Source organism: Pigmentiphaga sp. H8, from assembly GCF_003854895.1.
Taxonomy (GTDB): domain Bacteria; phylum Pseudomonadota; class Gammaproteobacteria; order Burkholderiales; family Burkholderiaceae_B; genus Pigmentiphaga.
The window spans coordinates 670455-725831 of the sequence record NZ_CP033966.1 but is presented as its reverse complement, the minus strand read 5'-3'; the positions used below and the strand labels follow the sequence as shown (position 1 = coordinate 725831).

General features: G+C 67.1%; 53 protein-coding genes and 1 CRISPR repeat array (2 of these 54 running past the window's edge). Of the genes, 22 read left to right on the top strand and 31 right to left on the bottom strand.

The annotated features are described in order from the left end of the window. Positions 1-256, bottom strand: the 5' portion of a protein-coding gene (locus EGT29_RS03560) for an arsenate reductase (protein WP_124687722.1). Its footprint begins 107 nt before the window's first position; only the first 256 of its 363 coding nucleotides appear in the window; the start codon lies at positions 254-256; its stop codon lies beyond the left edge, outside the window. A 19-nt stretch (positions 257-275) separates the two neighbouring features. Then, positions 276-836 carry a YqaA family protein gene (locus tag EGT29_RS03555; protein WP_124687721.1) on the bottom strand — a complete coding sequence of 187 codons (561 nt, stop codon included), beginning with the start codon at positions 834-836 and terminating at the stop codon, positions 276-278. Positions 837-985: 149 nt separating this feature from the next. Between EGT29_RS03555 and ilvA the strand changes: the two genes are divergently transcribed. After that, complete coding sequence (gene ilvA, locus EGT29_RS03550) at positions 986-2497, top strand: threonine ammonia-lyase, biosynthetic (RefSeq protein WP_124687720.1); 1512 nt, start codon at positions 986-988, stop codon at positions 2495-2497. Positions 2498-2504: 7 nt separating this feature from the next. On the opposite strand, the gene EGT29_RS03545 is transcribed toward ilvA, so the two are convergent. Continuing rightward, on the bottom strand, positions 2505-2915 hold the full coding sequence (locus tag EGT29_RS03545; protein WP_124687719.1) for a DUF3830 family protein: 411 nt from the start codon (positions 2913-2915) through the stop codon (positions 2505-2507). Between the two features lie 92 nt (positions 2916-3007). Further along, positions 3008-3622, bottom strand: a complete 615-nt coding sequence (locus tag EGT29_RS03540; RefSeq protein WP_124687718.1) for a TIGR00730 family Rossman fold protein — start codon at positions 3620-3622, stop codon at positions 3008-3010. Between the two features lie 138 nt (positions 3623-3760). Between EGT29_RS03540 and EGT29_RS03535 the strand changes: the two genes are divergently transcribed. Continuing rightward, complete coding sequence (locus EGT29_RS03535; protein WP_161567684.1) at positions 3761-5164, top strand: alkaline phosphatase PhoX; 1404 nt, start codon at positions 3761-3763, stop codon at positions 5162-5164. A 108-nt stretch (positions 5165-5272) separates the two neighbouring features. On the opposite strand, the gene EGT29_RS03530 is transcribed toward EGT29_RS03535, so the two are convergent. The 5 genes from EGT29_RS03530 to EGT29_RS03510 all read right to left on the bottom strand — a co-directional run bounded on the left by EGT29_RS03530 (position 5273) and on the right by EGT29_RS03510 (position 9628). Then, positions 5273-5614, bottom strand: a complete 342-nt coding sequence (locus EGT29_RS03530) for a helix-turn-helix domain-containing protein (protein WP_124687716.1) — start codon at positions 5612-5614, stop codon at positions 5273-5275. Positions 5615-5649: 35 nt separating this feature from the next. Continuing rightward, the gene (locus EGT29_RS03525) at positions 5650-5907 is read right to left on the bottom strand and encodes a type II toxin-antitoxin system RelE/ParE family toxin (RefSeq protein WP_087836810.1); all 258 of its coding nucleotides are present in this window, start codon (positions 5905-5907) and stop codon (positions 5650-5652) included. A 109-nt stretch (positions 5908-6016) separates the two neighbouring features. Then, a CRISPR array of direct repeats spans positions 6017-6656; the repeat unit is 29 nt; unit sequence CGGTTCATCCCCGCTCCCGCGGGGAACAC. 162 nt (positions 6657-6818) lie between these two features. Continuing rightward, positions 6819-7955, bottom strand: a complete 1137-nt coding sequence (locus tag EGT29_RS03520; RefSeq protein WP_124687715.1) for a deoxyguanosinetriphosphate triphosphohydrolase — start codon at positions 7953-7955, stop codon at positions 6819-6821. A 30-nt stretch (positions 7956-7985) separates the two neighbouring features. After that, entirely contained in the window at positions 7986-9095 is a 1110-nt protein-coding gene (gene aroB, locus EGT29_RS03515; RefSeq protein ID WP_124687714.1) for a 3-dehydroquinate synthase, read from the bottom strand. Next, complete coding sequence (locus tag EGT29_RS03510) at positions 9092-9628, bottom strand: shikimate kinase (RefSeq protein ID WP_124692204.1); 537 nt, start codon at positions 9626-9628, stop codon at positions 9092-9094. Before EGT29_RS03510 ends, aroB begins: the two co-directional genes overlap by 4 nt. A gap of 287 nt (positions 9629-9915) precedes the next feature. Here EGT29_RS03510 and EGT29_RS03505 point away from each other — a divergent pair, with 287 nt between their 5' ends. After that, positions 9916-12279 carry a penicillin-binding protein 1A gene (locus EGT29_RS03505; RefSeq protein ID WP_124687713.1) on the top strand — a complete coding sequence of 788 codons (2364 nt, stop codon included), beginning with the start codon at positions 9916-9918 and terminating at the stop codon, positions 12277-12279. Positions 12280-12353: 74 nt separating this feature from the next. Here EGT29_RS03505 and cyaY read toward each other — a convergent pair whose 3' ends face one another. Beyond that, positions 12354-12695, bottom strand: coding sequence for an iron donor protein CyaY (gene cyaY, locus EGT29_RS03500; RefSeq protein ID WP_124692203.1), 342 nt, complete (start codon positions 12693-12695; stop codon positions 12354-12356). Positions 12696-12759: 64 nt separating this feature from the next. Here cyaY and EGT29_RS03495 point away from each other — a divergent pair, with 64 nt between their 5' ends. After that, positions 12760-13020 (top strand): lipoprotein, encoded by a 261-nt coding sequence (locus EGT29_RS03495; protein ID WP_202865585.1) that lies wholly within the window; start codon positions 12760-12762, stop codon positions 13018-13020. After that, positions 13017-14309, top strand: coding sequence for a diaminopimelate decarboxylase (gene lysA, locus EGT29_RS03490; RefSeq protein WP_124687711.1), 1293 nt, complete (start codon positions 13017-13019; stop codon positions 14307-14309). Before EGT29_RS03495 ends, lysA begins: the two co-directional genes overlap by 4 nt. 21 nt (positions 14310-14330) lie before the next feature. Here lysA and EGT29_RS03485 read toward each other — a convergent pair whose 3' ends face one another. After that, positions 14331-15236, bottom strand: a complete 906-nt coding sequence (locus EGT29_RS03485; RefSeq protein ID WP_124687710.1) for a LysR family transcriptional regulator — start codon at positions 15234-15236, stop codon at positions 14331-14333. Between the two features lie 96 nt (positions 15237-15332). Here EGT29_RS03485 and EGT29_RS03480 point away from each other — a divergent pair, with 96 nt between their 5' ends. Further along, positions 15333-16097 (top strand): sulfite exporter TauE/SafE family protein, encoded by a 765-nt coding sequence (locus EGT29_RS03480; RefSeq protein ID WP_238160278.1) that lies wholly within the window; start codon positions 15333-15335, stop codon positions 16095-16097. A gap of 12 nt (positions 16098-16109) precedes the next feature. On the opposite strand, the gene EGT29_RS03475 is transcribed toward EGT29_RS03480, so the two are convergent. The 4 genes from EGT29_RS03475 to EGT29_RS03460 form a co-directional block, all read right to left on the bottom strand. Next, on the bottom strand, positions 16110-17186 hold the full coding sequence (locus EGT29_RS03475) for an ABC transporter substrate-binding protein (protein WP_124687709.1): 1077 nt from the start codon (positions 17184-17186) through the stop codon (positions 16110-16112). A gap of 24 nt (positions 17187-17210) precedes the next feature. Further along, complete coding sequence (locus tag EGT29_RS03470) at positions 17211-18041, bottom strand: ABC transporter permease (RefSeq protein WP_161567683.1); 831 nt, start codon at positions 18039-18041, stop codon at positions 17211-17213. 14 nt (positions 18042-18055) lie between these two features. Next, a complete protein-coding gene (locus EGT29_RS03465) occupies positions 18056-18895 on the bottom strand; it encodes an ABC transporter ATP-binding protein (RefSeq protein ID WP_202865584.1) in 840 nt (279 codons plus the stop codon). A 142-nt stretch (positions 18896-19037) separates the two neighbouring features. Continuing rightward, the gene (locus tag EGT29_RS03460; RefSeq protein ID WP_161567682.1) at positions 19038-19808 is read right to left on the bottom strand and encodes a FadR/GntR family transcriptional regulator; all 771 of its coding nucleotides are present in this window, start codon (positions 19806-19808) and stop codon (positions 19038-19040) included. 200 nt (positions 19809-20008) lie between these two features. On the opposite strand from EGT29_RS03460, the gene EGT29_RS03455 reads away from it, so the two are divergent. The 6 genes from EGT29_RS03455 (at position 20009) to EGT29_RS03430 (ending at position 25784) form a co-directional block, all read left to right on the top strand. Further along, positions 20009-20890 carry an ABC transporter substrate-binding protein gene (locus tag EGT29_RS03455; protein ID WP_124687706.1) on the top strand — a complete coding sequence of 294 codons (882 nt, stop codon included), beginning with the start codon at positions 20009-20011 and terminating at the stop codon, positions 20888-20890. Positions 20891-21224: 334 nt separating this feature from the next. Beyond that, positions 21225-22829: a flavin monoamine oxidase family protein gene (locus tag EGT29_RS03450; RefSeq protein WP_192901791.1), complete on the top strand. Its 1605-nt coding sequence runs from the start codon at positions 21225-21227 to the stop codon at positions 22827-22829. Between the two features lie 23 nt (positions 22830-22852). Further along, positions 22853-23245, top strand: a complete 393-nt coding sequence (locus tag EGT29_RS03445; RefSeq protein WP_124687705.1) for a cytochrome c — start codon at positions 22853-22855, stop codon at positions 23243-23245. A gap of 30 nt (positions 23246-23275) precedes the next feature. Then, the gene (locus EGT29_RS03440) at positions 23276-23779 is read left to right on the top strand and encodes a RidA family protein (RefSeq protein WP_124687704.1); all 504 of its coding nucleotides are present in this window, start codon (positions 23276-23278) and stop codon (positions 23777-23779) included. A gap of 176 nt (positions 23780-23955) precedes the next feature. Then, positions 23956-25032 carry a porin gene (locus EGT29_RS03435; RefSeq protein WP_124687703.1) on the top strand — a complete coding sequence of 359 codons (1077 nt, stop codon included), beginning with the start codon at positions 23956-23958 and terminating at the stop codon, positions 25030-25032. Between the two features lie 59 nt (positions 25033-25091). After that, positions 25092-25784 (top strand): helix-turn-helix domain-containing protein, encoded by a 693-nt coding sequence (locus tag EGT29_RS03430; protein ID WP_124687702.1) that lies wholly within the window; start codon positions 25092-25094, stop codon positions 25782-25784. Positions 25785-25818: 34 nt separating this feature from the next. On the opposite strand, the gene EGT29_RS03425 is transcribed toward EGT29_RS03430, so the two are convergent. Then, on the bottom strand, positions 25819-26577 hold the full coding sequence (locus EGT29_RS03425) for an HD domain-containing protein (RefSeq protein ID WP_202865583.1): 759 nt from the start codon (positions 26575-26577) through the stop codon (positions 25819-25821). 194 nt (positions 26578-26771) lie between these two features. On the opposite strand from EGT29_RS03425, the gene EGT29_RS03420 reads away from it, so the two are divergent. The 6 genes from EGT29_RS03420 (at position 26772) to EGT29_RS03395 (ending at position 32658) form a co-directional block, all read left to right on the top strand. Next, entirely contained in the window at positions 26772-27461 is a 690-nt protein-coding gene (locus EGT29_RS03420) for a GntR family transcriptional regulator (protein WP_124687701.1), read from the top strand. Between the two features lie 164 nt (positions 27462-27625). Beyond that, the gene (locus tag EGT29_RS03415) at positions 27626-28606 is read left to right on the top strand and encodes a D-2-hydroxyacid dehydrogenase (RefSeq protein ID WP_124687700.1); all 981 of its coding nucleotides are present in this window, start codon (positions 27626-27628) and stop codon (positions 28604-28606) included. Continuing rightward, the gene (locus EGT29_RS03410; protein WP_124687699.1) at positions 28603-29811 is read left to right on the top strand and encodes a Xaa-Pro peptidase family protein; all 1209 of its coding nucleotides are present in this window, start codon (positions 28603-28605) and stop codon (positions 29809-29811) included. The genes EGT29_RS03415 and EGT29_RS03410 overlap by 4 nt, the downstream gene beginning before the upstream one ends. Before the next feature lie 70 nt (positions 29812-29881). Then, positions 29882-30889, top strand: coding sequence for a tripartite tricarboxylate transporter substrate binding protein (locus EGT29_RS03405; protein WP_161567681.1), 1008 nt, complete (start codon positions 29882-29884; stop codon positions 30887-30889). 4 nt (positions 30890-30893) lie between these two features. Next, positions 30894-31886, top strand: coding sequence for an ABC transporter substrate-binding protein (locus EGT29_RS03400; RefSeq protein ID WP_124687697.1), 993 nt, complete (start codon positions 30894-30896; stop codon positions 31884-31886). A gap of 70 nt (positions 31887-31956) precedes the next feature. Then, on the top strand, positions 31957-32658 hold the full coding sequence (locus tag EGT29_RS03395; RefSeq protein WP_124687696.1) for a TetR/AcrR family transcriptional regulator: 702 nt from the start codon (positions 31957-31959) through the stop codon (positions 32656-32658). Here the strand turns inward: EGT29_RS03395 and EGT29_RS03390 are convergent. The 10 genes from EGT29_RS03390 to EGT29_RS03345 form a co-directional block, all read right to left on the bottom strand. Then, a complete protein-coding gene (locus EGT29_RS03390; protein ID WP_124687695.1) occupies positions 32655-33719 on the bottom strand; it encodes a 2,5-dihydroxypyridine 5,6-dioxygenase in 1065 nt (354 codons plus the stop codon). The genes EGT29_RS03395 and EGT29_RS03390 overlap by 4 nt on opposite strands. Before the next feature lie 13 nt (positions 33720-33732). Continuing rightward, positions 33733-34557, bottom strand: a complete 825-nt coding sequence (locus EGT29_RS03385) for an alpha/beta fold hydrolase (protein WP_124687694.1) — start codon at positions 34555-34557, stop codon at positions 33733-33735. 16 nt (positions 34558-34573) lie between these two features. After that, a complete protein-coding gene (locus EGT29_RS03380) occupies positions 34574-35800 on the bottom strand; it encodes an FAD-dependent monooxygenase (protein WP_124687693.1) in 1227 nt (408 codons plus the stop codon). 112 nt (positions 35801-35912) lie between these two features. Then, positions 35913-36617 (bottom strand): ABC transporter ATP-binding protein, encoded by a 705-nt coding sequence (locus tag EGT29_RS03375; RefSeq protein ID WP_370283015.1) that lies wholly within the window; start codon positions 36615-36617, stop codon positions 35913-35915. A 26-nt stretch (positions 36618-36643) separates the two neighbouring features. Beyond that, positions 36644-37441, bottom strand: coding sequence for an ABC transporter ATP-binding protein (locus EGT29_RS03370; protein WP_238160277.1), 798 nt, complete (start codon positions 37439-37441; stop codon positions 36644-36646). After that, positions 37438-38511, bottom strand: coding sequence for a branched-chain amino acid ABC transporter permease (locus EGT29_RS03365; protein ID WP_124687691.1), 1074 nt, complete (start codon positions 38509-38511; stop codon positions 37438-37440). The genes EGT29_RS03370 and EGT29_RS03365 overlap by 4 nt, the downstream gene beginning before the upstream one ends. Positions 38512-38513: 2 nt before the next feature. Next, positions 38514-39386, bottom strand: a complete 873-nt coding sequence (locus EGT29_RS03360) for a branched-chain amino acid ABC transporter permease (RefSeq protein ID WP_124687690.1) — start codon at positions 39384-39386, stop codon at positions 38514-38516. Between the two features lie 25 nt (positions 39387-39411). Further along, positions 39412-40548, bottom strand: coding sequence for an ABC transporter substrate-binding protein (locus EGT29_RS03355; RefSeq protein ID WP_238160276.1), 1137 nt, complete (start codon positions 40546-40548; stop codon positions 39412-39414). 239 nt (positions 40549-40787) lie between these two features. Beyond that, complete coding sequence (locus EGT29_RS03350; protein ID WP_124687689.1) at positions 40788-41756, bottom strand: tripartite tricarboxylate transporter substrate binding protein; 969 nt, start codon at positions 41754-41756, stop codon at positions 40788-40790. Between the two features lie 17 nt (positions 41757-41773). After that, positions 41774-42910, bottom strand: coding sequence for a Rieske 2Fe-2S domain-containing protein (locus EGT29_RS03345; RefSeq protein ID WP_124687688.1), 1137 nt, complete (start codon positions 42908-42910; stop codon positions 41774-41776). Between the two features lie 133 nt (positions 42911-43043). Between EGT29_RS03345 and EGT29_RS03340 the strand changes: the two genes are divergently transcribed. Beyond that, entirely contained in the window at positions 43044-43568 is a 525-nt protein-coding gene (locus EGT29_RS03340; RefSeq protein WP_124687687.1) for a MarR family winged helix-turn-helix transcriptional regulator, read from the top strand. 26 nt (positions 43569-43594) lie between these two features. Here EGT29_RS03340 and EGT29_RS03335 read toward each other — a convergent pair whose 3' ends face one another. Beyond that, positions 43595-44356 (bottom strand): ABC transporter permease, encoded by a 762-nt coding sequence (locus tag EGT29_RS03335; protein WP_124692196.1) that lies wholly within the window; start codon positions 44354-44356, stop codon positions 43595-43597. Next, positions 44356-45321, bottom strand: coding sequence for an ABC transporter ATP-binding protein (locus tag EGT29_RS03330; protein WP_124687686.1), 966 nt, complete (start codon positions 45319-45321; stop codon positions 44356-44358). The genes EGT29_RS03335 and EGT29_RS03330 overlap by 1 nt, the downstream gene beginning before the upstream one ends. A gap of 198 nt (positions 45322-45519) precedes the next feature. Here EGT29_RS03330 and EGT29_RS03325 point away from each other — a divergent pair, with 198 nt between their 5' ends. Next, on the top strand, positions 45520-46797 hold the full coding sequence (locus EGT29_RS03325; RefSeq protein WP_202865582.1) for an NYN domain-containing protein: 1278 nt from the start codon (positions 45520-45522) through the stop codon (positions 46795-46797). Here EGT29_RS03325 and EGT29_RS03320 read toward each other — a convergent pair. Next, positions 46785-47885, bottom strand: a complete 1101-nt coding sequence (locus EGT29_RS03320; protein WP_124687685.1) for a substrate-binding domain-containing protein — start codon at positions 47883-47885, stop codon at positions 46785-46787. The two genes, EGT29_RS03325 and EGT29_RS03320, sit on opposite strands and share 13 nt — an antisense overlap. Positions 47886-48012: 127 nt before the next feature. On the opposite strand from EGT29_RS03320, the gene EGT29_RS03315 reads away from it, so the two are divergent. Continuing rightward, the gene (locus EGT29_RS03315; protein ID WP_124687684.1) at positions 48013-49749 is read left to right on the top strand and encodes an NADH-ubiquinone oxidoreductase-F iron-sulfur binding region domain-containing protein; all 1737 of its coding nucleotides are present in this window, start codon (positions 48013-48015) and stop codon (positions 49747-49749) included. Between the two features lies 1 nt (position 49750). Continuing rightward, the gene (gene fdhF, locus EGT29_RS03310; RefSeq protein ID WP_124687683.1) at positions 49751-52561 is read left to right on the top strand and encodes a formate dehydrogenase subunit alpha; all 2811 of its coding nucleotides are present in this window, start codon (positions 49751-49753) and stop codon (positions 52559-52561) included. Positions 52562-52821: 260 nt separating this feature from the next. Here the strand turns inward: fdhF and EGT29_RS03305 are convergent, their stop codons facing one another. Then, positions 52822-54279, bottom strand: a complete 1458-nt coding sequence (locus tag EGT29_RS03305) for an aldehyde dehydrogenase family protein (protein ID WP_124687682.1) — start codon at positions 54277-54279, stop codon at positions 52822-52824. Beyond that, a protein-coding gene (locus EGT29_RS03300) for an alpha-hydroxy acid oxidase (RefSeq protein WP_124687681.1) crosses the window boundary here: on the bottom strand, positions 54276-55377 show its 3' portion. Its footprint extends 92 nt past the window's final position; only the last 1102 of its 1194 coding nucleotides appear in the window; its start codon lies off the right edge, out of view; it ends in the stop codon at positions 54276-54278. Before EGT29_RS03300 ends, EGT29_RS03305 begins: the two co-directional genes overlap by 4 nt.

Sequence of the window (55377 nt, the reverse complement as noted above, 5' to 3'; positions counted from 1 at the left end):
CGGCCACCAGCGCCAGCCACTGCGCCTCGCCGGCGGGCTGCTTGCGGTCCTCCGGCAGGTTGCGCCAGGTCGTGGACGACCGGTTCACCAGCTTCTCCCAGCCCCCCACCTGCCCCGCCCAGTCTCGCAGCGCGTCCGCGCCCACCGGATGCTCCCGGTAGTCGATGAAATCGGCCTCCAGCCCCTGGGCGGCCAGCCATTTACGCGCCTTGCGGCAGGTATCGCAATTGTTCAGTCCGTAGACCCGCGTCGTCATAGTCCAGATCCTTTTCTTGCTACTTGTCGGGGAACACCCACAGCAGCGCGGCGGTCATCGTGGCGTAGCGCCCGAACTTGCCGATGGCCATATAGACCACGCAGGCCCGGAAATCCAGCCGCAGCCACCCCGCCACCGCGCACAGCGGATCCCCCACCAGGGGCACCCACGACAGCAGCAGCGTCTTGGCGCCGAACCGCTCTATCCAGGCGTGGGCATAGGCGTGCCAGCGATCCTTCCGCGAGGGCGCATGCGCCTCGCCGCCGTCCGGCTCCGCCTCGTGTTCGTGAGGATGCCGGGCCTCGCGCCGCGCCTTGATGCGCTCCACCGCCCGCTTGGCCCCCACCCCCATCCAATAGCTGATCATCCCCCCCGCGGTATTGCCCGCGGTCGCCACCAGCACCGCCACCCAGAACATCTGCGGGGCCAGCTTCACATAGCCGAATACCGCCGGCTCGGATCCCATGGGCAGCAGCGTGGCGGAAACCAGGCTGACCGTGAAAATGGCCGACAGCCCCACTTCCGGCAGGGCCAGGGTGTGGAGCAGCCATTGAACGGAGGATTCCAGCCATTGATGCATGGCGAGAGTTTAGACCACCCCGTACCCGCTTACGCGGCGCCCTGGAAGCATCCTCAACGCCGGCGCTTTCGAAGGGACAAAGCGCCCCTTGAGCCATCTGTGTCAAACTAAAGGACTACGGTTTTTCCACCAACCCCTGACGCAGCATCATGGCCACCGACTATCTCAAGCGCATTCTTACCGCCAAAGTCTACGACGTCGCTATCGAGACCTCCCTCGAAGCCGCTCCCCAGATTTCGGCGCGAATTGCGAACACGGTGCTGCTCAAAAGGGAAGACACCCAGCCCGTCTTCAGCTTCAAGCTGCGGGGTGCCTACAACAAGATGGCCAACCTGCCGCCCAAGGCGCTCGAACGCGGCGTCATCGCCGCCTCCGCGGGCAACCACGCCCAGGGCGTCGCGCTGGCCGCCCAGCGCATGGGCTGCCGGGCCGTCATCGTCATGCCGGTCACCACCCCCCAGCTCAAGATCGACGCGGTCAAGGCCCGCAACGCCGAAGTCGTCCTGCACGGGGAAAGCTTCACCGACGCCTACAACCACGCCAAGCAACTGGAAGCGAAGGAAAAACTCACCTTCGTCCACCCCTTCGACGACCCCGACGTCATCGCCGGCCAGGGCACCATAGGCATGGAGATCCTGCGCCAGCACCCCGGCCCCATCGACGCCATCTTCGTGGCCATCGGCGGCGGCGGCCTGATCTCCGGCGTGGCCGCCTACGTCAAGCAGCTGCGCCCCGAGATCCGCATCATCGGCGTGCAGACCGTCGACTCCGACGCCATGGTCCAGAGCGTGCAGAAAGGCCGCCGCGTCACCCTGCCCGACGTCGGCCTGTTCTCCGACGGCACCGCCGTCAAGCTCGTGGGCGAGGAAACCTACCGCCTCACCCGCAAATACGTGGACGACTTCGTCGTGGTCGACACCGACGCCATCTGCGCCGCGATCAAGGACGTGTTCGAGGAAACCCGCAACGTGCTGGAGCCCGCGGGCGCGCTGGCCCTGGCCGGCCTCAAGAAATACGCCGCCCAGCACCGCATGAAGGGCAAGACCCTGGTGGCCATCGCCTGCGGCGCCAACATGAACTTCGACCGGCTGCGCTTCGTGGCCGAGCGCGCCGACGTGGGCGAGGCGCGCGAAGCCGTGTTCGCGGTGACCATGCCCGAGGAACGCGGCAGCTTCCGCCGCTTCTGCGAACTGGTCGGCAACCGCAACGTGACCGAGTTCAACTACCGGATGGCCGACTCGGAAAAGGCCCACGTCTTCGTCGGCCTGCAGACCGCGTCGGCCGGCGAATCGGCCAAGATCGCCGCCAACTTCCGGCGCAACGGCTTCACCGCCATCGACCTCACGCACGACGAACTGGCCAAGACCCACCTGCGCCACATGATCGGAGGCAGCGGCCCCCAGGCCAATCACGAACTGCTGTACCGCTTCGAGTTCCCCGAGCGGCCCGGCGCGCTGATGCGCTTCCTGAACTCCATGTCGCCCAACTGGAACATCAGCCTGTTCCACTACCGCAACCAGGGCGGCGACTACGGACAGATCGTCGTGGGGCTGCAAGTGCCGCCGTCCGACAAGAGGACCTTCGCGGCCTTCCTGGCGGAACTGGGCTACCGGCACTGGGACGAATCGGAAAACCCGGCCTACAAGCTGTTCCTGCGCTAGGCCCCGTTCACGCCAGTTCGAAAACGATATCCTGCGCGCCTTCCCACAGCGTCTTCACGCCCAGCGCGCGCAGGTTCTCCTTGCCCTCGACCACGGTCAGGAAATGGTTGCCAGCAAGCTGGCCCATCTTGCTGGCGAACATGCAGCTGCCATAGGCCAGGATGATTTCGGTCTCGCTGTAGCCGCCCGGATAGAACAGGATGTCCCCCACCGATGGATGGCTGGTGTGGTTCTCGAACCCCACGCCCAGCTTGAACTCGCCCAGCGGAATCCAGCAGCCCTCGCCGCTCCAGCGCACGTGGATGATCTTCTGCGTATAGGGCAGCAGCTTCATGAAAGCAGCCACCGTCTCCGGGGCATCCGGGTTGGTCTCGGCAATGAACTCGTATTCGGCGGCGCGTATGCGGATTCTTGTCATGATTGTCTGCGAAGGGTGAAGGCCGGTGACCGGCCCGGGGTGATGAAAAAAACCGGCCAGGCCGCCTCAGTTTAATCAAATGGACGGCCGCGTCAGGCCGCGGGAGCGGGATCGGGATCGCCGATCCATTTCGTCACGGTCGGCGCCTTCCAGGCCGCCAGCCCGTCGAGCAGCGCGCCCGGGTCGGCCTCGATCACGATCATGTCGCGGTGCTCGGCCTTCATGAAGCCCTCCTGCACCGCGTGCGTCAGCATGGCCCGCATGGGTTCGTAGAAACCGCGCACGTTCAGTACCCCGCACGCCTTGGTGTGGTCCCCGAGCTGCGTCAGCGTGGCGGCCTCGAATAACTCCTCGTAAGTCCCCAGGCCGCCGGGCATCGCGATGAAGGCGTCCGCCAGATCCGCCATGCGCGCCTTGCGCGCCCGCATGTCCGCCACGATCTCGTGCGAGGTCAGCCCCGGATGCAGATGGCCGCGGTCGTGCAGCCGGCGATTGATGACACCCACCGCCTGGCCGCCGGCCTCCAGCACCGTGTCGGCCATGATGCCCATCAGGCCCTTGTGAGTGCCGCCGTACACCAGCGTCAGGCCGCGGGCCGCGATCTGCGCGCCCAGCTGCCGCGCAGCCTGGGCGTACTCGTCCGAGAAACCGAAATTCGAGCCGCAGAAGACCGCGACCCGGCCGAGGGCAAGCGCTGTGGTGTCCATGAAAAAATCCCGGTGCCGAAGCGTGGAAGTGTAAACGCAATGCCGGGCCGCCCGATGGAGTCACCACCCTGTAACGCGAAGCACGCAGGATGGCAGCGCTCCACATTCGAGCCTTCACCCATCCGCACTCCGAGAACAATGAGCGAACACACCTACCCCGTCATCCCCCTGGACTTCTCCCTGCGCCGAGCCTTCCTGCTCAAGACCTTCCGCACCGCCGGCGCGGTCAGCCTGACGGGCTTCCTGGCAGCCTGTGGCGGCGACGGCGACGATGCCTCCAACCCCGCGCCGGTCGACCCCAAGCCCCCCGTCGATCCCGAACCGCCCGTCGAGAAGTTCAACCCCTTCGCCAAATTCACCGAGCTGCAACCCGCCGATGCCAACGGCGTGATGCTGCCCAAGGGCTTCTCCTCGCGCATCGTCGCGCGCAGCGGCAAGGCGCCGGTCAGCGGCGGCAGCTTCCTGTGGCATGCCGCGCCCGACGGCGGCGCCTGCTATGCCACCGACGACGGCGGCTGGATCTACGTCAGCAACGCCGAAATGACCGCCCCGCTGGGCGGCGTCAGCGCGCTCAAGTTCGACAAGACCGGCAAGATCATCGACGCCTACCCCATCCTCAAAAGCACCTCGGGCAACTGCGCCGGCGGCCCCACGCCCTGGAACACCTGGCTGTCGTGCGAAGAATTCGAACTCACCCAGCAGATCGCCGGCCTGGTCTGGGAATGCGACCCCTACCACCCCTGGTCCGACGCCAACCCGCCCCGCGCCTGGCCCGCCCTGGGCAGATACGCGCATGAAGCGGTCTGCGTCGACCCGTCCAACCGCATGCTGTACCTGACCGAGGATGCCAGCGGCGGGCGGATCTACCGCTACGTCTGCGACTCGACCGACTGGCCCGCCGGCGCCGAGCGCCCCGTCAAGTTCGAGTCCGGCCAGTTGCAAGTGCTGCGCATCGACGCCCTGCCCCGCGACGCCGACTCCGCCGACGCCGCCTACGCCGACCTGATCGGCTTCGGCAAGACGCCGGTGTCCATCACCTGGGAACCCGTGGCCTTCCCCGACCAGGGTCAGAAGAACATCCGCGACACCCTGCGCAAGGGCGGCATCCTGCCCCCGGGCAATTACTTCCAGAAGGCCGAAGGCATCTGGTTCTTCAACGGCATCGTGTTCTTCGTCACGTCCCGCAACAGCCGCATCTGGGCCTACGACACCGCCCACCGCACCCTCGAAGTCATCTTCGACGGCAAGCTCGGCCCGGCCGAAACCCACAGCATCGACGAACCGGACAACATCACCATCACCTCTTTCGGCGAAATGCTGGTGGCCGAGGACGCGGGCAACCTGGAGATCGGCGTGCTGCGCGACGACGGCACGTCGCAGGCCGTGATGCGGCTGGTCGGCCACGACGACAGCGAGATCACCGGCCCCGCCGTCTCGCCCGACGGCACCCGGCTCTACTTCAGCTCGCAGCGCGGCACGGCGGGCAAGTCGGAGGAAGGGATCACGTTCGAGGTGTTGTTGCCGACGAAGCTGGTGGTGTAGCCAGGCAGCGAGGGGCATGGGCTCATGCCCCGCTTGGGCGGGGAGCACTTGAACGAACCCATTCGGCGGCTGAGCTCGAACGGTTCATCCCCGCTCCCGCGGGGAACACTAGTCCTCAAGCTGATCGAGCGAAATCCCGAGCGCTTGGGCAATGCGGGCCCGGGTCGCCTTGCGCGGCCGGGCATCGGGGCCTTCCATGTTCGCGTAGGTCGGTTGCCGCACCTCAAGACGCGCGGCCATTTCCGCCTGGGTGATCCCAAGGTACTCCCGCCACGCCCGAATCAGGCTCCATCCGTTCTTGACCTGAAGGCTGATCACCTCATGGGGCACCGCCTCCCCCGTGGGGATGCGCGGCTTATTGCCAGTCAGCGCAATGTATTCGTCGTAGGGAAGCACAACGAAGGCCGGCCGGCCGTCGCTAGTGTTGATGATGGTGTGGTTCGTGCTCATCGCGTTCTCCGCCGGGCTATTGCCCGGATGGGGTGTCAGTACGTCTGGTCGTCGCGCTTCTTCACCTCCTGCACTTCGACGATTCGGATTTCATGATCCGCGTCGAATAGCACTCGATACTTACCGACGCGCAGGCGGTAACCGTACTGGTGCTTCGTGAGGGCTTTCACATTCTGGGCGTTGGGCAAATCCACCAACGTGGACACGGCATCAACAATCGCTTCGCGGGCCTTCTGCGTACCGACCGTTGCCAACTGCTTGCGAGCCTTCTTCATCCAGTTGATGGTGTACATCTGTGCCTTATCGAATATAGGTTATTTTATAGGAAAACCTATATAAAATCCACGACTCAGGGGATCGCGCAGCAGGTAGCGCGCCGGGCTCGTGCGTGAGCGCGAAACATGATTCGTCCCCGCTCCTGCGGGAAACACTTGGCCAGTTGCTCGGCCCCGGTCTGATAGGTCGGGTCATCCCCGCTCTCGCGGGGAACACTACTGACCAGTTAGGGCCACGGACAACACAATCGGTTCATCCCCGCTCTCGCGGGGAACACATCTGCGCCGACGTGATGGATTTGGCCACGATCGGTTCATCCCCGCTCTCGCGGGGAACACATCGCGGCGGAGCGCTCGCGGTTGCTGGCGCGCGGTTCATCCCCGCTCCCGCGGGGAACACATGCCTCGTAGCCAGGCCCAGCGGCAGAACAACGGTTCATCCCCGCTCCCGCGGGGAACACGCTGCTGCCGGCGTGGCGATGGCGGGGCTGTGCGGTTCATCCCCGCTCCCGCGGGGAACACCGCAGCAGTAACGCGCTTTAACCAAGTATCAGCGGTTCATCCCCGCTCCCGCGGGGAACACGGCGCGTGGCGCGCACGCCGTTGGCGCCGGTGACGGTTCATCCCCGCTCCCGCGGGGAACACAGTGCTGGCGCCCATCTCGGCCAACAGGTGGGCGGTTCATCCCCGCTCCCGCGGGGAACACAGGCCCTGCGTGCCCATGACCAGCACCGCCACCGGTTCATCCCCGCTCCCGCGGGGAACACTCCAAACATAACCGCTTGTTTTCAAAAGAAAAAACCACCCAGCAAAAATCCACCAACTTTTTAAAGAGCCGATCACCCGCCGAAAAACAAGAACGACGCCCCACTTCACACGGTCAAGCGGCCTCCAACCACATCGACGCCAGCAACGCCCCTTCCAGCCCCCTACTCGTCGCTTACCAGAAACAACCGCCGATGCTCCTTGATCGCGTACCGGTCGGTCATCCCCGCGATGTAGTCGGCAATGGCCCGCGGCTGATCCACATTGGCCCGTGCCTGGTACTGCGGCGGCAGCAGGCGCGGGTCTTCCAGGAAGGCGATGAACAGGTCGCGCAGCACGCGCTTGGCCTTGGTGGTCATGCGCAGCACGCGGTAATGGCGATACAGGTTGTCGCGCAGGAACACCTTGAGTTCGTCGGCCTCGGCCTTCACTGCGGGGCTGAAGCCGGCCAGGGGCGGCGCGCGGCGCACGTCGTCGATGGTGGCGGGCTGGTGTTGGGCGATGCGCGCGGCGGTGGTATCGGTCAGGTCGATGATCAGGGTATTGATCATGCGCCGCACGGTCTCGGTAATGGCGCGCCGCTCGGGCAGGTCCGGGTAGCGCTGCACGACTTCGGCATGATGGCGGTTGAAGATGCCGACCTGCCGCATCTGTTCGAGCGAGACCAGGCCGGAGCGCAGGCCGTCGTCGATGTCGTGGTTGTTGTAGGCGATCTCGTCCGACAGGTTGGTCAGTTGCGCTTCCAGCGAAGGCTGGGTGCGGTTCAGGAAGCGCTCGCCCACGTCTCCCAGCCGGGCGGCCCGGGTCAGCGAGCAGTGCTTGAGGATGCCCTCGCGGGTCTCGAAGCACAGGTTCAGGCCGTTGAAGTCGCCGTAGCGCTCCTCCAGTTCGTCCACCACGCGCAGGCTTTGCAGATTGTGCTCGAAGCCGCCGGCCTCGGGCGCGAACTCCTGCATGCAGGCGTGCAGCACGTCCTGCCCGGCATGGCCGAAGGGGGTGTGGCCCAGGTCATGGGCCAGGGAAATGGCTTCGACCAGGTCTTCGTTCAAGCCCAGGTTGCGCGCGATGGAGCGCGCGATCTGCGCCACCTCCAGGCTGTGCGTGAGGCGGGTCCGGAACAGGTCCCCCTCGTGGTTCACGAAGACCTGGGTCTTGTACTCCAGCCGCCGGAAGGCGTTGGAATGGATGATGCGATCGCGGTCACGCTGGAATTCGGAACGCCCCTGGGGCGGGGCTTCGGGGTGGCGCCGGCCGCGGGTGGCGGCCGGGTCGGCGGCGTAGGGAGCGAGGACTTGGGGCATGACGTCGGGGCTCCTCCGGAGTGGGTGGGGTCAGGCGAGCGTGGCTGGTTGCTCACCCGCTGTCCTGGCGACGGTCCGGTCCAGCACCTGCCGGACCAGTCCGGCCTCGGCCGGGGTCCGTACCGCTTCCCCCAGCCTGGGCAAAAGGATGAAGCGGATCTGGCCGGCTTCGGTCTTCTTGTCGCCTTGCATCAGGTCGAACCAGCGGTCGGCACCCAGGTCGGGCGCGTAGACGGGGCAGCCGATGGCCAGTACCAGGCCGCGGATGCGTTCGGCGTCGGACTGCGGCAGCCCGGAGGCGCGCGCGGACAGTTCGGCCGCCTGCACCATGCCGCAGCCGACGGCCTCGCCGTGCAGCCAGGCGCCGAAGCCCAGTCCGGCCTCGATGGCGTGGGCGAAGGTGTGGCCGAAGTTCAGGATGGCGCGCAGGCCGGTTTCCCGTTCGTCCTGCGAGACGACGTAGGCCTTGAGTTCGCACGAGCGGGCGATGGCGACGGCCAGCGCGCCCGGTTCGAGCGCGCGCAGGTCCTGGGCATGGGTCTCGCACCAGGCGAAGAAGTCGGCGTCCAGGATGGCGCCGTACTTGATGACCTCGGCCAGCCCGGCGGACACTTCGCGCGCCGGCAGCGTGGACAGCACGTCGGTGTCGATTTCCACGGCAATAGGCTGGTAGAACGCGCCGATCATGTTCTTGCCGATGGGGTGGTTGACGGCGGTCTTGCCGCCCACCGACGAATCGACCTGCGACAGCAGTGTGGTGGGCACCTGGATGAAGCGGATGCCGCGCATGTAGACCGCGGCGGCGAAGCCGGCGACGTCGCCGATCACGCCGCCGCCCAGCGCGACGATCACGGCCTTGCGGTCGCAGTGCCGGGCCAGCATGGCGTCGAAGATCAGGTTCAGGGTCTGCCAATCCTTGTATTGCTCGCCATCGGGCAGTTCGATGCGCAGGATGGGCCGGCCGGTGGCCGCCAGGGCCTGCTCGGCGCGCTCGGCGTACAACGCCGCCACGGTGGGGTTGGTGACCACGACCAGGGTGGTGGCGTCGGCCGGCACGGCCTCGGCCAGGCGATCGAGGCGGCCGGAAGCGATCCGTATGGGATAGCTTCCACCCGGCGTCTCGACACGGACTTCTTTCATAGACACTCCAGCGGGGGCAGGTCGTCGGCGGGCGGCCGGACCTGCTTGTTGCAGGTTGCGAGCATGGGCACGATGCGGCCGACCAGCCGCGACACCGACACCTTGCCGGTATCGACGACGAGATCGGCGATTTCCTCGTACAGCGGTTCGCGCTGGCGCAGCAGCTCGGTGATACGGCCCAGCGGGTCGGCCGTCTGCAGCAGCGGCCGGTTGCGGTCGTAGCGGGTGCGCTGGTAGAGCTCCTCGGCCCTGGCCCGCAGGTAGACGACCGTGCCGCGCTGCTGGAGCATGCGGCGGTTGTCCTCGGCCAGCACGGCACCGCCGCCCGTGGCCAGGACCACTCCGGAAATCCGGCTGCACTCGTCCAGCGCGTGGGTTTCGCGTCGCCGGAAGCCGGTCTCGCCTTCCAGCTCGAAAATGGTGGGAACGCGGACTCCGCAGCGCTCTTCCAGCACCAGGTCCACGTCCAGGAACTGGCGCGACAGCGCCCGGGCCAGGCCGCGGCCGATCGTGGTTTTACCCGCCCCCATCATGCCGACGAGGAAGACGGGCGGCACGAATACCGTGCCTGACGGCCCCGTGGCGGCGGCCGCGCATGAATCGTAAGAGACCTGATCCACTAGCTCGTGAGGCCGAAGCCACAGAAAGATATCGATATAAGATGCATTATCCCGCAAGAGGGCCGGAAGCGGAAAATCGGCCCCGGGCGTCCGGCACACCAACTGTTACAGGAACGCCCCGGCCGCCGGACGGTCTATAAGCCGATCCGTTTCGATGTTCCTATAATGGGTCTCGTCCTCGCACGAGAAGCTGCTTCCTCATGTCCCGTATTCTCCTGAAGGTCGCCGGCGTTCTGGCCGGGCTGGCCGTTTGTGGCGCCCTCCTGGTGGGGCTGGCGCTGGCCCTCGCCTACCCGAACCTGCCCGACCTCGATGCCCTGACCGACTACCACCCCAAGATGCCGCTGCGCATCTACACCGCGGATAACGCCCTGATCGGTGAATTCGGCGAGGAAAGGCGCAACGTGGTGCGCATCCGCGATGTGCCGGATGTACTGAAATCGGCGATCTTGTCGGCAGAAGACGACCGTTTCTACCAACATGGCGGCATAGACTGGTCCGGCGTCATGCGCGCGGCCCTGACCAACATGGTGAACCTGTCCAAGAGCCAGGGGGCCAGCACGATCACCATGCAGGTGGCGCGGAACTTCTACCTGTCGTCGGAAAAGACCTGGACCCGCAAGCTCTACGAGATCCTGCTGACCTTCAAGATCGAGGCCAATCTGACCAAGGACCAGATCCTGGAGCTCTACATCAACCAGATCTACCTGGGCCAGCGCGCCTACGGCTTCGCCTCGGCGGCCCGCATCTACTACGGCAAGCCGCTGTCGGAAATCACCGCCGCCGAGGCGGCGATGCTGGCCGGCATCCCCAAGGCCCCGTCGCGCTACAACCCCGTGGTCAACCCGACCCGCGCCAAGCTGCGCCAGCAATACGTGCTGCAGCGCATGCTCGGCCTGGGCTACCTGACCGAACCCGAATACCGCGCCGCCCTGGACGAAAAGCAGCAGGTCCGCCAACTGGGCGGGGAATTCGGCGTGCGCGCCGAATACGTGGCCGAGCTGGCGCGCCAGCTGGTCTACGACATCTATAAGGAAGAGACCTACACCCGCGGCCTGAACGTCTACACGACCGTGAACCGCGACATGCAGGACGCCGCCTACGACTCCCTGCGCGACGGCGTGCTGGACTACGAGCGCCGCCACGGCTACCGGGGCCCCGAGGCCTTCGTCGACCTGCCCGGCGGCATCGACAACAACCCCGAGAAGCTGAACGAGGCCGTCGACGACGCCCTGAACGACTACCCCGACAGCGACACCCTGCTGTCCGCCGTGGTCCTGGCCGCCGATGCCAGCAAGGTCCGCGTGGCCCGCAGCTCGGGCGAGATCATCGACATCACCGGCAAGGGGCTCAAGTTCGTCCAGCCGGCGCTGTCGGCCAAGGCCCAGCCCTCGGTGCGCATCCGCCGCGGCGCCATCGTCCGCATCCTGAAAACCGGAAACGACTGGGAAATCCTGCAGACGCCCCAGGTCCAGGCGGCCTTCGTCTCCACCGACCCGCAGAACGGCGCCATCCGCGCCATGGTCGGCGGCTTCGATTTCCACAGCGGCAAGTTCAACCGCGTCACCCAGGCCTGGCGCCAGCCCGGCTCCAGCTTCAAGCCCTTCATCTACGCGGCCTCGCTGGAACGGGGCCTGACCCCCGCCACCATCATCTCCGACGACCCCTTCGTGCTCGAAGCCTCGGCCACCGGCTCGCAGCGCTGGGAACCCAAGAACTACGACGGCAAGAACGAACCGCCCATGACCATGCGCCAGGGGCTGGCCAAGTCCAAGAACATGGTGTCGATCCGCGTGCTGCAAAGCATCGGCCCGCAGTACGCGCAGGACTACATCACCCGCTTCGGCTTCGACGCCGCGCGCCACCCCGCCTACCTGACCATGGCGCTGGGCGCGGGCTCGGTCACGCCGCTGCAGATGGCTGGCGCCTATTCCGTGTTCGCCAACGGCGGCTACCGCGTCACCCCCTACCTGATCGACAAGGTCACCGACAGCACCGGCCGCGTCCTGATGCAGGCCCGCCCGACCAAGGCCGGCGACGAATCGCTGCGCGCCATCGACCCCCGCACCGCCTACATCGCCGATTCCATGCTGCGCGACGTCGTCCGCACCGGCACCGCCCGCGCCGCCCTGTCGCTCAAGCGCCAGGACGTGGCGGGCAAGACCGGCACCACCAACAACTCGGTGGACGCCTGGTTCGCCGGCTACACCCCCGGCCTGGTCGGCGTGGCCTGGCTGGGCTACGACCAGCCCCGCTCGCTGGGCGTGCGCGAAACCGGCGGCGGCGCCGCCATGCCCATCTGGCTGAAATACATGCAGCGCGCGCTGAAGGAAATCCCCCAGCGCGAACAGCCCATGCCGTCCGGCATCATCGTGCAGAACGGCGACTACTACTTCGCAGAATTCCCGCCCGGCCAGGCCGTCGCCTCCGTCGGCCTGCCGCCCCCCTCCACCGATCCCATGTCGCGGCTGATCGACAGCCTGGGCAACCTGATCAATGGCAATGGCGGCAATTCCGGCAGCAACAGCGGTGGGGGCAACACCCGCCAGGAATACCTGCCCTGACCGCCTCTATACCCGCCCGCACGCCGCGGGCGGCCGGCGCCACGAGACGCCCCGGAGCTGGCCGTGTTCGGAAGTCACCGAACCGGCAGTTCCTCGACCACGACTTCCTCCCCCGACTGCTCGGAACAAATCCGCGACAACGCCCGCGCCAGTTCCTCCCCTGACCGCGTATCCAGCCACTTTCCGTCCTTCAGGCGATAATGGAACCCGCCGCTGCGCGCCGCCACCCACATTTCCTGCATCGGCGCCTGGCTATTGACCACCGCCTGGCTGCGATCCGCGAAGGTCAGCGTCAGCACATTGCCGCTGCGCGTCGCCTCGATGTCGATGTCGCGCTGCTCGAACCACACGTCGGCCTGACGCTCGATGGAATCCAGGATGGCGTCGGCCAAGGCAAGAAACTCGCTTTCGTTCATAATTTCGACTATGTCCGACATGAAACCCACGCGTCCCGCGCGCGCCGCATGCCCAGACCTCTCGTTGGTTGCTGATACCAGCATTGTAGCCAGCGGCGCCCGGCCGGCCCTGCGCCGCCTGGCCCCGATGCTGGCGGCCCTGCCGCTCGTACTGCTGGCCGCCTGCGGCATCAAGGGCCCGCTCTACCTGCCGGCCACGCCCGCGCCCACGGCCCCCGCCCCGGCCGTGCAGCCCGCCCCCGCTCCAGCCTCCAAGACCACGGGCGACATCGACGACATTTCCCGGCGCAACGAATCCATCTCGCATACCCCCCTGACACAATGACCCCCCCCGTTTCCCTGCCCACCCCGGTCGGCAGCCCCCACTTTGCCTATCGCGACGGCATCCTCCATGCCGAAGGCGTCTCCGTGGCCCTGCTGGCCGACAAGCTCGGCACGCCGCTGTACGTCTATTCGCGCGCCGCGCTGCATGCCGCCTACGACGCCTACCGGCGCGGCATCGGCTCGCGCGACGTGCTGGTCTGCTACGGCATGAAGGCCAACTCCAACCTGGCGGTGCTGCGCGAATTCGCGCGCATGGGGGCCGGTTTCGACATCGTGTCCGCAGGCGAGCTGCAACGCGTGCTGGCGGTGGGCGGCGATCCGGCCAAGGTCGTCTTCTCCGGCGTGGGCAAGCAGGCCGCCGAAATGCGCCTGGCGCTGGAAGCGGGCGTCAAATGCTTCAACGTCGAATCCGTACCCGAACTGCACCGCCTGTCCGGGGTCGCGCAGGCAATGGCCAAGCGCGCACCGGTATCGCTGCGCGTGAACCCCGACGTCGATCCCAAGACCCATCCCTACATCTCGACCGGCCTGAAGGAAAACAAGTTCGGCATCGCCATCGACGACGCCCCCGCAGCTTACCGGACCGCGGCCGCGCTGCCCGGCATCGAGATCGTGGGCGTCGATTGCCACATCGGCTCGCAAATCACCGAGACCGCGCCCTTCCTGGACGCGCTGGACAAGCTGCTCGACCTGCTGGACAAGCTGGCCGCCGACGGCATCCAGGTCGAGCACCTGGACCTGGGCGGCGGCCTGGGCATCCGCTATGCCGACGAAACCGCTCTCGCCCCGGCCGACCTGCTGTCCCGCGTGTTCGAACGCATCGACGCGCGCGGCTACGGCTCGCGCCAGATCGTGCTGGAACCCGGCCGCTCGCTGGTCGGCAACGCCGGCCTGCTGGTGACGCGCGTGGAGTATCTCAAGCCCACGGAAGCGAAGAACTTCCTGATCGTCGACGCGGCCATGAACGATCTGATCCGTCCGACGCTGTACGAGGCCTATCACGGCGTGCTGGCCGTGGCGCCCCGCGCGGGCGAGGCGGCCGGACGCTACGACGTGGTCGGGCCGGTGTGCGAAAGCGGCGACTGGCTGGCCAAGGACCGCGACCTGGCCGTGCGCGAAGGCGATTACCTGGCCGTGGAATCGGCGGGCGCCTATGGCATGGTCATGGCCAGCAACTACAACACCCGCCCCCGCGCCGCCGAAGTCATGGTGGACGGCGACCACTACCACGTCGTGCGCGCGCGCGAGACCGTCGCGCAGTTGCTGTCGCTGGAATCGACCCTGGGCTGACCGGACCTCGTCCGCGCGGGGTCATTCCCCGCGCGGTCCCGCGCAGGCCGCACGCAGCGCATCGGCAAGCTGGCGAGCCTGCGCCGTGGGCGAGCGGTGGACGTGCAGCAGTACCTGGGTACGGGCATCGCATTCGGCCAGCGCGACCAGGCGCACCTCGGCCCGCGTCTCGGCCGCCATGTCGGCCGGCACCAGCGCGACGCCGAACCCCAGTTCCACCAGCCGCAGCAGGGTCGCCTTGCGGGACACCGCCTGGGCCGCCTCGGGAAAGAACCCGGCCTGCCGGCACAATTCCACCACCCGATAGCTCAATCCGCCCCGATGGGGATGCGGCAGCGACACGAAGCGTTCGCCGCGCAAGGCGTGCAGCGGCACCGCCTCGCGCTCCGCCAGCGGGTGCCCGGCCGGCACGGCCAGCACCAGCGCCTCGTCGTACAGGACTTCCGTCAGGACGTCGGGCAACTGCCGCAGCACCGGCGCGCGGGCCAGCCCCAGGTCGGCGCGGCCGTCCTGGATGTCCTGCGCCTGCTGCTCGGACGACGCGGTCGAAATGGACAGGCTGACGCCGGGTTGGCGCGACAGATGGCGCCGCAGCGGCGCCAGCAGCGCCCGCCCCAGCGGCACGGAGCTCGAATGCAGCAGCGCCACGCTGCCCTGCACGCCGCGCTCGGCCTGGCGGGCCCGGCTGGCCATCTCGCCCAGCTCCCCCAGCATGCGCACCGCGTCCTCGTGGAAGGCCCTTCCCGCCGCCGTCATTTCCACCTGCCGCGTGGTGCGCGCCAGCAGCGCCACGCCCACCTCTTCCTCCAGCAGCTTGATCTGCCGGCTCAGCGCCGACTGCGCGACGTGCAGCCGCTCGGCCGCCTCGCTGAAGCTACCGGCTTCGACGATCGCCACGTAGTATCCAAGCTGCCTGACCGAGAACATTTATCGCGCGATGAGATGGATGAGGCCTGATTTTAGAATTGGACCGCCGAGCGCCCAGGGCCCAGACTGCTGCCGTCGCCCCGATCGAGCCACGCCGTGGATGCCCTCCTGTCCCTGCTTCCCGTTACCCCGTCCCAGTTCGCGCTGATGTTCGCCGGCGTGGCCGCGGCCTACGTCATCTTCGGCATGGCGGGTTTCGGCACCGCGCTGGTCGCCGGTCCGCTGCTGGCCAACTTCGTGCCGGTCGCCACCATCGTACCGCTCCTGGCCCTGCTGGACTTCGCCGCGGCCACCACCAGCGTGGCGCGCGACGTCCGCCACGCATCGGTGGGCGAGCTGAGGCGGCTGGTACCGGCGATGGTACTGGGCAGCCTGCTGGGCGCCGTCGTCCTGCTGCGCAGCCGGCCGGACGCCCTGCTCCTGCTGCTGGGCATCTTCGCCATCGCCTATGCGCTGTATTCCCTGAGCGGCTTTCGGCCGCACCGGGCGCTGCCGCCGCGGTCGGCCTATGCCTTCGGCACGGTGGGCGGCGTGTTCTCCGCGCTGTTCGGCAGCGGCGGTTTCATCTATGCCATCTACCTGGCCGGCCGCCTGCGCGACAAGAACGGCATCCGCGTCACGCAAAGCACTCTGATCGGCCTCGCCACCTTCACCCGCGCCGCGTTCTTTCTGGTGGCCGGCGTCTATGCCGACACCGGCCTGCTGGCCAGCGCGCTGCTGCTGGCGCCCGCCATGCTGCTGGGCACCTGGGCGGGGCGGCGCATCACGCTGGCGCTCAGCCGCGAGACCTTCCTGCGCCTGGTGGCGCTGGTCGTGCTGGCCTCGGGAGCGGTCCTGGTGCTGCGCTACTTCGCGTCGTGATCACCGGCGAGATCAGCCCAGCGCGCCGGCGATCTTGCGCTCCTGCTCCTCGCGCACGGCCGAGCCGAACAACTGCTCGAACCATCCGTCCCTGGCCAGCTTGAGCACCAGGCTGTTGTCCACGACCTTGCCCAGGTCCAGCTTGCGCACCGCCGGCGTCTGCTCCGCCAGCCGGTCGACCGTCGCCTGGATGGCCGCCTTGGAAATCAGCGGCACGCGGTCCAGCACGTTGCGCTTGACGTAGATGTCGTAGACCCGGCTGATGTCCGCTTCGCTCTCGGGCTGGTCGAACGCCTTGAAGGTCGCCACGGCGAAGGCCTTGTCGTCGTAGAAGCGCTTGATCGCCTCGGCATGGGCGCGGATCAGTCCCTCGGCCCGGCCCCTCTGCTCGGCCAGGTAGCTGCGCTTGTGGAGGAAGGCGGTGCTGACGTAGATGTCCTCGTGGTCCGGCAGTTCGGTCAGCACCTTCAGGCCCTGGGTTTCCAGCTTGAAGTACGACGGCGCCGTCAGCAGCCCGGCGTCCACCTGTCCGCCCAGCAGCATGCTCGCGCGCGACGCGGCGTCGGTGCCGGTCGACACCCACTGCACGTCGCTGGGCGCGAGGCCGTACTTGCGCAGCAGCTCGACGGTATAGAAATACGGCGGGTCGCCCAGGCGGCCGACGCTGATGCGCTTGCCTTTCAGGTCCTTGACGCTGCCGATCCCGCCGCGCGCGACCAGCGCGAAGTTCCCCTTGTTGAGCATGCTGTGCGTCATGACCATGCTGGGATCGCGTACCAGCGCGGGGATGACCTGGTCCAGCCCGGAATTGATGCCCTGCGCCTCGCCGCTGACCAGCATGGCGACGCCGGCCGGATGCACGCCGAACACCAGGTTGGCATCGATGCCGTATTTCTCGTAGAGCCCGGCGCGCTTGGCGATCCACATCGGCCAGGTGGCGCCGCTGCGGGTGGGGTAAGCCAGCGTCATTTTCGCGGGCTTGTCGGCCGCCGCGCCCAGCGCCGACCAGCCGAGCATGGCCGCGCCGCCGGCGCCGGCCATGAAACGGCGCCGGCCGGGCAACGAGGGGATGTCGTTCCGTTCACTCATCGTCTCGCTCCTTTGCTTGCAAGCCTAGCGTCCGCCCACGTGCTCGGGCCGCCAACGCTGGAACCGGCGCTGGATGCGTTCGGCGCCCCAGGTGATGACCATGCCGGCGAAGGCGGTGACGAGCACGCCCACCATGAGCGTGTCGGTGGCGAACATCTGTCCGGCGTAGGCGATCATGAAGCCTATGCCTTCGTTGCCCGCGGACAGCTCGGCGATGATGACGCCGATCAGCCCATGCGCCACGCCCTGCCGCACGCCGGTCAGGATGAACGGCACCGAATAGGGCAGCGCCACGGTGGTGAAGATCTGGCGATCCGTCGCGCAGAAGGCGCGCGCGGCGCGCAACAGATCGGGGTCGATGTTGCGCACGCCCGCCAGCGTGTTGACCATGATGGGCAGCATGGCCGACAGGAACACCACGAAGATCTTCGAGCCGCTGCCTATGCCGAACCAGATGATGATCAGCGGATACAGCGCGATGCGCGGCGTCGCATACAACGCGTTGATCAGCGGATCGAACATCATCAGCGCGCGCCGGTACCAGCCCAGCAGGATGCCCAGCGGCACGCCCACGAAGAAGGCCAGCGCCAGGCCGATCAGGTAGTTCTTGCCGCTGTACAGCGCGTTGGCGGCCAGTTGCCCGTCGGCGCACAGCTCGATGAACTTGCGCGCGATGGCCGACGGCCCGCTGAAGAACAAAGGCGAGATCCAGCCCATCTGCCAGCAGAACTCCCAGATGGCGATCAGCGCCGCCAGGGTGGACAGGCCGAGGATCGCGGCTTCGTGCCGCTTGTAGAAACCGACCTTGCGCGCCGCCGGACGGCTGACCGGCAGCGATGGGGCGATGCTTGCCATGTTGTCTCCTGGTGTCATTCCGCGCGGATCACGTTGATGCGGTCGGCCTCTTCCTCGATCAGCTTCCAGATGTCGTCCGACATCCGCAGGAAATCGGCCCCGCGCTTGAGCGAGAGTTCGCGCGGACGGGGGAAGTCCACGCGGAACTCCCGCTTGATCCGGCCCGGCCGCGTTCCCATCACGACCACGCGGTCGGCCAGATACACGGCTTCGTCGATCTGGTGCGTGATGAACAGCACCGTCTTGCGCGAACGCGCCCAGATGTTCAACAGCTCGGACTGCATGAACTCCCGCGTCTGCGCATCCAGCGCGGCGAAGGGCTCGTCCATCAACAGCACGTCGGGATCGGTAGCCAGCGCGCGCGCCAGGTTCACGCGCTGCTGCATGCCGCCGGACAGTTCGGACGGATAGCGTTCCTCGAAGCCCGACAGGCCCACCATCCTGATGAACTGTTCGGTGCGGGCATCCATCGTGGCGCGGTCGAAGCGGCGCTGCATTTCCATGCCGTAACGGACATTTCCCCGCACGGTGCGCCATGGCAGCAGGCTGGCGGACTGGAACACCATCGAGCGCCCCACGCCGGGACCGTTGACCAGTTCGCCGTTGATGCGCATGGTCCCTTCCTGGTAGCGCAGCAGGCCCGCCACGATGTTCAGCAAGGTGGTCTTGCCGCAGCCGCTGGGGCCGACGATGCAGACGAACTCCCCTTCGCGCACGTCCAGCGACACATCGTCGAAGGCCAGGAATTCCGTCTGGTTGCGCTCGACCCAGTAACGATAGGTCATGTGATCGATCGCCAGTTTCGACCGGCTTGTGGCCGCGTGTCGCTGGACCTGCGCCGCTACCGCGTTCATACCGTCTCCTTCGTGGATCACGCCCTGCCTATTCTTATGAATATAATATAGTTATATTGTTCTCATCGGCCTAGGGATTTCCACGGGAGCGGCGCGCGACAGCGCCTCCCTTACGGGATGAACGTTCAACGGACGCAAGGTTTCAGCCGCGCGTCGGCGCGCGCCATGCCGCGGCGGCGCCTACCCGCGCCAGCCGCCGGGTCATCGCCTTGCGCGCGCCCTCGGCATCGCCGTTGGCGATCAGGGCGTACAGGCGGACGTTGTCGGCGATCACCCGTTCGGCGATCTCTTTCTTGTTCGACATCGAGTAGGCCGGCTGCAGGACGTGGCGCAGCGCGCGAAAGTGGGCCGAGAGCCCACGGTTGTGCGCGGCCTCGACGATCGCGGCGTGGAAATCCATCGCGCTCGCCGCGAAGGCTGCGGGGTCGTCGATGCGATCGGGCATGCCATCCAGGATGGCCTGCATGCGCGCCAGGTCGTCGCGCGTGGCCCGGGCCGCGGCCAGGCCCGCGGCATGGATCTCGACCGCCGCCTGGGTCTCCAGCATCTCTTCCCGGGAAATGCTGATCAGCTTGAGCTGGATCGCCAGCGCATCGGCGAAGCGGTCGAGCTTGCCGTTGGCGATCCACGCCCCGCCATGCTTGCCGGGGCGGATCGCCACCACGCCCAGGGCCGCCAGCGACTTGAGCGCATCGCGCGCCGCCATGCGGCTGACTCCATAGCGTTCGGCCAGCGAAGCCTCGGTGCCCAGGAAATCCCCGCTCTTGAGTTCATCCGCGAACAAGGCCTCGCGGATGTGCGACACGATGCGCCAGGACAGCGTCTCGGGCGGCGTGGCCGCATGGGCGACGCCAGCCGCGCGCCGGGGTTCGGCGGCCGGATCCTGGCCGGCGCCCGAAGTTGGAATTTTCATGAAAGAGATCATAGCCATAAGTTCGCCTCACCTTAAAGATATTATTTTTATGAAGCGAATTCTTGATGTTCTCCAATGAGAATTTAGCCAATCTCTAACAAATCTCTCTTTTCATCAATCGTTATTATGATATTTTATTGATCGAGCTGCCGGCACTTTGGCAGCCGTCGCATCATTCCCGCCATCAAAGGAGACACACCATGGGCAAGTTTTTGATCGGGCCGCACATGCGGTTGCAGGAGTGGGTTGCCGAGGAAAAAGGCTATTTCGCCGACGAAGGCCTGGACTACGAGTTCGTCGCCAAGGGCGGCTCGAAGAATCTGTCGGTGAAATCGGCGGTGGAGTTGCCGCGCGACCAGATCCGCGGCGCCTACCAGACCATCGAGGAAGGCCGCACTTGCGACGTATCCAGCGCCTGCCACTGGACGGTCAACATGGCCGCCGCCGCGGGACACGGCAAGCTGTGGGCGGACGCCTACTCGGTCGCCTCCGCCGGCATCTACGTTCCCGAGGATTCGCCCATCCGCCAGCCGGAGGACCTGGCGGGCGTGCCCATCACCGTGGGCTATCAGTCGGGCAGCCACTACGCGACGCTGCAGGCGCTGGAGGCGGTCCTGCCGCGCGATCAGATCAAGCTGCATTTCGGCGGCATGCTGATGCACCGCCTGGATCTCCTGGTCGATCGCCAGGTTCCCGCCGCCACGATGTTCAATGCGCCGATGTACTTCGCCGAACAGCTCGGCTTTCGCAAGGTCATCGACTGCACGTTCATGATCGCCTCGGTCGTGCCCGGCGATGCCGCCACCGAGGACATCGCCAAGTACTTCCGCGCGCTCCAGCGCGCGCAGCAGGACATCGACCTGCGCTTCGAACGCTACACGCACTACTACAAGCGCGAAATGCCCGAGAAGTACCGCGACCGGATGGATACCCGCCTGTACGGCCCGGGCGAACGCCTCGTCTTCCTGCCCTACACACAGCAGATCTTCGAAGAGACCCAGCAATGGGTGAACGACTGGCAGATCTTCGACGACAAGCCCGAGCAGCGCATGGGCTACGGCGACTCGGTGTTGCACGCCTGAATACGCGGGCGCCGCCTGGCGCCCCGCCTGCGTTTGCGAGCGAAAGTAAAAAAACAACTAAAAAATTTTACTAACCTCAAAAACACGCATATACTTTTATTGTCATATTAAAAGTAAAGGCGGATCGTCACACGCGATCCGCTCCGCCCCCTACCCCCCGGGGCGTATCCAGACCTCAGTTCCAGCAAGACCCGCTGCATCCGCAACCCGACCGCCCCGATCGCGGGGAGTCCGCTCGCGCGTGCCGGCAGGACCGGTTGCAGCCACGAACCGCGCGCCCCCGACCCGGGCCGCCATCGCTTCGATTCATACGTCATTTCCGGAGGAGACATCCATGAGCGCATTCTTCGACAACCTGGGCCAGTCCGGCCTGGGCACGACCCGCCGCGAATTCCTGGTGAAGGCCCTGGCCGCGGGCGGCAGCGGCCTGCTGCTGGCGACCATGAACGCGTGGGGCGCGGGCATCGCCTCGACCGCCGGCGCCCCGCCGGTGCTGCAAGGCGGCGGCCGCGGCAAGAAAGTGGTCATCCTGGGAGCGGGCCTGGCCGGCATGACCGCCGCCCTGGAATTGGGCAAGGCGGGCTACCAGTGCGAGGTGATCGAGGCGCGCAGCTACGCCGGCGGGCGCTGCCAGACGGCACGCCGCGGCTTCACGCTGAGCGAACTGGGCGGCGAGACCCAGGTCTGCGATTTCGACGAAGGGCAATACATCAACCACGGTCCGTGGCGCATCCCCTTCTGCCATCGCTCCACGCTGCATTACGCCGCCGAGCTGGGCGTGCCGCTGGAGCTCTACAACAACGACAACGACGCCGCCTACATCTATTACGAGAACGCCGGCCCGCTGTCGGGCAAGCGGCTGCGCCGCTTCGAGGTCAAGGCGGACATGCGGGGCAACGTGGACGAACTGCTGGCCAAGTCCATCCGCAACGGCCAGATGGACCAGACGCTGAGCACCGAGGACAAGACCCTGCTGCTGGAGTACCTGGTCAACGAAGGCTATCTCAACCGCGACGACCTGACTTATCGCGGCACCAACGGCCGCGGCTACAAGATCTACCCCGGAGCCGGCAACCAACCCGGCGTGGAATCGGATCCGCTGGGCTTCGGCGACCTGCTGAAGTCCAAGCTGGGCCGCATCTACCGCTCCGTCAACGACATCATGAGCCAGTCCACCATGCTGCAGGCGGTGGGCGGCATGGACCAGATCGCCAAGGCCTTCGAGCGCAAGGTGGGCCATCTCATCCGCTACGGCACCGAGGTCACGCAGATCCGCAACGGCAAGGACAAGGTCACGGTCCAGTGCAAGGACCTCAAGACCGGCGCCCTGCGCACCCTGGAGGCGGACTTCTGCCTGTGCACCATTCCCATGTCCGTGCTCAAGCAGATGGATACCGACTTCTCCGCCGGGTTCAAGCAGGCCATGCAGGGCAATGCCTACATGCCCACCGGCAAGATGGGCCTGCAATTCAATCGCCGCTTCTGGGAACTCGACCACCAGATCTACGGCGGCCACATCGGCAACGACATCAAGAACATCGGCATCATCTCGCTACCCTCCACGCAGTGGCAGGGGCCGAAGGGAACGATGCTGGGCTACTACAACTTCGGCGCCACGGCCGCCGAGGTCAGCGCGCTGTCGCACAAGGAACGGACCGAACTCGCGCTGGCCGCGGGCGAGAAGATCTTCCCCGGCGACTATCGCAAGCATTTCGCCAAGTCGTTCTCGGTCGCGTGGCATCGCGTGCAGTACAGCCTGGGCGGCTTCTCCACCTGGTCGGGCGAATCGCGCAAGACCGCCTTCCCGCGCCTGCTCGAGGGTGAAGGCCGGACCCTGCTGGCGGGCGAGCACATGAGCTACCTGGGCGGCTGGATGGCCGGCGCGATCGAATCCTCGTGGCAGCAGATCGAACGCATGCACGCGCGCAACGCCGCCTGACCCCATACCAAGGAAACCGACACATGATGTTCAAGCCGCTCATCGCGCTGTTCGCGCTGGCCATTCCCTACGCCGCGCAGGCCCAGGAATCGGGCGCGTCGCTTTATCAGAAGAACTGCCTGGCCTGCCATCAGGCCAAGGGGCAAGGCATCCCCGGTGCCTTCCCCGCGCTGGCCGGCAGCGCCTTCGTCGCCGGCGACCGGACCGAACTGCTGGCGACCATCCTGAAGGGCCGGGGCGGCATGCCCGCCTTCGCCGGATCGATGAACGACGAGCAGATCGCCGCCGTGGCCACCTATCTGCGCGACGACTGGAACGGCAAGGCCGGCCCGGTGCAGTCCGCCCAGGTCGCCGCCGTGCGCAAGGGTGGCAATGCCGTGCAGTACAGCCAGTCGCAGGCCCGCCCCAACAACTGATCCCACCCCCGACGACAACAAGGAAACCCCATGTCTTTCACCGCTCGCGCCGCGCTCATGATTCTTCCCTCCGCCCTCCTGCTTGCACAAGGCGTCCAGGCCCAGGACATCGTGCGCCATGCCTCGTCCAACCCGAACGCGCCGATGTCCTCGGCGGTCCAGATCCCGCCATCGGCCACCACCTACTACCTGAGCGGCCAGGTCCCCGCCGCCGTCAATCCCAACGCGCCGCGCGAATCGCGCGAGGCCTTCGGCGACACCGAGACCCAGACCATCAGCGTGCTCGAACGCATCGAGGCCGCCTTGAAACCCCTGGGCCTGGGCATGAAGGACGTCGTCAAGATGCAGGTATTCCTGGTGGCCGACCCGCAGAAGAACAACAAGATGGATTTCCGCGGCTTCATGGCCGGCTACGGCAAGTTCTTCGGCAAGACCCAGCCCAACCTGCCCGCCCGTTCGGTGATGGAGGTGGCGCGCCTGGCCAACGACGGCTGGCTGGTCGAGATCGAGGTCATCGCCGCCAAGGCCCACTGAATCCACGCCACGCACACCGGACGCGCCTCGTAGGCCACGACGCCCGCTGACGCGGGACGCGTCCGGCGATACGGATCCACCACGCAGTCCGGACATCGGCGCATCGCCGCCGAGGGGGGAGCTCGCGCCCGAAAAAGCGCGAATCCGGAACAACGACATAAAACGAGGAGCAGACCATGTACCAGAGGATACTCGTCGCGGGGGCCGCGGCACTTCTGTCCACGCAGGTCCACGCGCAGTCCAGCGTGACCATCTACGGCGTCGCCGACGTCAGCATCCGGTATCTCACCCATGCCGACCGCGCCACCGGGCGCAGCAAGCTGTCCATGGAGAACGGCGCCGTCTCGAACAGCCGCTGGGGATTCCGCGGCGTGGAGGACCTGGGCAACGGCCTGTCCGCCCTCTTCAACCTGGAAGGCGGCATGAACCTGGACGACGGCACCCAGTCGACCGCCGGCAGGATCTTCAACCGGCAATCGTTCATGGGCCTGAGCAGCCGCACCGCGGGCACGCTGACCTTCGGCCTGCAGAACAACCCGCTGTTCGACTTCATGGTCGGCCCCTACGACCCCATGACCCTGGGCAACTACAGCCAGAACTCCTGGATGGGCACGGTGTTCAGCGTGGCCGGCCGGCGCGGCAAGGACAACTCGATCAAGTACACGAACACCTTCGGCGATTTCCGGGTCGCTGCGTTCTACGGCATGGGCGAACAGCCCGACAACCACCGCAAGAACGAGGCCTGGAGCGGCACGGTGTCCTATACGAAAGGTCCGTTCAGCACCGGCGGCGGCTTCGTCCTGACGCATGACGCCCTGGGCAACAAGCAGACCGTCTACAACCTGAACGTGCGCTACAAGCTCGGGCCCGCCACGCTGTTCCTGGGCCACTTCAACAGCAAGGACCACACGGGCTTCGTCGACGCGTTCCTGAACGGCGGCGCCACGCCCAGCGCCACGGCTCCGCGCCGCGACAACGCCTGGTTCACGGGCCTTACCTACGACGTCATGCCGTCGCTCAAGCTGACCAGCGCGTTCTACTACGACCGCAGCAAGAACGTGCGCGCGGTCCAGGGAGACGCCGGCGAGGGCACGCGCTACGCGCTGGTGCTGCTGGCCGACTACTACCTGTCGCGGCGCACGACGCTGTACGCCACCGTCGACTACAACAAGGTCAAGGATGCGGCACGCGTCGACATCCCCGGCGGGAACAGTCAGACCGGTGTCGCGATCGGCCTGCGCCACCGTTTCTGATAGACATCGTGACGGGGTCCAGTAAACTCGCGAAGATCGAGCACACCCACCTAGGAACGATGTCGACTCGCGCCACCGACCGCCGTGCAGCACCATCCCGCAAGGCGGCCGAACCCTCGCGCCGCCGGACCGCGTCGAAGGACCAACCGGCGGCGCGGGACAAGGCCAAGGATGCCGTCCCGGTGGACGAGACCTTCGTCTGGATAGGCGGGCAGATCCGCAGCCTGCGCAAGGCGCGCAACCTTTCGCTGGACGAGCTCAGCCGCGCGACTGGCTTTTCCATCGGCTATCTCAGCCAGATGGAGCGCGGCCTGGCCAAGACCTCGATCGGTTTCCTGAAGAAGGTCAGCCTCGCGCTGGACGTGCCGCTGGGCTGGTTCTTTCCCAGCGGCCAGCCCAGCGACCCCACCGACCGCGGCGTGGTCGTCCGCGCCTCGCGCCGGCGCCAGCTGACCTCGAACGCCGGCGTGTCCGACTTCCTGCTGTCGGCCAATCTGGATGGCCAGCTCAAGCTGTTCTATTCGGTGCTGGAACCCGGCGCGCGCAGCGGCGACGCCTATGCGCACCAGGGCGAGGAAGGCGGCTACGTGGTCAGCGGCAGCCTGGACCTGTGGGTGGGGGACGATCACTTCGTCGTCAACGCGGGTGACAGCTTCAGCTATCCCAGCACGACGCCGCACCGCCACGCCAACCACGGACGCGATGCCGTGGTCATCATCTGGGCCGTCTCCGGCGGTTCGGGCAAAGGGTAGAAAAAAGCGGGGGCCATGCGCCCCCGCTTGCGGATCACAGGAACTTGGTCGGCCAGATGATCGTGCGCCACATGTGCGCCACCGGGCTGCCGTCGAAGCCCAGGCCTTCCTTGGGCTGCTTGAAGTTGCGGCCGATGATGTCGATGAAGTCGTCCATGCTGACCACCGCGTTCGGATCGAACGAATAGATGTCGTTCAGCGTGATCAGCCGGCTCGTCATGTACCACTTGTGGTTGCGCGCCTCCTGGTAGGCCTGCTCCACATAAGGCTCGGGCCGGTAGTCTTCGCCGAAGTAGCGGATGTAGGCATCGGGATAGGCATAGCCCACGGACTCGTCGGGGAAGAAGCGCAGCGCCTGGTGGTAGCGGATGGCCCAGCTCACTTCCTCGTCCACGTAGGGTTCGAGCAATTGCGCGCCCCAGTAGCCGTGGTCGACGCGGATGAAGCCGGACACGGCGATGTCGTGCAGCAGACAGGCCAGCACGACCTTCTCGCTGTGCCCGCCCTTGAGCGCATGGGTGGCGCTTTGCAGCAGGTGGTTGGCCGGCGCGAAGCGGTACTTGAAGAAGTCCAGCAACGTAGGGTTCTCCGGCATCCTGGGCAGGCGCGGATCGTCGCCCATCATGAAATGCTTGGGCTTGCCCTGGTCGCGCGCCGCCCCCTGCGGCATGATGGGTTGTCTCGGGTCTTTTTCACCCGAAGTGAACAGCACGGACTTCACCACCTTGCGATCGAGTTCCTCGATCATCTGGTGTTCGAGCGCGTCCGCGCGCTGGGACAAGGTCATTGCCATGATTGCGTCCTTAGCAGGTACTGGATTTCCGCGCCGCGGCCCTTGCATGACGATGGCCCCAGCTAATTAGCATACAGTATGCGTCTTAACGAAAAGTGTCAAGACTGGGCAAGCCCGGCATGGGTGCGAAGGCAGTCTGCTAAGATTCCAGCCCGTCGCGCGACGCACGCCACGCATTCATCTGAGATCGCCGCATGTCGAGCCCCCTGCCCCATCCAGCCGCCTTCCCGCCCAACGGTGCCGACCTCGGCGCGCCCGCGGGCAAGACGGGCAGGATCCTGCAGATCCTGCAGGCGCGCTTCGCCAGCGGGCACTACCGCTTCGGCGAAAAGCTCTCGGTGGTGGACCTGGCCCACGAGTTCGGCGTCAGCCGCCAGCCCATCATGACGTCCATGCGCGACCTGGCCGGCGACGGCTTCGTCATCATCACGCCCCAGGTCGGCTGCGAAGCCGCCGCGCCCGACCGCAACGAGATCCAGGATTTCTTCTCGGTCTTCGCGAAGATGGAAGGACGCATGGCGGGCATGGCCGCCGAACGCCACGACGACGCCGACATGGTCCAGCTGCGCGCCGCCCAGGCCAGCTTCGAACAGTCACCCACCGGCGGCGGCCATTGGAACCTGGACAGCGTCAGCCATTTCCACAGCGTCATCCGCCACATGGCCCGCACGCCGGCCCTGGCCAACCGCATCGGCAAGTTCTGGCACATGGCCAACTACATCCTGCGCAACGGCCAGCGCGACTATCCCGAATCCGTGCGCACCGTTGGCAACCGCGAACGCGCCGGCATCGTGGCCGCCATCGCCGAACGCGACGCGCAGGGTGCCGAACGCGCCATGGAACTGCACGTGCTGGGCAAACCGCACCGCGTCGGCCTGCTCTGATCCCCGCTTCCCCTCCGGCCGCCTGACGGCCTTTCCTTGCGCCCACCGCGGCGGGTGCGCACACAGCTGAGCTCCGTCGCAGCCCTGGTTCAGCGGCTTCGCCCCAATTGACATACTAGAATCTTAGTTATAGAGTGCGGCCATAGACCTGCCACGGAGGCCCGGTGAAGCTACTGATCGTCGACCACTATTTCAGCCAGGCGTACGCCCAGGCCCTGCAATCCCGGTTTCCCGGCCTGGAGATCGCGCACGGCCGCAGCTTCGCTGAAGTTGCCGCCGCGCACGACAGCGCCGAAGCGGTGTTCGCGCTGGGCCATCTGTTCAACGACGCGCTGGTCTCGCGCATGGCCTCGCTGCGGTGGATCCAGGCGCTTACCACCGGCACGGACGCGATACAGGCGCTGTCGGTGCTGCCGCCCGGCGTAACGGTAACGTCGGCCCGCGGCATCCACGCCCCGCAGATGTCGGAAATGGCGTTCATCCACATGCTGGCGCTGGCCCACCAGTTGCCCCGGATGCTGCGCAACCAGGCGGACAGCCGCTGGGAGCGGTGGCCGCAGTCGCTGCTGTACCGCAAGCGCGTGCTGATCCTGGGCGTGGGCGTCATCGCCGAGGGCCTGGCCCGGCGCTGCAAGGCCTTCGACATGGAAGTGGTCGGCGTCTCCGGCACGCCCCGCGCCGTCCCCCACTTCGATCGCGTGGCGCCGCGCGCCGACCTGCACGCCGAGCTGGCGCAGGCCGACTACGTGGTCAGCCTGCTGCCGGCCGGCCCCGAGACCGACGGCTCGATCGGCGCCGCATTCTTCCGCGCCATGCGTCCCTCGGCCTGCTTCGTCAACATGTCGCGCGGCAGCGTGGTGGACGAGGCCGCGCTGCTGGATGCGCTGCGGTCGGGCACCATCGCCGGCGCCGGGCTGGACGCCTTCGCCGTCGAGCCCCTGCCCGCCAGCCATCCGTTCTGGCTCGAGCCCCGGATCCTGATTTCCCCCAAGCACGGCGGCACCACCGACATCTATGTCGAGCAGGTGATGCCCATCCTTGAACACAACGTGGCCTGCTACCTGGACGGCCGACTGGACGACATGAAGAACATCGTCCTGCGCGGCGCCACCCCGGCGGCCCTTCACTCCCTGGAAGCACGATGAGCCATCCCCTTCCCGACTCGCCCGAGCAGCGGGTCCTGCACCCCATTCCCACCCGCGAGCTGGAGCGCCGCTGGCGCGCGGTCCGCGAGCGCATGGACGAACTCGGCATCGACGCGCTGGTCATGCAGAACTCCAACGACTGGCTGGGCGGCTATGTGAAATGGTTCACCGACCGTCCCGCCACCAACGCCTATCCGCGCGCCATCGTGTTCCCGCGAGACGGCCGCATGGTGTCGGTCGAGCAGGGCCCGACCGGCGGCATCCGCGAGGTCCCGCCCGACGACGTGGTCGACCGCGGCGTCGAGAAGATCGTGTTCACGCCCAGCTATGCGTCCATCCACTACACCGGGACCTATGACGCGGAACTGGTGCAGGCGGAACTGCGCCGCCGCGGCTACAAGACCGTGGGCCTGGTCGGCACGGCCTGCATGTACCACGACTTCTGCGCCCACCTGAAGCAGACGGCGGGCTCGGTGCGCTTCGTCGACGCCACCGACATGGTCGATCACATCAAGGCCATCAAGAGCGCCGACGAGATCGAGGCCATCGGCCGCATGGCGGCCATGCAGGACGAGGTGCTGCAGGCCCTGGCCCGGCACATCCGCCCCGGCATGAAGGACTTCGAGGTCGCCGCCTACGCCCAGTACGCGGGCCAGCTGCGCGGCAGCGAGCAGGGGCTGTTCATCGGCTCGTCCTCGCCCGCCGGCCGCGCCGCGATGTACAAGCCGCGCCACCTGCAGGGCCGCGAAATGCGCGAAGGCGATTCCTTCACCCTGCTGATCGAGAACAACGGACCCGGCGGCTACTACGGCGAACTCGCCCGCACCTTCGTGCTGGGCAAGGCCTCGCAGGAACTGCTGGACACCATGGCCCTGCTGGTCGAGGCCCAGCGCCACACGCTGGACCACCTGAAGCCCGGCGCGATGCCCGCCGACATCCTGGCCGCCCACAACGCCTTCATGCGGGCCCGCGGCATGCGCGAGGAAACACGCCTGTATGCCCACGGCCAGGGCTACGACATGGTCGAGCGGCCGCTGATACGCGAGGACGAGACCATGCCCATCGCCGCCGGCATGAACATCGTGGTCCACCCCGGCCATGCCACCCCCAGCGTCTTCACCACCGTCTGCGACAACTACATTATCGGCGCCGACGGCCCCGGGGAATGCCTGCACAAGACGCCCAAGACCATCATCGAACTCTGAGCCCACCCGCCGCGCAGCCCGCGCGGCGCTTCGCGCACTTCCCCTGCCCTTCCCCATCTGGAGGCACGCCATGCAACGCAACGGATCGACCCCTTTCCGCCTTCCCGCGCGATACATCCTCGCGCCCACCCTGACCGCCGCCACGGCGCTCGCGCTGGCCGCCCCCGCGGCCCACGCGCAACGCTACCCGGAGCGTCCGGTGCAGATCATCGTGCCCTACGCTCCCGGCGGCAGCGTGGACGTGATCGCGCGCTCCCTGGCGCAGAAGCTGACCGAGCGCATGGGCCAGACGGTGTTCATCGAGAACCGCGCCGGCGCCGGCGGCACGATAGGCGTGAGCGCGGTGACGCGCGCCAAGCCCGACGGCTATACGCTGCTGCTGACCTCGCTGGGCGCGGTGACCGTGACGGTACATCTGACCAAGGCCGGCTACGATCCGCTGAAGGATCTCGCGCCCATCTCGCTACTGGCGACCAGCGGCCTCGTGCTCTCGGTCAAGGAAGACTCCCCCATCCGGTCGGTGCGCGACCTGATCGCTGCGGCGAAGGCCAGGCCGGGCACCATCAATTACTCCGTGACCGGCGTGGGCAGCCAGACCTTCCTGGCGGGCGAACTGCTCAAGCGTTCGCTGAACCTGGACATGGTCCCCGTGCAGTACAAGGGAGGCGGCCCCGCCGCGGCGGCCGTGGCGGCGGGCGAGGTACAGGCGGGCATCACCGACTCCGGCCCCATCCAGCCGCTGCTCCAGTCGAAGCGGGTGCGCGTGCTGGCCGTGACCGGCAGCCAGCGGGCCTCGGCCATGCCCGACGTGCCGACGATGGAAGAAGCCGGCGTGCCGGGCTTCAAGATCGACTCGGCCATCGCGCTGTTCGCGCCGGCGGGCACCCCGCCCGAGATCGTCGACAAGCTCAATGCCGAAGTCGCCGCCGCGCTGAAATCGCCCGACCTGGTCGACCGCGTCCATGCCGCCTCGCACGACCCGAAGCCGAACAGTCCGGCCGAGATGAAGGCCATGCTCAAGTCGGAGTTCGACCGCTGGGGCGCGATGGTGCGCGAGGCCGGCGTCAAGCTGGAATAGCGCCATGAGCGGACTCGAGCTCAGTTTCGCGGCGGGTCCGTACGACCGCCTGCAAGGACTGTACGACGGCAGCGTGGCGATCGACGGCGTGCGCATCGTGCCGCACGTCCGCCAGCGTCCGGTGGACATCTTCAGCCCCATGATCGAGCACGGCGCCTTCGACATCGCCGAGATGTCGCTCACGCACTGCTATGCCCTGACCGCGCAGCGCCGCGCCAACTTCGTCACGCTGCCGGTGTTCCCGTCGCGCATGTTCCGCCACGGCTTCATCTTCGTGAACGAGGCGGCCGGCATCCGCTCGCCCGCCGACCTGGCGGGCAAGCGCATAGGCGTGCAGGGCCACCAGATGACGGCCGCGGTCTGGATACGGGGACTGCTGCGCGACGGCCATGGCGTCGACCTGGCGGACGTCGAATGGTACGAAGGGGGCGTGAACGAATACGGCGTCGCCGGCGGCGACATCATGGAACTGCGGCCCAGCCATCCCCTGCGATGGCAGCGCATCCCGGCCACCACCTGCCTGTCGGACATGCTGGCCGAGGGCAGCATCGATGCGCTCATCGGCGCCTTCATCCCGCGCTCGTACGGCAAGCACCCCGCCGTGCAGCGCCTGTTCCCGGACTACAAGCGCGCGGAAGCCGCCTATCACGCGAAGACCGGCGTGTTCCCCATCATGCATGCCCTGGTGCTGCGGCGCGACCGCCACGAGGCGCATCCGTGGCTGGCTCCGGCGCTGGTGCGGGCCTGCGAGCAGGCCAAGGACCAGGCCTGGCAGCGGCTGCGTTTCAGCGGCGCGCTGGCCGCCACGCTGCCCTGGCTGATGGACCACGTCGAAGAGACCGTGGCCGCGTTCGGCGCGGACCCATGGCCTTATGGCGTGGAACCCAACCTCGCGACGCTGGACGCCTTCTCCGCCATGCTGCATGACGATGGCTACCTGGATCGCGCGTTGCCGCCGGACGAGGTGTTCGCGCCACTGCCCCACCCGCGGGCGTAGCGGAACATAGCCCGCGCCCGTGAAAAGCCTTAGCATGGAGGCTTCGCAGCCAATAATTAATTAACCGCTTATGAAATTGGTCAGCGGCCGCCGGGGCACCCCCGCAGCCCAAACCAGGCGCAAGGCCGGGCAGAAAGGCCCCGGCCGCCCCGAGGGCACCAGCGTCGTCCGGGACGACATTCTTGACGCAGCGGAAGAACTCTTCTCCAACCTGGGCTACGCGGGCACCACTCTGCGGGAGATCGCCGACCAGGCCAAGGTCACGCAGGCACTGATCAACTACTACTTCGGTTCGAAGTACGGCCTGTACGAAGCCGTGTTCATGCGCCGCAGCCAGATCATTTCGCAGCAGCGCCTGGAAAACCTGGCGCAACTGCAGGCCAAACCGGGCCGGCCCAAGGTACGCGATGTCGTACAGGCTTTCCTGATGCCGACGCTGGCCTTCCGCTCGACGCCCGAGGGCCGGTCGTTCCTGCGCCTGCAGGCCCGCCTGCACACCGAACCGCCGCAGATTTCCTACAAGCTGCGCACCGACGCCTACGGCAACTCCACGCGGCTCTATGTGGAAGCGGTGCGCAAGGCCCTGCCCAACCTGCCCGAGCTGGACGCTTACTGGCGCGTCACCCTGATGGTGGGCACGTATCTTTATGCGTTCTCGGATACCCACCGCATGGAAGAAATGGCGCCCGCCGGCCTGTACGACCCTGACGACACCAACAGCCTGATCGACCAGGTCACCCGCTTCGTGACCGGCGGCATGCAGGCGCCCTAGCGGCTGGCCGATACCTCGGCCAGCCGTTCCTCGATCAGCCGCCCCTCGACCACCACGTCGCGGCCATCCAGCGCCACCGTGCAGCGGCGCAGCGGGATGTCCATGTGGCAGGCGGTGCTGCGGGACCCGCCCACCTCGTTGTTGGGCCCGAGCGAGAACAGGAAGTTGCCGGCATAGGCGCGCGCATCCATGCCTATCGTGGCCTCGCGATCGTACAGGCCCAGCGTGGACCAGCGCGCGCGGTTCTGCGCGCCCCAGCCGATGTGCGACATGGCATAGGCTTCCGGGTCGTTGAAGGACTCCATGTAGTCGCGAAGCAATTCGGCATCCATGCCGCCTGTAATGGAGGTGACGTAGCCGTCCGCCACCTCCATCACGATGGGATCGTTCACGTACGACTTCATCGGCAGCAAGATGTCGCCCTTGTCCACCACGATGCGGCCGCGCGTGGCCCGCTCGTTCGGCCAGGTCAGCGCGAAGCCGCTGGGCCAGTGGTCCCAGCGGCCCGGCTCGTCGACGAAACCGTATTCCTTGACCACCGGGAACTCGCCCAGCGGACACACCAGGTTGGTGCCCGCCGCCGACGTCACCCGCATCTCGCGCGAGCGTTCCAGCAACGCCCCGCAGGCCAGCACGCGCGCGCGGTCGGCCTCGGTGGGGACCATGCGCAGCAGGATCTCGGGCGGCTCGACCGCCAGCAGGATCTTGCCGCCGCCTTGCAGGATGTCGTGCTGCTCGGGCGAGAAAAGCAGCGTCATCAGGTCGACGACGAGGTCGCTGGCCTTGAGCGCGGCGATGGCCGCGCGGTTGCCGCTCAGGGGCGTGGTACCGAGATAGGCCAGCGAATCGCGGCTGAGCGATTTCTCGCCATTGACCGGCGCCAGGTCCAGCCGGTTCACCCGCGCGCCCAGCAGGCCGGCCGCCGTCACCGCGCAGCGCAGGGTCTGGGGATGGGTCACGCCCTCGGTGGTCAAAACCGTAACGGTGTCGCCGCGCTTCAGGCGCGACAGCGTCAGGACCTGGGTCCATGCCTGGATCAAATCGGAATCGCTGACAGCCATAGCCTGCTCCTCGCTAAACGGGGGTTCCCAGAAAAGTGCCGAAGCCCTGGAAGAAACCTTCTTCGTCGTCCCAGGGGATCATGTGTCCGGCCTGCGGCACGGTGCGCACTTCCAGCCGGGGCACCAGGCCCCGGATCTCGTCGATGTCAGCCGCCTCGATGACGCCGCCCTTGCCCGCGACCATCAGCAGCGCGGGCACCGCGATCGCCGGCAGGTCGGCATGCATGTCGTGCGTGCCGAAGGCGTGGTAGGCGCACACGATGGCGTCCTCGTCGCAGGTATGCAGCCATTCGGCCCGCAGGCGCAGTTGCGCCTCGGTCCAGGTGGGCGAGAAAGGCTTGAGCTTTTCCCAGTCGGCGCCCTGACGCATGAGCCGGATGGAGTCCACGTACCAGTCGATCCTGGCGGGATAGGGCCGGCGGCCCGGCCCCGACACGGGCGGGTCCACCATGACTAGGCGCGCGAGCCCTTGCGCGTGATGCGCCGCCACGATGGCGCCTATGCGCGCGCCCATCGAATGCCCGACCAGGAAATAGTCCGCCAGGCCCAACGCCTGCGCGAAGGCGCCCACGTCGGCCGCGCAAGCCTCCAGGCTGTAGTCCATGCCCGTCGCGGTCTCGGACAGGCCGCGTCCCCTGACGTCGAGCACGTAGGTGTCGAACTGCCGCCCCAGCCGCTCGGCCACGAAGGCCCAGGTCACCGCGGGACTGGTGATGCCGGGCACCAGCACCAGGGGCCGGCCCTTGCCGCCGAAGCGCAGGTAATGCTGGCGTATGCCATTGGCGTGCACGTTGGCGCCGTACAGAAATGTGCTGGCCGCGTAATGGTGGAATGTCATGGATATCCTCCGCCTCTCACGCCGCCAGCGCCTGCCGGCCGAAGCGCTGCGCGCACGTGGTCGCGTCATAGATGTAGACCCAGTTGGCCTGGATGCCCACCGCATTGGGATTCATCAGCTCGCGCCACCGGTACAGCAGGTCGCGCTTGAACTGCGCCCAGGGCGACGGCAGGTGGTAGGTCTTGCCGCGCTCGCGGGCCTCCAGCTGCACGCGGCTGGTGCGCGGCCGGCGCTCGGCCTCGTAGGCCTGCAACGCCGCGCCGATGTCGCGGCCGTAGTGCTCCAGCGCCGCGCCCAGCACGTAGCCGTCCTCGATGGCCATGGCCGCGCCCTGCGAAAGAAAGGGCAGCATGGGATGCGCGGCGTCGCCCAGCAGCGTGACGCGGCCCTTGGACCAGGCCTGCATCGGGTCGCGGTCGAACAGCCCCCACTTGTAGACGTCCTGGGTCCGGCTGAACAGCTCGATCACGTCGGGATGCCAGCCCTCATAGGCCTTGGTGAGTTCTTCCCGGCTGCTGCGCACGTTCCAGGATTCCTCCACCCAGTTGCGCGATTCGTTCACGGCCACGATGTTCACCGCCGCGCCGCCATTGACGTAATAGGTGACCAGGTGCCCGTGCGGCCCCATCCAGAACGCCGCGTCCGGGCTGACGAACTTCAGCGGATGGCGATCCACCGGCACCAGCGCCCGCCAGCACATGTGGCCGGTGAACTGCGCCGACTCCGTGCCGAACAAGGCGTCGCGGACCACCGAGCGCACGCCGTCGGCGCCCACGATCAGGTCGGCCTCGTATTCGCTGCCGTCGCTCAGGGTCGCCACCGCGGTGTCGCCTTCGGTGCGGACACCGGTGCAGTGGGTGCCCAGCGTCGCGCCCTTGCCGGCGGCCAGGTGCTGCGACAGGATGGCGTGCAGGTCGGCGCGATGGACGTGATAGAACTCGGCGCCGTAGATCTGGGGGCAACTTTCCTTCAACGGCGTGCGGAACAGCTCCCGCCCCGAGCGCCAGTTGCGGCCGACCATGGCCTGCGGCAGGAAGCCCACCCGCTGCAGGTCATCGGCCAGGCCCAGCGCCTTGAGCACCTTGACGGCGTTGGGCGTGACCTGCACGCCGGCGCCTACCTCGCCGAAGGCCGACGCCCGCTCGAACACATGATTCTCGATGCCGCGCAGCGCCAAGGCGCGCGACAGCGCCACGCCCCCGATCCCGCCACCCACGATGCCTACGCGCAAAGGACGACTCATACGGCTTCTCCTTTTTTCCTTCCTGCGGAAACCGGCGGCCCGTCGGTTCCCAATAAATAATTAAACAGAAAATTAATAATGGACAGGACGGAGCCTGGGCCCCGTCCCGCGCCTAGCCGCCCAGATAGGCGGTCAACAGTTCCGGATCCTCCAGCAAGCCCGATGACTCGCGCTCCGCCACGACCCGGCCGGTCTCGAACACGTAGGCGCGCGACGCGGCGGTCAGCGCGTTGTGCACGTTCTGTTCGACCAGGAGGACGGTCACGCCCTGCCGGCTGATCTCGCGCACCACGTCGAATACCTCGTCGGCCATCTTGGGGCTGAGCCCCAGGCTGGGCTCGTCCAGCAGCAGCAGCACGGGCTCGGACATCAGGGCCCGGCCGATCGCCAGCATCTGCTGCTCGCCGCCGCTGAGCGTGCCCGCCAGCTGCTGGTGGCGCTCCTTGAGCCGCGGAAAACGTTCGTACACCTTGGCCACGCGCTGCTGCACCGTGGCCTGCGAACGGCACAGATAGGCGCCCAGCACCAGGTTTTCATAAACCGTCATCGAGGGCCAGACATGGCGCTCTTCCGGGCTCTGGGCGATGCCCAGCCCGACGATGCGGTCCGGCGCCACGCCGCCGATGTCGCGCCCGTTGAAGCGGATGCTGCCGCGCGTGGGCTTGAGCAGCCCCGAGATGGCGCGCAGCGTCGTGCTCTTGCCCGCCCCGTTGGCGCCGATCAGCGCCACGGTTTCGCCCGGCTGCACGCGCAGGCTCACGCCATGCAGCGCGGCGGTCTTGCCATAGCCGACGTGAAGATTGTCCAGCTCCAGCAGTGGAGCGGATGAAGCCTGAACGGTGCTCATGCCGCGCGCCCTCCCCCAAGATAGGCCTCGATCACGCGCGGGTCGCGCTGCACGTCCGTCGGCACGCCCTCGGCCAATTTCTCGCCAAAGTGCATGACGACCACGCGGTCCGATACGCTCATGACCAGCCCCATGTTGTGCTCGACGATCAGGATGGACCGCACCTGCGTGCCCCGCAGCCTTTTCAGGATGCGCCCCAATTCCATGGCCTCCTGGCTGTTGAGCCCCGCGGCCGGCTCGTCCAGCATCAGGATGTCCGGCTTGGCCGCCAGCGCCAGGCCGACTTCCAGCAGGCGCAGCTCGCCGCAGGACAACAGGTAGGCTGGCGCGTTCATGCGCTCGCCCAGCCCCATGATGTGAACGATGCGCTCGGCCTCCTCGCGCGCCGCGTATTCGGCGGCGTGGACCGCGCGGCCCGGGAAGAAGGTCTGCAACAGGCCCTGGCGCGCGCTCAGGTAGTGGCCGGCCAGGATGTTCTCGAACACCGACAGCGACTTCAGGATGTTCGTCTTCTGGAAACTGCGGACGATGCCCTTCCTGGCCATCTGGTAGGGCTTGGCGCCGGTCAGGTTCTCGCCCTTGACGTGGACCTCGCCCGAGGTGGGCGCGTAAAACCCGGTGATCAGGTTGAAGCAAGTCGTCTTGCCGGCGCCGTTGGGCCCGATCAGGCCGACGATCTCGCCGGCCCCGACCTGGAAGCTGATGTCCTTGACCGCCTTGATGCCGCCGAAGGTCTTGCACAGCCCGCGCACGTCCAGCATGGGGGCGTGGCCTATTGCATGCACAGTTGTCATTTCGGTTTCCCAAGGCGCCACGCGCCGCTTACACCGGATAGAATGGCGCCCCCCCGACCCAGGGCACAGCGGATCTGGCTCCGCCAGTCCGCCGGTGCCGCCCCCTGGGGGGCGCGCGACAGCGCGTAGGGGGGAGTCCTCATCTCTCGGCGGGTCGTCAGGAATCCCATCAGGCCGCGCGGCAGGAACAGCACGATGGCCATCACCGCCAGGCCGAACAGCGACAGCCGCAGTTCCTTGGCCTCGCGCAGGTATTCCTCCAGGAAGGTCACCAGCAGCGCGCCGATCAGCGGTCCGACCAGGGTCCCCTTGCCACCGACCAGCACCATGATGATCATGCTGACCATGAAGGCGAAGCGGAAGACTTCCGGCCCGACAAACGAGATGTAGTGCGCGTAGAACCCGCCCGCCATGCCGGCCAGGAAGGCGCCCAGCACGAACGCCAGCATGGCGTAGCGGAACGGCCGGATGCCGATGGACTGCGCGACGTAGCGGTTCTCGCGCACGGCCACCGCGGCGCGGCCCGCATTGGAATAGACGAAGCGGTACGCCAGGTAGAGCGAGACCGCCAGCACGGCCCAGGCCAGGTAGAAAAAGAACTGCTTGGTCGCCAGGTTGCCGGCCTGGGCCAGCCACGCCGGCTGCGGCACCCCGGCGATGCCCATCGGACCGTTGGTGAAGGCGACCCAGTTGTCCGCCACCAGCCGCAACACTTCGGCGAACGACAGCGTCACGATGACGAAGAACGGCCCTTGCAGCCGCAGCGTGATGCTGCCGATCAGCAGCCCCATGGCCGCCGCCAGCACGCCGGCGGCGGGAATCGTGGCCCACATCGGCCAGCCCAGCTGGGTGGACAGCAGCGCCGCGGCATACGCGCCCGTCCCCAGGAAGGCCGTATGGCCGAGCGAGAACTCGCCCACATAGCCCACGACCAGGTTCAGGCTGGTGGCCAGCACCGCATAGAACAGCACCATGATGGCCACATGCAACAGGTACTGGTCGTGGACCACCAGCGGCAGCAGCCCCGCGACCAGCAGCGCAACCAGAATGGCGTTACGTTCGAATTGCATGATCAGGCTCTCTCGGCGCGTCTGGAGAACAGGCCATAGGGCCGGAACACCAGGGTAAGGATCACGATGACGAAACCGATGATGTCGACCCAGCCGGTAGCAACGTAGCCGCCCCACAGCGCCTCGGCCACGCCCAGCACCAGTCCGCCGACGATGGCGCCGGCGAAGCTGCCCATGCCCCCCAGGATCACCACCACGAAGGCCTTCATGCTGACCAGCCCGCCCACCGACACCTGTGCCGAGTAGATGGACCCGAGCAGCATCCCCGCCAGCGAGGCGATGACCGTTCCCAGCGCGAAGGTGCAGGCATAGACGTTCGCCGTCCTGATCCCCGCCAGCTGCGCGGCCATCGGATCCTGGAACGTCGCCCGCATCGCGCGGCCCAGGCGGGTCTTCTGGATCAGCAGGTAGGCGGCCACGATCAGCACCGCGCACACCGCGACGGCGAACAGCCGGATCTTGGTGACCACGATGGGCCCCAGGAACACCGGCCCGCTGGACACCGGCCCTTCCACCTTCAGCGGCGCGGTGCCCACCACCAGCAGCGCGGTATTGGCCAGGAAGATGGACAGGCCGATGGTCAGCAGGATGCCCGGCTCTTCGCCCTGGCCGCGGATGCGCTCGATCAGCACGCGGTCGATCAGCCAGCCGAACACGCCCATGATCAGGGCCACCAATGCCAGGCCTGTCAGGAAATCCAGGCCCAGGGCGGTGGTCACCCACCAGCCCAGCACGCCCCCGAGCATGTACAACTCGCCGTGGGCGAAGTTGACCACGCGCATCAGGCCGAGGATAAGCGTGAGCCCCAGCGCCGAGAGCGCATAGAAGGAACCGATCACCAATCCGTTGGCCAGGAACTGTGGCAGCAAATCCATGGTTTCTCCCGACTCGGCGCGCGAATCAGGGCCGCTCGGTGGGGGACTGCGCCACCACCTTGGGTTCGCGGTTCTGGATCTGCACCAGCACGACCTCGAAGCCGTAGCCCTCGCCCTTCTCGGTGAACTTGAAATGGCCGTTGGGCGCGGCGTAGTCGGTCTTGCGCAGTGCATCGCGGATGGCGTCGGGCTTCGTATTGCCCGCCCGCGCGATGGCCTCCATCACGATGTTCAGCGCGTTGTAGCCGGCGGCGCCGTACTTGCCGGGCTTCTCCTTGTAGGCGGCGCTGTAGTACTGGACGAAGGCCTGGTTGCGCTCGCCCGGCATGCTGGAGGCATAGGGCACGGCCGCGTAGATGCCTTCCGAGGCATCGCCTGTCAGGCCGATGAAATCGGACGTCGCCCACGAACCCACGCCGAAGATCTTGGTCTGGATGCCGAACTCCTTGAACTGCTTGACCAGGATGGAGCCGTCCTGGGTTTCTGCGGCGACGAAGACGCCGTCGGGCTTGGCCGCGCGCAGCTTGGTCAGCAAGGTGTAGAAGTCGGTGGCGCCGTGGTCGAAGTATTCCTTCATCACGGTCTTGACCCCGAGCGCGGACAGGTCCTTGGAGAAATCCTCCACGCCGCCGCGGCCCCAGTCGTCGTTGACGCCGATGTAGGCCACCGTTTTCAGTTGCAGCTTCTGCGCCAGGATCTTGCTGAAGGTCCTGGACATCAGGCGGTCGGTCTCGGCCGAGCGGAAGAAGTACTGGAGCCCCTTCTCGGTCAGGTCCGCCTTGGACGACACCCCGGTCAGCATGGGCAGCTTGTACTTCTCGGCCACGGGCATGACCGCCGCCGTGGCCGAACTGCAGAAGGCGCCCGTCAGCGCCACGACCTTGTCGCGCACGATCAGCTTCTCGGCGGCGTTCACCGAGTTGGCGGGACGGCATTGCCCGTCCTCGATGACCAGCTCGATCTTCCTGCCCAGCACGCCGCCGGCGGCGTTGCGGCGCTCGACCGCCAGCTTGGCGCCGTTGACGTAGGTCAGTCCGTTGTAGGCAACCGAGCCCGTCAGGGGCTGGATGACGCCGATCTTGATGGTTTCCTGCGCCCACGCCGCGGGAGCTGCCCCGCCCATGGTTCCCGCCAGCAACAGTGCCCAAGACAGCTTACGCATAGCGACCTCTCGCAAAGGTTTCGATTGAGAATTGCCTACCGCCCGCGATTAATTAAACAAGTAATTAATTTATCGATGAATTAGGGTTTACGGCAATCGGGACAAGACCATCGCTTCGTAAGCATGAAGGGTGCCAGCGCGTGGGCGTGGCCAGAGCGCCCGGCGTGCGCCCGTGCGGTGCGTATCCGCACCAGCGGCAATAGGCGCGCACCGACATGGCGCAGGGGGCGGGACAAGTACTACTCCAGCTTGGCGCCCGACGTCTTCACCATCCGCTCGACCACGGGCGCCAGCAGCTCGTACTCCTTGCGGGCATCTTCACCCGAGTTGCCGATCGCATCCATGCCGTAGGCCTGGATGCGCGCCTGCATTTCGGGTGTCGCGATCGCGGCGCGCGCTTCCTGTTCCAGCCGCCTGGATACCGCCTCGGGCGTGCCCGCCGGCGCCAGCATCGCGAACCATCCCATGGGCTTGAACTCGGTATCCTTCATACCCGCTTCCGCCATGGTGGGCACGCTGGGAAGCTCCTTGGGCCGCTGATCGGCAATCACGGCGATAGCGCGCAGCCGACCGGTCTGCAAATGCGGCACGACCGGCCCCAGAGTCGTGAATCCCCACGACACCCTGCCCCCCACCAGTTCCTGGATCAGCGGCACCTCGCCCTTGAAAGGCACGTGCGTCATGTCCAGGCCACGCGAATGGCTCAGATAGGAAGCGACCAGGTGGCCCGAAGTGCCCACGCCGAATGAACCGTAGTTGACCTTGCCGCGGTTCTGCGCGGCCCACTCCATGAACTCCTTCATATTGCGCACCGGTATCTCGTGGTTGACCACCAGGACCAGTTGACCGCTGGAGATCTGCGTGATGAAACGCAGGTCGCGGTTCACGTCGTAGGGAACCTTGTCGAATATGTAGGGCAGCGTCAGGACCGGCGTCGAGTTCGTGACCAGCAGGGTGTAGCCGTCGGGCTTGGCGCGCGCCACCACATTGGTGCCCAGCATGCCGGATGCGCCCGGCTTGTTCTCGACGATGAACGTCGCGCCCAGCCGGCGTCCCATTTCCTCGCCCAGGGTGCGCGCCAGCGCATCGGCGGCGCCGCCCGCCGGCTGCGGCACGACAAGGGTGATCGGCCGGCCGGGAAAAGGCTCGGCCGCTTGCAGCGTTCCACACGCCAATGCTGCCGCCAGCAAGAGCAAGGGCTTGATCATGTGAAGGTCTCCTGATTTCAGTGGGCGACCGCCGGCAATTCGGCGCCGGCAATCTCCTTGCCGAATTCGAAATCGCCGGGCCGACGCCAGGTCTTCAGCGGTGTGCCGTCGCGCAACGCGCGCATCTCGCGCGCCCACATGCGGCGCAATACCGCGATGGCCTTGTCCGACTGCCCAAGATGCTCGGCGCCACGGTCCGCGATCACACCCTGCCCACCCAGCGCGACCGTGTCCTGGATAATCGGCAGCAGCGGATGGTTCTGGTCCACCTCGTCGAGCGTTATTTCGCAACGCATGACGCGCGCGGCGATCTCGGCTGGATCCTCCACTTCGCCCAGATCGGGCAAGGCTGCGTTGAAGGTGCCGACGCGGTTGACCATGGCGCTGAAGGTCGTCGTATCGTCCATCGGCACGCGCCAGGCGAGCAGGATGGACATCTTCGTGCGGTCCTGCGGAATGGGAACCTCGCGTAGCAGGACATTCGGCATGAAACCGTAGCCGACGCGCTTGCGGCCATCCTGGCGCGTGGAAACAACCACCAGCCCATGCTCGGTTTCTTCCGCGGCGACTTTGGGGATCTGGTCCAGACCGTACTTCGCCATCAAATGCTTGTGAGTGAAGAACACATGCGCTTCGTCGTGATCGTTCTCCACCCGCTGGAAGAAGTTGTAGTCGAGTACGACCGCCTGGGTCAGCAGCGTGCCTCGGCTGTCGTCCTCCAGCTCGGGGAAGCGGGGAAACTCCGGCGGTTCTCCTTCCCCGACATAACAGAAGATCAGGCCCAGATACTCCCGGACCGGATAGCTGCGCAGCGACAAGCTGCGCGCATAGGCCTCGCTCTCGGCGGGAAACTCCTCCCCCCTTCCTTCTGCATCGAACTTCCAGCCATGGTAGCGGCAGCGCATGCCGTTGCCTTCGACCCAGCCGTAGGCCAGGCTCGTCCCCCGGTGGGGGCACCGATCCTGCGTCATGCGCGGTTGACCGTCCTCGCCGCGGTAGAGCGTGTAATGCGTGCCCAGCAGCTTGACGCGCATCGCGCGGCCAGCCACGCACTTTCCAGCCAGGGCGACCGGCTGCCAGAAGCGCGCCACCAGGCGACCGGCGAGCGCGCCGCCTTCGACCCGGGCGAAGTCGACATCGGGGTACAGACTCATGATGGAGTTCCTCGAAAACGTCGGATTCGTTACCTTAAATACTATGCTTTCATAGTAATGGTAAATTTGGCGCAAAGAATCCACAATGCTTATTTCGTTCGCCCCGCACTAGTATTTCCCCCAACGTCCAGCCATGAACAAATCAACGAGCAGCAAGCCCTCCCCCGGGAAAATCGCCACCCAGTCATCCGAAGACAGCGTCGGCTACCAGCTCAGCGCCACCTACCGCGTGCTCAACCGCGCGCTGCAGGCGCAGGTCGCCCGGCTGGACGTTCCCGCGGGAACCTGGATATTCCTGCGCACGATCTGGGAAGAGGACGGACTGACGCAACGCGAGGTGGGTCGGCGGGTAGGCATCATGGAAGCCGCGGCGGGCTCGGCCTTGAACAAGCTGGAGAGCCGCGGCCTGATCCGGCGCGTGCGCAACGCCGACGACCGGCGCAAGATCAACATCTACCTGACCGAGCGCGGCCGCGCGCTGGGACACGAACTGATGCCCAAGGCGGACGAGTTGACAGCCCGGATGGTGGAAGGATTCGAGCACTTCGAGGTGGCGCAGTTGTGCAGCTACCTGATGCGGGTCAGGCAGAACCTGCGTGCGGTCGAATCGTCGGCGGACATCAAGAACGAAGGCACCGAAAATACTATTGATTCATAGTATTTCGGTGCATCGCTCGCGGCCCATCAGGTCTTCATCTTGTAGCCGGTGCGGAAGATCCAGGCCACGATGCCCAGGCACACCAGCAGGAACACCAGCGTCATGCCCAGGCTGACCACGACGTTGACGTCGGACTGGCCATAGAAGCTCCAGCGGAATCCGCTGATGAGGTAGACCACGGGGTTGGCCAGCGTGATCTTCTGCCAGATCGGCGGCAGCATGCTGATGGAGTAGAACGCGCCGCCCAGGAAGGTCAGCGGCGTGACGACCATGAGCGGGATGATCTGCAGCTTCTGGAAGTCGTCGGCCCACAGGCCGATGATGAAGCCGAACAGGCTGAAGGTGACGGCGGTCAACACCAGGAAGCCCACCATCCAGACCGGATGCTCGATGTGATACGGCACGAAGAGCCGCGCCGTGACCAATATCAGCAAGCCCAGCATCATCGACTTGGTGGCCGCCGCCCCGACGTAGCCGACCACGGCCTCGACGGGCGACACCGGCGCCGACAGAAGCTCGTAGATGGTGCCCGTCCACTTGGGCAGGTAGATCCCGAACGACGCATTGGAAATGCTCTCGTTCAGCAGCGACATCATGATCAGGCCGGGAATGATGAAGGCCCCGTAGCTGACGCCGCCGATCTCGCCCATGCGCGAACCGATGGCGGTGCCGAACACGATGAAGTAGAGCGAGGTGGACAGTACCGGCGAGGCGATGCTCTGGGTCAGCGTGCGGAAGGTGCGCGCCATCTCGAACCGGTAGATCGCCCGGATCGCGTAGAAATTGATCATGCTTGCTCCCGCACCAGGCTCACGAAAATATCCTCCAGCGAACTCTCGCTGGAATGCAGGTCCTTGAAATCGATGCCCTGCTCGTTCAGGGCCCGCATCAGCGAGGCGATGCCGGTGGCCTCGCCCTGCGTATCGAAGGTGTAGACCAGGGCGTTGCCGCCGTCGGCCAGTTCCAGCGCGTAGCCGGCCAGCGCCGGCGGCAGCGCCTGGAGCGGCGCCTGCAATTGCAGCGTCAGCTGCTTCTTGCCCAGCTTGCGCATCAGCGCCCGCTTTTCCTCGACCAGCACCAGTTCGCCCTTGTTGATGACGCCGATGCGATCGGCCATGTCTTCGGCTTCCTCGATGTAGTGGGTGGTCAGGATGATGGTCATGCCTTCGTCGCGCAGGCGGCGCACCATCTTCCACATGTCCCGCCGAAGCTCGACGTCCACGCCCGCGGTCGGCTCGTCCAGGAACAGCACCTTGGGTTCGTGGGCCAGGGCCTTGGCGATCAGCACGCGCCGCTTCATGCCGCCGGACAGCGTCATGATCTTGGCATTGCGCTTGTCCCACAGCGACAGGTCGCGCAGGATGCTTTCGATGCGCGCCGGATTGGCCGGGTGGCCGAACAGGCCGCGGCTGAAGCTGACGGTGGCCCACACCGACTCGAACGCGTCGGTGGCGAGTTCCTGCGGCACCAGGCCGATGCGGGTGCGCGCCGCGCGGTAGTCAAGGACGATGTCGTGGCCGTCCACCAGCACGGTGCCGGCGGTCGGGCGCGACAGTCCACAGACGATGCTGATCAAGGTGGTCTTGCCGGCGCCGTTGGGGCCGAGCAGGGCGAAGATCTCGCCCCTGCGTATCTGCAGGTCCACGCCCTTGAGCGCGTGGAAGCCATTGGCGTAGGTCTTGGCGAGGCCCGAGATGGAAACGATCGCGGGCGCCTCGCCGGGAAGCGGGGGGCGGGTCGAGACTGGCTGCATGGCGTGATGAGCGCGCCGCGGGGGAATGGGAGGGGAACGGCACGGTCCCGGCGGCGGAAGTCGAGTGTATAGGATAGGTCCGGACGCGTCCTCAAGCCTGTTCCGCCAGCAGGGGCATTTCCCGACGGGCCGACCCGTTATCATCCTGTTTTCGCGGCCGGCAATCCGCCCGCCGCCGCACGACCGGAGCATTCCCCCATGAACCATCCCCCGGAAAACGTCAGCATGGCGCTGTTCTGCGACTTCGAGAACGTGGCCCTGGGCGTGCGCGACGCCAAGTACGAGCGCTTCGACATCAAGCTGGTGCTCGAACGCCTGCTGCTCAAGGGCAGCATCGTGGTCAAGAAGGCCTATTGCGACTGGGACCGCTACAAGGGCTTCAAGGCCACCATGCACGAGGCCAACTTCGAGCTGATCGACATTCCGCACGTGCGCCAGTCCGGCAAGAACTCGGCCGACATCCGCATGGTGGTCGACGCGCTGGACCTCTGTTACACCAAGTCGCACGTCAACACCTTCGTGATCATCAGCGGCGACTCCGACTTCTCGCCGCTGGTCTCCAAGCTGCGCGAGAACGCCAAGCAGGTCATCGGCCTGGGCGTCAAGCAGTCCACCTCGGACCTGCTGATCGCCAATTGCGACGAATTCATCTTCTACGACGACCTGGTCCGCGAGACGCACCAGGCCGCCCGGCGCGAGCCGCGCGGCACGCAGCCGGCCAGCCGCCGTCCGCACGACGAAGACAAGTCGCGCAAGGACGAACTGGAAGCCCGGCGCGAGAAAGGCATCGCGCTGGCGGTCGAGACCTTCGACGCGCTGCTGGCCGAGCGCGGCGACACCGGCAAGATCTGGGCCTCGGTGCTGAAAGAGGCCATCAAGCGGCGGCGGCCCGACTTCAACGAGTCCTATTACGGCTTCCGCGCCTTCGGCAACCTGCTGGAAGCGGCCCAGTCACGCGGGCTGCTGGAGTTCGGCCGCGACGACAAGTCCGGCGCCTATGTGTATCGCGCCAACGGCGAAGCCGCGCCGGTCGAGCCGGCGGCGCCCAGGCCGGCGGCAGTGCCCGCCCCGGCTCCCGCCGTCGAACCCGCCGAGGCGCCCGCAGCCGAGACACCGGCCCCCCGGGCGGACAAGCGGCGCAACACCCGCGGCGCCGGCAAGAGCGCTTCCCGCCGCGGACGGCCCGAGGCCGAGGCGGCCGGGGAAACGGCGCGGCAGGAATCCGCCGCCCTGCCGCTGTTTGCCGCCGAACCGGCCGCACGGTCCGAACCCGAGGCCCAGCCCGCGCCGGTCGCGGCGCCGCCCGAGCCGGTCCAGCTGCCCGCCGTTGAAACCGCCAGCGCCGGCCCCGATGCTGCCGGTACGGCCGACGCCACGGCCGCCGCGCCGGCCAAGAAGGCTGCACGCAAGACCGCCCGCAAGACGCCCGCGCGTCCCCGCGCGCGCAAGACCGCGGCGAAGGCTCAGGAGGGCTGAGCGCCTGGACGACCGCCGAAGGCGCGCGCCAGCGTCAGCACTTCGCCGGTCGCCACCGGCTCATAGCCCGGCAGCGCTTCCAGGCGCCGTATGAAGCCCGGCGCCTTCAGAATGGCCAGGACATCGTCCAGCCGCCGGGCGTCCAGCGCCGACTGCTCCACCGCGAAGAAGTAGCGCTCGGTCACCAGCGGCACGAAATCCAGCCCGAAGCGCCGGGCCGCGGTCTCGATGCCGAAACCGACGTCGGCCATGCCGCTGGCGATGTAGGCGGCCACGGCCGCGTGCGTGAACTCGGTGCTGTCGAAGCCGTTGATGGCTTGCTGCGGCACCTGGTCGCGCGCCAGCATCAGCTCCAGCAACATGCGCGTGCCCGACCCCGCCTGCCGGTTGACGAAGCGCACGCCCGGCCGCGCGAGGTCGCCCAGCGCCCGGATGCGCTTGGGATTGCCCGGCGCCACGCACAGCCCCTGCACCCGCAGCGCGAGCTGGACCAGCACGTGCTTGCGCGGATCCAGCCATTGCAGGTACTGGCGCACCGCGTCCTGCTCGAACGGCCCGATGGGCACGTGGAAACCGGCCAGGTCGCATTCGCCGCGGGCCAGCGCGGCCACCGCCTCGGTGCTGTTGCGGTAGCGCAGCTCCACCGGCATCTGCGCGGTGTTGATCCAGTCCACCAGCGCCGCCACGGCGAAACCGTGGCTGGCGTACAGTCGCAGCGGCGAGCGCTCGGGCGCCACCGCCTTGCGGATCTCGGCCTCGAGCTCCGAGGCCAGGCTGTCCAGCGTGGGCGACAGGCGGGCACGGATGCGGTCCTCGGCCAGCAGCAGGACCGTGCCCAGGTGGCTGAGCCGCGTGCCCTTCCCCGGCCGCTTCTCCAGCAGCGGCGTGCCGAACAACTGCTCGGCGCTGCGCAGCAGGCCCCATACGTGACGGTAGGACAGCCCTTCCAGGCGCCCCGCCGCCGCGATCGAGCCCGACTCGCGGATGCTGGCCAGCAGGCGCAGCAGCAGGGACGTATCCACCGCGGATGAGGACTCGGCCCCCGTCCCCTGGATGTGCCAGCCGGGTTGGATCGCGATCTTGAACATTTATGTAATCCTGAACATATTTTTCGCGGGAAGTTTCTTTGTTAGAGTGGGTTGCATAGCGAGACATATGTTCTGAATTTCATATATTAGCCGTTTCCGCCCACCGCGACGCACGGCATGGAACCCCATGGACCAGAAAGTCATCCCCATCGTCGCGGCGGCGCCCACGCGCGAACGCAGGCGCCAGCAACCCAAGGGCCGGCGCGTCGATCCCGCCGCGCTGGCCGAGGTGCGCGCACTACTGGGGGACGCGCCGCGCCGGCGCGACCTGCTGATCGAACACCTGCATCGCGTGAACGACCGCTACGGCCAGCTGGGTACCCGCCACCTGGCGGCGCTGGCCCAGGAACTGCGCATGGCGCAGGCCGAGGTCTATGAGGTGGCCTCCTTCTACCACCACTTCGACGTGGTGCGCGACGACGGCCAGGCCGAATCGGGCACTGCGCCTCTGACCGTGCGGGTGTGCGGCAGCCTGTCCTGTGAACTGGCGGGCGCCGGGCCGCTGCTGGAACGCCTGCCGCAACTGCTGGGCACCGGCGTGCGGGTCGTGCCGGCGCCGTGCCTGGGGCGCTGCGAACAGGCCCCCGTGGCGATGGTCGGCCAGCGCCCTGTTTCCCGTGCGACGCCCGAAGCGGTACAGGCGGCCGTTGCCAGCGGCGACACCCGCGACCTGCCCGGCGACTACATCGACTACGCCGGCTATGTCGCGCAGGGCGGCTATCGCGTGCTGCGCGAATGCGCCTCCGGCCAGCGCGACGTGGAGTCCGTGCTCAAGGCCATGGAGGACTCGGGCCTGCGCGGCCTGGGTGGCGCCGGCTTCCCGGCCGGCCGCAAGTGGCGCGCGGTGCGCGCGGAACCCGCGCCGCGCCTGATGGCGGTCAACGTGGACGAGGGCGAGCCCGGCACCTTCAAGGACCGCTACTATCTGGAACGCGATCCGCATCGCCACCTGGAAGGGCTGCTGATCGCGGCCTGGGCCGTCGAGGCGCAGGCCGTCTACATCTACCTGCGCGACGAATACCACGGCTGCCGCGCCATCCTGCAAGCGGAGCTGGACCGCCTGCGCAATGATCCGCCCGTTCCCGGCCTGCCCCGCATCGAATTGCGGCGGGGCGCCGGCGCCTACATCTGCGGCGAGGAATCGGCCATGATCGAGTCCATCGAGGGCAAGCGGGGCATGCCCAGGCTGCGTCCGCCCTATGTCGCGCAGGTCGGCCTGTTCGGCCGCCCCACGCTCGAGCACAACTTCGAGACGCTGCACTGGGTGCGCGACATCCTCGAACGCGGCGGCGCCTGGTTCGCCTCGCAAGGCCGGCGCGGGCGCAAGGGTCTGCGCTCGTTCTCGGTGTCGGGACGCATACGCCAGCCCGGCGTCCACCTGGCGCCGGCCGGCATCACCATCCAGGAACTGATCGACGAATACTGCGGCGGCATGCAGGATGGCCACGATTTCTACGCCTACCTGCCGGGCGGCGCGTCGGGCGGCATCCTGCCGGCGTCGATGAACGACATCCCGCTGGATTTCGACACGCTGCAACCCTACGGCTGCTTCATCGGCTCGGCGGCGGTCATGGTCCTGTCCCATCGCGACACCGCCGTGGGCGCGGCGCGCAACATGATGGGTTTCTTCAAGGACGAATCCTGCGGCCAGTGCACGCCCTGTCGCGTGGGCACGGCCAAGGCGCTGGAGCTGATCCGCCAGCCCGACTGGGACATCCCGCTGCTGGAGGAACTGTCCGCCGTCATGCGCGACGCCTCGATATGCGGACTGGGCCAGGCCGCCCCCAATCCCGTGGACTGCGTCATCAAATACTTTTCAGAAGAACTGCATCCCGGGCCGTCTGGCCGTGCCACGGACAATTGACATGAATGCCATCAATCGCCGCGAACTCGGCCTCTCTGCCGTTACCGTGAACTTCCGCCTGAACGGGCAGGAGGTCAGCGCCGCCGACAACGAAACCCTGATCCAGGTCGCCGACCGCCTGGGCATCGAGATTCCCCGCCTGTGCCATGCCGACGGACTGGAGCCGGCTGGCAACTGCCGCTCGTGCGTGGTCGAGATCGCCGGCGAGCGCGTGCTGGCGCCGTCGTGCTGCCGCACGCCGCGCAACGGCATGGAAGTCACCACCGACAGCGAACGCGCGGTGCGCGCGCAGAAAATGGTGCTCGAGCTGTTGCAGGCCGACATGCCCGAGACCTCGTACACGCGCAACAACGAAGTGGACCTCTGGGCCCGCAAGCTGGGGGTGGGCAAGCCGCGCTTCGCGCCGCGCGCCCCGGTGGCCGCCGATACCTCGCACCCGGCCATCGCCGTCAACCTGGACGCCTGCATCCAGTGCACGCGCTGCCTGCGCGCCTGCCGCGACGAACAGGTCAACGACGTGATCGGGCTGGCCCATCGCGGCGACCATGCCAGGATCGTGTTCGACATGGACGACGCCATGGGCGCCTCGACCTGCGTGGCCTGCGGCGAATGCGTGCAGGCCTGTCCCACCGGCGCGCTGATGCCCGCGCGCGAAGTGGCGCTGCAGGTGCCGGACAAGGCGGTCGATTCGGTCTGCCCCTATTGCGGCGTGGGCTGCCAGCTGACCTACCACGTCAAGGACAACCGCATCCTGTACGTCGAGGGACGCGACGGCCCGGCCAACCACGAGCGCCTGTGCGTGAAGGGCCGCTACGGCTTCGACTACGCCCATCATCCCCATCGCCTGACCCGGCCGCTGATCCGCCGCCCGGACGCGCCCAAGCGCGGCGACGCGGTCATGGACCCGGACCGCGTCATGGAGGTGTTCCGCGAAGCGACGTGGGAAGAGGCGCTGGACCGGGTGGGCGAGCAGCTGCGGTCGATCCGCGACACGCACGGCAAGCGTGCGCTGGCCGGCTTCGGTTCGGCCAAGGGCAGCAACGAGGAAGCCTATCTGTTCCAGAAGCTGGTGCGCACGGGTTTCGGCAGCAACAACGTCGATCACTGCACACGGCTGTGCCATGCTTCGTCGGTGGCTGCGCTGTTGGAGGGCATAGGCTCGGGCGCGGTGTCCAATCCCGTGATGGACGTGGGCAAGGCCGAGGTGGTGATCGTGATCGGCGCCAATCCGACGGTGAACCACCCGGTGGCGGCGAGCTGGATCAAGAACGCGGTGAAGAACGGCACCAGGCTGATCGTGGCCGATCCGCGCCGCTCGGATCTCGCGCGGCTGGCGCACCGCTTCCTGCAGTTCAAGCCGGACACCGACGTGGCGATGCTGAACGCGATGATGCACGTGATCGTCCATGAAGGCCTGGTGGACGAGGACTTCATCGCCAGCCGCACCATCGGCTACGACGAGCTGCGCAGGAACGTGGAAGGCTACAGCCCCGAGAGCATGGCGCCGATCTGCGGCATACCCGCGGACACGCTGCGCGAGGTGGCGCGGCTGTACGCGACATCCAAGGGCTCGATGATCCTGTGGGGCATGGGAGTCTCGCAGCACGTGCACGGTACGGACAACGCACGCTGCCTGATCGCGCTGGCGCTGATGACCGGCCAGATCGGCCGCCCGGGCACCGGCCTGCATCCGCTGCGCGGCCAGAACAACGTGCAGGGGGCGTCGGACGCGGGACTGATTCCGATGATGTATCCGGACTACCAGCGCGTGGACAACGCGGACGCGCGACGCAAGTTCGAACAGTTATGGGGCATGCCGCTGGATCCGCAGCCGGGGCTGACGGTGGTGGAGGTGATGCACGCGATCAAGGCCGGCACGGTGCGGGGCATGTATGTGATGGGCGAGAATCCGGCGATGTCGGATCCGGATGCCAATCACGCGCGCGAGGCGCTGGCGGCGCTGGACCATCTGGTGGTGCAGGATATCTTCCTGACCGAGACCGCCTATCTGGCCGACGTCATCCTGCCGGCCTCGGCGTTTCCGGAGAAGACGGGGACGTTCACGAATACGGACCGGGTGGTGCAGATGGGCCGGCAGGCCCTGGATCCGCCGGGCGACGCGCGCCAGGACCTGTGGATCATCCAGCAACTGGCGGCGCGCATGGGGCTGGACTGGCGCTATCGCGACGTGTCGGAGGTGTTCGACGAGATGCGTCATTCGATGCCGAGCATAGGCGGCATCACGTGGGACCGCCTGCAGGCGGAGCATGCGGTGACATATCCGTGCCTGGTGGAGGGCGACGCGGGCGATCCCGTGGTGTTCACCAGCACGTTCCCGACAGAGACGGGGCGCGCGCGTTTCGTGCCTGCCGACATCATTCCGGCGAATGAGCGGCCGGATGAGGAGTATCCGCAGGTGTTGATCACCGGGCGGCAACTGGAGCACTGGCATACGGGAAGCATGACGCGTCGGGCGTCGGTGCTGGATGCGATCGAGCCGGATCCGGTGGCGTTGGTGCATCCGCTGGACCTGGAAGAGATCGGGGTGCGGCCGGGGGATGTGATCACGCTGGAGTCGCGGCGCGGGGAAGTGTCGTTGTATGCGCGGGCGGAGGAAGGAACGCCGCGGGGGGCGGTGTTCGTGCCGTTCTGTTATTACGAGGCGGCGATCAACAAGCTGACGAATGCGGCGCTGGATCCGTTCGGGAAGATTCCGGAGTTCAAGTATTGCGCGATACGGATCCGGGCGGGAGGGATGGAGCCGGTGCAGAGCAGTTATGGGGGTGGGCAGATATTGGGGTTGGGTGCTTGAGCCGGCCGTTGGTGAAAAGGGTCACAACAAGCCCCGGTCAACCTTGGACACTTCCGGCGCGATCCGAATCAGTCGTTCGGCTTGAGTGACCACGAACTGGGCAATGTCCTGTACCCGTCCGCGTTCGCCTCCAAGATACACCGCATCCCGGGCCAGGCCAGGCGCCAGCCTCCTGGCTTGCCTCGCCATGGAAGTCAGTTCCCGAGCGAACAATGGAAGCGGGCGGCCATACACCGCCCCTCCCCCCGCCGCCAACGACCTCACAGCGGATTGCTGTCCTGGTAGATGATCTTCGACTCCGTGAAGTCGTTCAGCGCCTCATGCCCATGCAGGCGCCCCAGTCCGCTGCGGCGATAGCCGCCGGTTTCCGCTTCGGCCATCAGCTTGTTGTGATCGTTGATCCACACCGTGCCCCGGCGCAGCTTGCGGGCGACGCGCTGGGCGCGGGCGCCATCGCGGGTCCAGACGCTGGAGGACAGGCCATAGACGGTGTGGTTGGCGCGGGCGATGGCTTCGGCTTCGTCGTGGAATTTCTCCAGGACGACGAAGGGGCCGAAGATTTCCTGCTGGACGAAGAAGGCGCCGGTGTCGCCGTGGGCGACCAGGGATGGCGTCAGGAAGGCACCGTGCGGGTGCTGGCTGTCCAGCGTGGAGCCTTCCAGCAGGACTTCGTCGGCCTCGTTCATGGCGCGGTGGATCTGGGACTGGACGCGATCGCGCGAGGCGCGGTCGATCAGGGGGCCGAGATGCTGGCCGGGTAGCCAGCCGGGGCCGGTCTTCAGGGCGGCCAGGGCGTCCCGCAGGTGGATGCGGGCGGCGTCGTAGGCGTTGGCGTGGACCAGCACGCGGCGGGCCGCGGTGCATTGCTGGCCGGAGATGATGGTGGCGGCATCGGCGATCTTGCGCATGACCTCGGGAATGGGCGCGTCGTCGAAGACGATGCAGCTGGCCTTGTCGCCCAGTTCCAGCGACAGTTTCTTCATGGTGGGCGCGGCCGAGGCATAGATGCGCTGGCCGGTCTCGTTCGAGCCGGTGAAGCTGATGACGTCGACGTCGTCGGACTGGCAGATCAGTTGCGACACGTCGATGCCGTCCTCGACCACCATGTTGACCACGCCCGGCGGCAGGCCGGGGATCCTGATCAGTTCCTTCAGCATCTCGCAGGTGACCAGCGCGGTCTGCCAGGCGGGCTTGATGACCGTGGTGCATCCCGCCGCCAGCGCGGGGGCCAGGCTGCGCACCAGCAGCAGCGCGGGAGCGTTCCAGGGCACGATGATGCCGGCCACGCCTGCCGGTTCGCGCAGCAGAGTCGACAGGACGCCGGGGCTGACCTCCTGGGCATTGCCGGCGATGTAGCGCGCCAGGCCGGCGTAGTAGTTGATTTCCGAGATGGCGCCGTGCATTTCGCCAGTGGACTGGGCGATGACCTTGCCGTTCTCCATCGTCAGCAGCATCGCCAGTTCCTGGGCGCGCGGGGCGAGGTTGCGCGCCCATTGCAGCAGCACGTCCTGCCGCAGGCGGGGCGAGCTCGCCCAGGCCGAGTCCTCGAAGGCCTGGCGGGCCGCGCCGATGGCGGCGCGCGCGGTGGCGGCGTCGGCCGTGGCGACGGTACCGACGGTCTCGCCGTTGGCGGGGTTGATGTTGTCCAGGACCGGCGCCGCGCCGGATTCCTGCAGATTGCCGGCGATGATCAGGCCGGAATGGTGTCGGGTCGTCATGGTTGCTCCATGTGGGACAGGGCCGCGTTGCGCGGCTCGAAAGGGGGATTGGGTCGCGATCCGGGCGCCAGGCACGACGCATCGATATCGCGGATGTCGGCGCGGCCGATCAGCGCCAGGTCGCGGTCCAGTTCGGCGTGCAGCAGGCCGATCGCCCGCCGCACGCCGGCGGTGGCACCCACGGATGCCGCATACAGGAACGGCCGGCCGATCAGCACGAAGTCGGCGCCCAGGGCCAGCGCCTTGATGACGTCGGTCCCGCGGCGGAAACCGCCGTCCACGATCAGCTTGGCGCCGCCTCGCAGCGCCGCGATCCTGGGCAGCATGCGCAACGGGGACACCGCGCTGTCCAGCTGCCTGCCGCCGTGGTTGGACAGGATCATGCCGTCCACGCCGGCATCCAGCGCGGCGCGGGCGTCGTCCTCGTGGAGGATGCCCTTGACCAGCAGCCTGCCCCGCCACCGGCGCCGGATATGCCGCAGGTTGTCCCAGGTCAGGCGATCCCGGCCGACCCGAAATCCGGGGCTGGGCGGGGCCACGATGGGGCCGCCGCGATCGGCGCCGAAGTTCTCGAAGCGCGGGATGCCGTCACGCAGCAGTGTGCGCAGCACCACGCTCGCCATCCACCGCGGATGCGCCAGCACGTCGCCCAGCAACCGCGGGCCGGGCGTGACCGGAATGCCGAAGCCCTGCCGCAGGTCGTTCTCGCGGTTCGCCGCGACGGGCACGTCGGCGGTCACGACCAGCACCTCGATGCCGGCGCGTTCCAGGCGCTGGAGCAGGCCGTCGATCCGCCCGGAGTCCCCCGGCAGATAGGCCTGGTACCACGCCCCGGGCGACCGCGCCGCGATGGTTTCCAGCGGCACGGACGAGGCCGCGCTCAGCACGAACGGGACCTGCTCGGCGGCGGCCGCCTCGGCCAGGGCCAGGTCGGCCCGATACGCGAACAGGGCCGCACCGCCCATGGGCGCGATGCCGAAGGGCGCGCGGTACTCGCGGCCCCACAGCTCGCAGCGCGTGGACCTGGCGCCGACGTCGACCAGGACGCGAGGCACCAGTTCCAGCCGGGACAGGGCCTCGGCGTTGGCGCGCACGGAA

What these genes read in the sequence shown, in the direction of transcription:
- lysA (WP_124687711.1), top strand. Translation starts at nt 13,017, where the DNA reads ATGACCCCCCCCGTTTCCCTGCCCACCCCGGTCGGCAGCCCCCACTTT.
- EGT29_RS03485 (WP_124687710.1), bottom strand. Translation starts at nt 15,236, where the DNA reads ATGTTCTCGGTCAGGCAGCTTGGATACTACGTGGCGATCGTCGAAGCC.
- aroB (WP_124687714.1), bottom strand. Translation starts at nt 9,095, where the DNA reads ATGAAAGAAGTCCGTGTCGAGACGCCGGGTGGAAGCTATCCCATACGG.
- EGT29_RS03440 (WP_124687704.1), top strand. Translation starts at nt 23,276, where the DNA reads ATGTCTTTCACCGCTCGCGCCGCGCTCATGATTCTTCCCTCCGCCCTC.
- EGT29_RS03305 (WP_124687682.1), bottom strand. Translation starts at nt 54,279, where the DNA reads ATGACGACCCGACACCATTCCGGCCTGATCATCGCCGGCAATCTGCAG.
- EGT29_RS03545 (WP_124687719.1), bottom strand. Translation starts at nt 2,915, where the DNA reads ATGACAAGAATCCGCATACGCGCCGCCGAATACGAGTTCATTGCCGAG.
- EGT29_RS03360 (WP_124687690.1), bottom strand. Translation starts at nt 39,386, where the DNA reads ATGGATTTGCTGCCACAGTTCCTGGCCAACGGATTGGTGATCGGTTCC.
- EGT29_RS03535 (WP_161567684.1), top strand. Translation starts at nt 3,761, where the DNA reads ATGAGCGAACACACCTACCCCGTCATCCCCCTGGACTTCTCCCTGCGC.
- EGT29_RS03385 (WP_124687694.1), bottom strand. Translation starts at nt 34,557, where the DNA reads ATGACATTCCACCATTACGCGGCCAGCACATTTCTGTACGGCGCCAAC.
- EGT29_RS03470 (WP_161567683.1), bottom strand. Translation starts at nt 18,041, where the DNA reads ATGGCAAGCATCGCCCCATCGCTGCCGGTCAGCCGTCCGGCGGCGCGC.
- EGT29_RS03510 (WP_124692204.1), bottom strand. Translation starts at nt 9,628, where the DNA reads ATGATGGGGGCGGGTAAAACCACGATCGGCCGCGGCCTGGCCCGGGCG.
- EGT29_RS03315 (WP_124687684.1), top strand. Translation starts at nt 48,013, where the DNA reads ATGGACCAGAAAGTCATCCCCATCGTCGCGGCGGCGCCCACGCGCGAA.
- EGT29_RS03475 (WP_124687709.1), bottom strand. Translation starts at nt 17,186, where the DNA reads ATGAGTGAACGGAACGACATCCCCTCGTTGCCCGGCCGGCGCCGTTTC.
- EGT29_RS03450 (WP_192901791.1), top strand. Translation starts at nt 21,225, where the DNA reads ATGAGCGCATTCTTCGACAACCTGGGCCAGTCCGGCCTGGGCACGACC.
- EGT29_RS03395 (WP_124687696.1), top strand. Translation starts at nt 31,957, where the DNA reads ATGAAATTGGTCAGCGGCCGCCGGGGCACCCCCGCAGCCCAAACCAGG.
- EGT29_RS03325 (WP_202865582.1), top strand. Translation starts at nt 45,520, where the DNA reads ATGAACCATCCCCCGGAAAACGTCAGCATGGCGCTGTTCTGCGACTTC.
- fdhF (WP_124687683.1), top strand. Translation starts at nt 49,751, where the DNA reads ATGAATGCCATCAATCGCCGCGAACTCGGCCTCTCTGCCGTTACCGTG.
- EGT29_RS03380 (WP_124687693.1), bottom strand. Translation starts at nt 35,800, where the DNA reads ATGAGTCGTCCTTTGCGCGTAGGCATCGTGGGTGGCGGGATCGGGGGC.
- EGT29_RS03445 (WP_124687705.1), top strand. Translation starts at nt 22,853, where the DNA reads ATGATGTTCAAGCCGCTCATCGCGCTGTTCGCGCTGGCCATTCCCTAC.
- EGT29_RS03420 (WP_124687701.1), top strand. Translation starts at nt 26,772, where the DNA reads ATGTCGAGCCCCCTGCCCCATCCAGCCGCCTTCCCGCCCAACGGTGCC.
- EGT29_RS03410 (WP_124687699.1), top strand. Translation starts at nt 28,603, where the DNA reads ATGAGCCATCCCCTTCCCGACTCGCCCGAGCAGCGGGTCCTGCACCCC.
- EGT29_RS03340 (WP_124687687.1), top strand. Translation starts at nt 43,044, where the DNA reads ATGAACAAATCAACGAGCAGCAAGCCCTCCCCCGGGAAAATCGCCACC.
- EGT29_RS03520 (WP_124687715.1), bottom strand. Translation starts at nt 7,955, where the DNA reads ATGCCCCAAGTCCTCGCTCCCTACGCCGCCGACCCGGCCGCCACCCGC.
- EGT29_RS03355 (WP_238160276.1), bottom strand. Translation starts at nt 40,548, where the DNA reads ATGCGTAAGCTGTCTTGGGCACTGTTGCTGGCGGGAACCATGGGCGGG.
- EGT29_RS03320 (WP_124687685.1), bottom strand. Translation starts at nt 47,885, where the DNA reads ATGTTCAAGATCGCGATCCAACCCGGCTGGCACATCCAGGGGACGGGG.
- EGT29_RS03400 (WP_124687697.1), top strand. Translation starts at nt 30,894, where the DNA reads ATGAGCGGACTCGAGCTCAGTTTCGCGGCGGGTCCGTACGACCGCCTG.
- EGT29_RS03370 (WP_238160277.1), bottom strand. Translation starts at nt 37,441, where the DNA reads ATGACAACTGTGCATGCAATAGGCCACGCCCCCATGCTGGACGTGCGC.
- EGT29_RS03460 (WP_161567682.1), bottom strand. Translation starts at nt 19,808, where the DNA reads ATGAAAATTCCAACTTCGGGCGCCGGCCAGGATCCGGCCGCCGAACCC.
- EGT29_RS03540 (WP_124687718.1), bottom strand. Translation starts at nt 3,622, where the DNA reads ATGGACACCACAGCGCTTGCCCTCGGCCGGGTCGCGGTCTTCTGCGGC.
- EGT29_RS03425 (WP_202865583.1), bottom strand. Translation starts at nt 26,577, where the DNA reads ATGGCAATGACCTTGTCCCAGCGCGCGGACGCGCTCGAACACCAGATG.
- EGT29_RS03330 (WP_124687686.1), bottom strand. Translation starts at nt 45,321, where the DNA reads ATGCAGCCAGTCTCGACCCGCCCCCCGCTTCCCGGCGAGGCGCCCGCG.
- EGT29_RS03345 (WP_124687688.1), bottom strand. Translation starts at nt 42,910, where the DNA reads ATGAGTCTGTACCCCGATGTCGACTTCGCCCGGGTCGAAGGCGGCGCG.
- EGT29_RS03390 (WP_124687695.1), bottom strand. Translation starts at nt 33,719, where the DNA reads ATGGCTGTCAGCGATTCCGATTTGATCCAGGCATGGACCCAGGTCCTG.
- EGT29_RS03365 (WP_124687691.1), bottom strand. Translation starts at nt 38,511, where the DNA reads ATGCAATTCGAACGTAACGCCATTCTGGTTGCGCTGCTGGTCGCGGGG.
- EGT29_RS03350 (WP_124687689.1), bottom strand. Translation starts at nt 41,756, where the DNA reads ATGATCAAGCCCTTGCTCTTGCTGGCGGCAGCATTGGCGTGTGGAACG.
- EGT29_RS03530 (WP_124687716.1), bottom strand. Translation starts at nt 5,614, where the DNA reads ATGAGCACGAACCACACCATCATCAACACTAGCGACGGCCGGCCGGCC.
- EGT29_RS03465 (WP_202865584.1), bottom strand. Translation starts at nt 18,895, where the DNA reads ATGAACGCGGTAGCGGCGCAGGTCCAGCGACACGCGGCCACAAGCCGG.
- EGT29_RS03555 (WP_124687721.1), bottom strand. Translation starts at nt 836, where the DNA reads ATGCATCAATGGCTGGAATCCTCCGTTCAATGGCTGCTCCACACCCTG.
- EGT29_RS03455 (WP_124687706.1), top strand. Translation starts at nt 20,009, where the DNA reads ATGGGCAAGTTTTTGATCGGGCCGCACATGCGGTTGCAGGAGTGGGTT.
- EGT29_RS03430 (WP_124687702.1), top strand. Translation starts at nt 25,092, where the DNA reads ATGTCGACTCGCGCCACCGACCGCCGTGCAGCACCATCCCGCAAGGCG.
- EGT29_RS03525 (WP_087836810.1), bottom strand. Translation starts at nt 5,907, where the DNA reads ATGTACACCATCAACTGGATGAAGAAGGCTCGCAAGCAGTTGGCAACG.
- ilvA (WP_124687720.1), top strand. Translation starts at nt 986, where the DNA reads ATGGCCACCGACTATCTCAAGCGCATTCTTACCGCCAAAGTCTACGAC.
- EGT29_RS03505 (WP_124687713.1), top strand. Translation starts at nt 9,916, where the DNA reads ATGTCCCGTATTCTCCTGAAGGTCGCCGGCGTTCTGGCCGGGCTGGCC.
- EGT29_RS03435 (WP_124687703.1), top strand. Translation starts at nt 23,956, where the DNA reads ATGTACCAGAGGATACTCGTCGCGGGGGCCGCGGCACTTCTGTCCACG.
- cyaY (WP_124692203.1), bottom strand. Translation starts at nt 12,695, where the DNA reads ATGAACGAAAGCGAGTTTCTTGCCTTGGCCGACGCCATCCTGGATTCC.
- EGT29_RS03405 (WP_161567681.1), top strand. Translation starts at nt 29,882, where the DNA reads ATGCAACGCAACGGATCGACCCCTTTCCGCCTTCCCGCGCGATACATC.